The 57,671-nt window shown below is 30.6% G+C and carries 47 protein-coding genes, 1 tRNA gene, 1 rRNA gene, 2 riboswitches and 2 other annotated features (2 of these 53 cut by a window edge); of the genes, 37 read left to right on the forward strand and 12 right to left on the reverse strand.

Features of this window, described 5'->3' with window-relative positions; translation table 11 throughout:
* Positions 1-1,369, forward strand: a sequence feature (mutual gap in cmsearch alignment for this rRNA model is longer than 100) (it extends 1,543 nt beyond the left edge of the window).
* Between the two features lie 202 nt (positions 1,370-1,571).
* The 5 genes from rrf to L1S49_RS08955 all read left to right on the forward strand — a co-directional run bounded on the left by rrf (position 1,572) and on the right by L1S49_RS08955 (position 6,379).
* Positions 1,572-1,688 (forward strand): 5S ribosomal RNA (gene rrf / locus L1S49_RS08935).
* 5 nt (positions 1,689-1,693) lie between these two features.
* Positions 1,694-1,768, forward strand: a tRNA-Glu gene (locus L1S49_RS08940).
* A gap of 240 nt (positions 1,769-2,008) precedes the next feature.
* Positions 2,009-4,957, forward strand: coding sequence for an ABC transporter substrate binding protein (locus L1S49_RS08945; protein ID WP_238903707.1), 2,949 nt, complete (start codon positions 2,009-2,011; stop codon positions 4,955-4,957).
* Positions 4,958-5,088: 131 nt separating this feature from the next.
* Positions 5,089-5,781 (forward strand): DNA/RNA nuclease SfsA, encoded by a 693-nt coding sequence (gene sfsA / locus L1S49_RS08950; RefSeq protein ID WP_238903709.1) that lies wholly within the window; start codon positions 5,089-5,091, stop codon positions 5,779-5,781.
* Positions 5,782-5,848: 67 nt separating this feature from the next.
* Entirely contained in the window at positions 5,849-6,379 is a 531-nt protein-coding gene (locus tag L1S49_RS08955) for an NUDIX domain-containing protein (protein ID WP_021803187.1), read from the forward strand.
* A 22-nt stretch (positions 6,380-6,401) separates the two neighbouring features.
* Here the strand turns inward: L1S49_RS08955 and L1S49_RS08960 are convergent, their stop codons facing one another.
* Together L1S49_RS08960 and L1S49_RS08965 are read right to left on the reverse strand one after the other, a co-directional pair.
* A complete protein-coding gene (locus L1S49_RS08960; RefSeq protein WP_238903711.1) occupies positions 6,402-6,740 on the reverse strand; it encodes a hypothetical protein in 339 nt (112 codons plus the stop codon).
* Positions 6,724-7,989, reverse strand: a complete 1,266-nt coding sequence (locus tag L1S49_RS08965; protein ID WP_238903713.1) for a DUF1576 domain-containing protein — start codon at positions 7,987-7,989, stop codon at positions 6,724-6,726. Before L1S49_RS08965 ends, L1S49_RS08960 begins: the two co-directional genes overlap by 17 nt.
* A 105-nt stretch (positions 7,990-8,094) precedes the next feature.
* Between L1S49_RS08965 and L1S49_RS08970 the strand changes: the two genes are divergently transcribed.
* From L1S49_RS08970 to L1S49_RS09010, 9 genes are all read left to right on the forward strand, one after another.
* Positions 8,095-8,769 (forward strand): hydrolase, encoded by a 675-nt coding sequence (locus tag L1S49_RS08970; RefSeq protein WP_073020582.1) that lies wholly within the window; start codon positions 8,095-8,097, stop codon positions 8,767-8,769.
* A gap of 73 nt (positions 8,770-8,842) precedes the next feature.
* Positions 8,843-9,009: riboswitch (Lysine riboswitch) on the forward strand.
* Between the two features lie 131 nt (positions 9,010-9,140).
* Positions 9,141-10,433: a diaminopimelate decarboxylase gene (lysA, locus tag L1S49_RS08975; RefSeq protein ID WP_238903715.1), complete on the forward strand. Its 1,293-nt coding sequence runs from the start codon at positions 9,141-9,143 to the stop codon at positions 10,431-10,433.
* Between the two features lie 152 nt (positions 10,434-10,585).
* Positions 10,586-10,807 (forward strand): DUF3006 domain-containing protein, encoded by a 222-nt coding sequence (locus L1S49_RS08980; RefSeq protein WP_073020587.1) that lies wholly within the window; start codon positions 10,586-10,588, stop codon positions 10,805-10,807.
* Positions 10,808-11,401, forward strand: a complete 594-nt coding sequence (gene lepB / locus L1S49_RS08985; RefSeq protein WP_238903717.1) for a signal peptidase I — start codon at positions 10,808-10,810, stop codon at positions 11,399-11,401.
* Between the two features lie 27 nt (positions 11,402-11,428).
* Entirely contained in the window at positions 11,429-13,429 is a 2,001-nt protein-coding gene (gene ftsH, locus L1S49_RS08990; RefSeq protein ID WP_238903719.1) for an ATP-dependent zinc metalloprotease FtsH, read from the forward strand.
* A 33-nt stretch (positions 13,430-13,462) separates the two neighbouring features.
* On the forward strand, positions 13,463-15,613 hold the full coding sequence (locus L1S49_RS08995; protein WP_238903721.1) for a UvrD-helicase domain-containing protein: 2,151 nt from the start codon (positions 13,463-13,465) through the stop codon (positions 15,611-15,613).
* 152 nt (positions 15,614-15,765) lie between these two features.
* Positions 15,766-16,572 carry a transporter substrate-binding domain-containing protein gene (locus L1S49_RS09000; RefSeq protein WP_238903723.1) on the forward strand — a complete coding sequence of 269 codons (807 nt, stop codon included), beginning with the start codon at positions 15,766-15,768 and terminating at the stop codon, positions 16,570-16,572.
* Between the two features lie 24 nt (positions 16,573-16,596).
* Positions 16,597-17,262 carry an amino acid ABC transporter permease gene (locus tag L1S49_RS09005; protein ID WP_073020592.1) on the forward strand — a complete coding sequence of 222 codons (666 nt, stop codon included), beginning with the start codon at positions 16,597-16,599 and terminating at the stop codon, positions 17,260-17,262.
* Positions 17,249-17,971: an amino acid ABC transporter ATP-binding protein gene (locus tag L1S49_RS09010; protein WP_021803176.1), complete on the forward strand. Its 723-nt coding sequence runs from the start codon at positions 17,249-17,251 to the stop codon at positions 17,969-17,971. Before L1S49_RS09005 ends, L1S49_RS09010 begins: the two co-directional genes overlap by 14 nt.
* Positions 17,972-18,037: 66 nt before the next feature.
* On the opposite strand, the gene L1S49_RS09015 is transcribed toward L1S49_RS09010, so the two are convergent.
* Positions 18,038-18,634 (reverse strand): DUF2628 domain-containing protein, encoded by a 597-nt coding sequence (locus L1S49_RS09015; protein ID WP_238903726.1) that lies wholly within the window; start codon positions 18,632-18,634, stop codon positions 18,038-18,040.
* 154 nt (positions 18,635-18,788) lie between these two features.
* Between L1S49_RS09015 and L1S49_RS09020 the strand changes: the two genes are divergently transcribed.
* The gene (locus tag L1S49_RS09020) at positions 18,789-20,597 is read left to right on the forward strand and encodes an LTA synthase family protein (RefSeq protein WP_238903729.1); all 1,809 of its coding nucleotides are present in this window, start codon (positions 18,789-18,791) and stop codon (positions 20,595-20,597) included.
* A gap of 43 nt (positions 20,598-20,640) precedes the next feature.
* On the opposite strand, the gene L1S49_RS09025 is transcribed toward L1S49_RS09020, so the two are convergent.
* A complete protein-coding gene (locus tag L1S49_RS09025) occupies positions 20,641-21,822 on the reverse strand; it encodes a cation diffusion facilitator family transporter (RefSeq protein ID WP_238903731.1) in 1,182 nt (393 codons plus the stop codon).
* Between the two features lie 164 nt (positions 21,823-21,986).
* Between L1S49_RS09025 and L1S49_RS09030 the strand changes: the two genes are divergently transcribed.
* Together L1S49_RS09030 and L1S49_RS09035 are read left to right on the forward strand one after the other, a co-directional pair.
* On the forward strand, positions 21,987-24,770 hold the full coding sequence (locus L1S49_RS09030; RefSeq protein ID WP_238903733.1) for an SH3 domain-containing protein: 2,784 nt from the start codon (positions 21,987-21,989) through the stop codon (positions 24,768-24,770).
* A 79-nt stretch (positions 24,771-24,849) separates the two neighbouring features.
* Entirely contained in the window at positions 24,850-26,145 is a 1,296-nt protein-coding gene (locus tag L1S49_RS09035) for a M18 family aminopeptidase (protein WP_238903735.1), read from the forward strand.
* A gap of 36 nt (positions 26,146-26,181) precedes the next feature.
* Here the strand turns inward: L1S49_RS09035 and L1S49_RS09040 are convergent, their stop codons facing one another.
* The gene (locus tag L1S49_RS09040) at positions 26,182-26,397 is read right to left on the reverse strand and encodes a hypothetical protein (RefSeq protein ID WP_073020607.1); all 216 of its coding nucleotides are present in this window, start codon (positions 26,395-26,397) and stop codon (positions 26,182-26,184) included.
* Positions 26,398-26,536: 139 nt separating this feature from the next.
* Between L1S49_RS09040 and L1S49_RS09045 the strand changes: the two genes are divergently transcribed.
* The 3 genes from L1S49_RS09045 to L1S49_RS09055 all read left to right on the forward strand — a co-directional run bounded on the left by L1S49_RS09045 (position 26,537) and on the right by L1S49_RS09055 (position 28,767).
* Complete coding sequence (locus L1S49_RS09045; protein WP_021803169.1) at positions 26,537-26,911, forward strand: desulfoferrodoxin; 375 nt, start codon at positions 26,537-26,539, stop codon at positions 26,909-26,911.
* Between the two features lie 120 nt (positions 26,912-27,031).
* Positions 27,032-27,853 carry a Cof-type HAD-IIB family hydrolase gene (locus L1S49_RS09050; RefSeq protein WP_238903737.1) on the forward strand — a complete coding sequence of 274 codons (822 nt, stop codon included), beginning with the start codon at positions 27,032-27,034 and terminating at the stop codon, positions 27,851-27,853.
* A gap of 146 nt (positions 27,854-27,999) precedes the next feature.
* Entirely contained in the window at positions 28,000-28,767 is a 768-nt protein-coding gene (locus L1S49_RS09055; RefSeq protein WP_238903739.1) for a M50 family metallopeptidase, read from the forward strand.
* A gap of 66 nt (positions 28,768-28,833) precedes the next feature.
* Here the strand turns inward: L1S49_RS09055 and L1S49_RS09060 are convergent, their stop codons facing one another.
* The 3 genes from L1S49_RS09060 to L1S49_RS09070 all read right to left on the reverse strand — a co-directional run bounded on the left by L1S49_RS09060 (position 28,834) and on the right by L1S49_RS09070 (position 35,313).
* Positions 28,834-30,621: an ABC transporter ATP-binding protein gene (locus tag L1S49_RS09060; protein WP_238903741.1), complete on the reverse strand. Its 1,788-nt coding sequence runs from the start codon at positions 30,619-30,621 to the stop codon at positions 28,834-28,836.
* Positions 30,618-32,357: an ABC transporter ATP-binding protein gene (locus L1S49_RS09065; RefSeq protein WP_238903743.1), complete on the reverse strand. Its 1,740-nt coding sequence runs from the start codon at positions 32,355-32,357 to the stop codon at positions 30,618-30,620. The genes L1S49_RS09060 and L1S49_RS09065 overlap by 4 nt, the downstream gene beginning before the upstream one ends.
* A gap of 1,360 nt (positions 32,358-33,717) precedes the next feature.
* Positions 33,718-35,313 carry a peptide chain release factor 3 gene (locus L1S49_RS09070; protein ID WP_238903745.1) on the reverse strand — a complete coding sequence of 532 codons (1,596 nt, stop codon included), beginning with the start codon at positions 35,311-35,313 and terminating at the stop codon, positions 33,718-33,720.
* Between the two features lie 354 nt (positions 35,314-35,667).
* Between L1S49_RS09070 and L1S49_RS09075 the strand changes: the two genes are divergently transcribed.
* The 15 genes from L1S49_RS09075 (at position 35,668) to yidA (ending at position 51,662) form a co-directional block, all read left to right on the forward strand.
* On the forward strand, positions 35,668-37,566 hold the full coding sequence (locus L1S49_RS09075; protein ID WP_238903747.1) for an LPXTG cell wall anchor domain-containing protein: 1,899 nt from the start codon (positions 35,668-35,670) through the stop codon (positions 37,564-37,566).
* A gap of 87 nt (positions 37,567-37,653) precedes the next feature.
* Entirely contained in the window at positions 37,654-39,453 is a 1,800-nt protein-coding gene (locus L1S49_RS09080) for a hypothetical protein (protein ID WP_238903749.1), read from the forward strand.
* Positions 39,454-40,269, forward strand: a complete 816-nt coding sequence (locus tag L1S49_RS09085; protein WP_238903751.1) for a Cof-type HAD-IIB family hydrolase — start codon at positions 39,454-39,456, stop codon at positions 40,267-40,269.
* Entirely contained in the window at positions 40,270-41,103 is an 834-nt protein-coding gene (locus L1S49_RS09090; protein ID WP_238903753.1) for a Cof-type HAD-IIB family hydrolase, read from the forward strand.
* On the forward strand, positions 41,087-42,160 hold the full coding sequence (locus L1S49_RS09095; protein ID WP_238903755.1) for a histidinol-phosphate transaminase: 1,074 nt from the start codon (positions 41,087-41,089) through the stop codon (positions 42,158-42,160). The genes L1S49_RS09090 and L1S49_RS09095 overlap by 17 nt, the downstream gene beginning before the upstream one ends.
* Before the next feature lie 23 nt (positions 42,161-42,183).
* A riboswitch (cobalamin riboswitch) is annotated at positions 42,184-42,367 on the forward strand.
* Positions 42,368-42,675: 308 nt separating this feature from the next.
* A complete protein-coding gene (gene cobT, locus L1S49_RS09100; RefSeq protein WP_238903757.1) occupies positions 42,676-43,722 on the forward strand; it encodes a nicotinate-nucleotide--dimethylbenzimidazole phosphoribosyltransferase in 1,047 nt (348 codons plus the stop codon).
* Positions 43,719-44,279 carry a bifunctional adenosylcobinamide kinase/adenosylcobinamide-phosphate guanylyltransferase gene (gene cobU / locus L1S49_RS09105; protein WP_238903759.1) on the forward strand — a complete coding sequence of 187 codons (561 nt, stop codon included), beginning with the start codon at positions 43,719-43,721 and terminating at the stop codon, positions 44,277-44,279. Before cobT ends, cobU begins: the two co-directional genes overlap by 4 nt.
* A 1-nt stretch (position 44,280) precedes the next feature.
* Positions 44,281-45,021 (forward strand): adenosylcobinamide-GDP ribazoletransferase, encoded by a 741-nt coding sequence (gene cobS, locus L1S49_RS09110; protein ID WP_238903761.1) that lies wholly within the window; start codon positions 44,281-44,283, stop codon positions 45,019-45,021.
* An 8-nt stretch (positions 45,022-45,029) separates the two neighbouring features.
* Positions 45,030-45,617: a histidine phosphatase family protein gene (locus L1S49_RS09115; RefSeq protein WP_238903763.1), complete on the forward strand. Its 588-nt coding sequence runs from the start codon at positions 45,030-45,032 to the stop codon at positions 45,615-45,617.
* Between the two features lie 34 nt (positions 45,618-45,651).
* Positions 45,652-47,109: a cobyric acid synthase gene (locus L1S49_RS09120; protein ID WP_238903886.1), complete on the forward strand. Its 1,458-nt coding sequence runs from the start codon at positions 45,652-45,654 to the stop codon at positions 47,107-47,109.
* Positions 47,100-48,041, forward strand: coding sequence for an adenosylcobinamide-phosphate synthase CbiB (cbiB, locus tag L1S49_RS09125; protein ID WP_238903766.1), 942 nt, complete (start codon positions 47,100-47,102; stop codon positions 48,039-48,041). Before L1S49_RS09120 ends, cbiB begins: the two co-directional genes overlap by 10 nt.
* A gap of 53 nt (positions 48,042-48,094) precedes the next feature.
* On the forward strand, positions 48,095-49,003 hold the full coding sequence (locus L1S49_RS09130) for an ABC transporter substrate-binding protein (protein ID WP_238903768.1): 909 nt from the start codon (positions 48,095-48,097) through the stop codon (positions 49,001-49,003).
* A 13-nt stretch (positions 49,004-49,016) separates the two neighbouring features.
* On the forward strand, positions 49,017-50,018 hold the full coding sequence (locus L1S49_RS09135; RefSeq protein ID WP_238903770.1) for an iron ABC transporter permease: 1,002 nt from the start codon (positions 49,017-49,019) through the stop codon (positions 50,016-50,018).
* Positions 50,018-50,785, forward strand: coding sequence for an ABC transporter ATP-binding protein (locus L1S49_RS09140; protein ID WP_238903772.1), 768 nt, complete (start codon positions 50,018-50,020; stop codon positions 50,783-50,785). The genes L1S49_RS09135 and L1S49_RS09140 overlap by 1 nt, the downstream gene beginning before the upstream one ends.
* A 67-nt stretch (positions 50,786-50,852) precedes the next feature.
* A complete protein-coding gene (gene yidA, locus L1S49_RS09145) occupies positions 50,853-51,662 on the forward strand; it encodes a sugar-phosphatase (protein ID WP_238903774.1) in 810 nt (269 codons plus the stop codon).
* Between the two features lie 39 nt (positions 51,663-51,701).
* Here yidA and L1S49_RS09150 read toward each other — a convergent pair whose 3' ends face one another.
* Positions 51,702-52,688, reverse strand: coding sequence for an LCP family protein (locus L1S49_RS09150; protein WP_238903776.1), 987 nt, complete (start codon positions 52,686-52,688; stop codon positions 51,702-51,704).
* Between the two features lie 175 nt (positions 52,689-52,863).
* Between L1S49_RS09150 and galU the strand changes: the two genes are divergently transcribed.
* The gene (galU, locus tag L1S49_RS09155) at positions 52,864-53,739 is read left to right on the forward strand and encodes a UTP--glucose-1-phosphate uridylyltransferase GalU (protein WP_238903778.1); all 876 of its coding nucleotides are present in this window, start codon (positions 52,864-52,866) and stop codon (positions 53,737-53,739) included.
* Between the two features lie 105 nt (positions 53,740-53,844).
* Here the strand turns inward: galU and trpS are convergent, their stop codons facing one another.
* The 3 genes from trpS to L1S49_RS09170 all read right to left on the reverse strand — a co-directional run bounded on the left by trpS (position 53,845) and on the right by L1S49_RS09170 (position 56,497).
* Positions 53,845-54,843, reverse strand: a complete 999-nt coding sequence (trpS, locus tag L1S49_RS09160) for a tryptophan--tRNA ligase (RefSeq protein WP_238903780.1) — start codon at positions 54,841-54,843, stop codon at positions 53,845-53,847.
* Between the two features lie 76 nt (positions 54,844-54,919).
* Positions 54,920-55,150: a binding site (T-box leader), on the reverse strand.
* 52 nt (positions 55,151-55,202) lie between these two features.
* Positions 55,203-55,358, reverse strand: coding sequence for a lmo0937 family membrane protein (locus L1S49_RS09165; RefSeq protein WP_021803142.1), 156 nt, complete (start codon positions 55,356-55,358; stop codon positions 55,203-55,205).
* Between the two features lie 68 nt (positions 55,359-55,426).
* Entirely contained in the window at positions 55,427-56,497 is a 1,071-nt protein-coding gene (locus tag L1S49_RS09170; RefSeq protein WP_238903781.1) for a GerAB/ArcD/ProY family transporter, read from the reverse strand.
* Between the two features lie 97 nt (positions 56,498-56,594).
* Between L1S49_RS09170 and L1S49_RS09175 the strand changes: the two genes are divergently transcribed.
* A protein-coding gene (locus tag L1S49_RS09175; RefSeq protein WP_021803140.1) for a spore germination protein crosses the window boundary here: on the forward strand, positions 56,595-57,671 show its 5' portion. The gene runs 321 nt beyond the window's last position; 1,077 of the gene's 1,398 nt are visible here — the first part of the coding sequence; it begins with the start codon at positions 56,595-56,597; its stop codon lies beyond the right edge, outside the window.

Raw genomic sequence — 57,671 nt, forward strand, 5'->3', positions numbered from 1 at the left:
TCTTAACAATTCTGAGGTGTGATGGGGAAGTCCATTTATGGATGAAGTACATGATTCCACGCTGCCAAGAAAAGCGTCTAGGGAGAAAAGTAGTGCCCGTACCGCAAACCGACACAGGTAGGTGAGGAGAGAATCCTAAGGCCGGCGGAAGAATTGCAGTTAAGGAACTCGGCAAATTGACCCCGTAACTTCGGGAGAAGGGGTGCCTACGAGAGTAGGTCGCAGAGAATAGGCCCAAGCAACTGTTTAGCAAAAACACAGGTCTCTGCTAAAGCGAAAGCTGATGTATAGGGGCTGACGCCTGCCCGGTGCTGGAAGGTTAAGGGGAACACTTAGCGCAAGCGAAGGTGTGAACTTAAGCCCCAGTAAACGGCGGCCGTAACTATAACGGTCCTAAGGTAGCGAAATTCCTTGTCGGGTAAGTTCCGACCCGCACGAATGGCGTAATGATTTGGGCACTGTCTCAACTGCAAATCCGGCGAAGTTGTAGTGCAAGTGAAGATGCTTGCTACCCGCGATTGGACGGAAAGACCCCGTAGAGCTTTACTGTAGTTTAGCATTGAGTTTCGGTATTGTCTGTACAGGATAGGTGGGAGACTGGGAAACTAGGGCGTCAGCTTTAGTGGAGTCAACCTTGGGATACCACCCTGATAGTACTGGAATTCTAACTGGACACCATGAATCTGGTGACAGGACATTGTTAGATGGGCAGTTTGACTGGGGCGGTCGCCTCCGAAAAAGTAACGGAGGCGCTCAAAGGTTCCCTCAGAAGGGTCGGAAATCCTTCGAAGAGTGCAAAGGCAGAAGGGAGCCTGACTGCGACACCTACAAGTGGAGCAGGGACGAAAGTCGGACTTAGTGATCCGGTGGTACCTCGTGGGAGGGCCATCGCTCAACGGATAAAAGCTACCTCGGGGATAACAGGCTGATCTCCCCCAAGAGTCCACATCGACGGGGAGGTTTGGCACCTCGATGTCGGCTCGTCGCATCCTGGGGCTGAAGTAGGTCCCAAGGGTTGGGCTGTTCGCCCATTAAAGCGGCACGCGAGCTGGGTTCAGAACGTCGTGAGACAGTTCGGTCCCTATCCGTCGCGGGCGTAGGAAATTTGAGAGGAGCTGTCCTTAGTACGAGAGGACCGGGATGGACTGACCTCTGGTGTACCAGTTGTTCCGCCAGGAGCATAGCTGGGTAGCTAAGTCGGGAAGGGATAAACGCTGAAGGCATCTAAGCGTGAAGCCCACCTCAAGATAAGATTTCCCATAGAGTAATCTAGTAAGATCCCTTGAAGAACACAAGGTTGATAGGTGAGGGGTGTAAGTGTGGTAACATATTTAGCTGACTCATACTAATAGATCGAGGGCTTGACCAAAAGTTAACTGGAATATATAATATTATTATTAAAGAAAACTCCTTAGCTAAAGCTAATGAGTAAGTTCGGGGAACTAAGTCATAGATTTAGACCCTCACTTATGTGCAATTTTGAAAGAACAAAATTCTTTCCTAAGTCCTTTCAGCGTAGCTGTTAGGATAAGCGACCATACAAAATGTGAAATTTTGAATGTCTGCTTATATTTGGTGATAATGGCATAAAGGTAACACACCTTCCCATTCCGAACAGGATTGTTAAGCTTTATTACGCCGATGGTACTGCACGGGAGACTGTGTGGGAGAGTAGGAAGTCGCCAAATTTTATGGCCCCTTGGTCAAGCGGTCAAGACACCACCCTCTCACGGTGGTAACAGGGGTTCGATTCCCCTAGGGGTCACCATAATCTATATAACTCCCTATAGCTGCAGATATAAGGAGTTTATATATATGTAATAATTTTATTAATAAGAATTTATACCACTCATTAAAGAGTGGTTTTTTGTGTTGAAAATTTATATACTAAATATTTAAATGACTTAAATAACTATCCTTAATAGACAATGGTTTTCCAATATATTATAATGTTAATAAAGAAATTTGTAGAAAAAGAATAAAAAGACATTTTTGGTGGGGTGATAGGGTGTTTAGGGACAGATATTTATGTAAAAATAAAAGGTACATTAAAACATTTATTAAAGAGATAATGGTTATTACATTCTTATTAAATTTATTAATATATCCTGAAACTGTACACTCACAAGAAATTAAAGATAAAAGAGTATTAATTCTAAACTCATATGATTCAGCCTATTCATGGACTAATAATGAAGTAGACGGGATAGTAGAGCAAATAAAAGATTATGTACCGGAGGTTAATATTCATATAGAATATATGGATTGGAAGAACTATCCCGAGGAACGTAATGTAGAATTATTTAAAGAACTTATAAAATATAAGTATGGCAAAATGGATATAGATGAAATAATAACTACGGATGATTCTGCACTTGAATTTGTAATTAATAACAGAAATGAACTGTTTAAAGATGTGCCAGTTATTTTTTCAGGAGTGTATGAAGATGTTGCTAGACATATGATAAAGGGGCAGGATAACATTACAGGGATATTTGAAAGTATAGATCCTAAAGGAACTATAGAAGCAGCACTTAATATAGTTCCAAAGGCAAAAAATATCTATTTAATACATGATAATACAGAAACTGGAATAGGGTCTTTTAATGAAGTAAAAAATGCATTAAATGAAATAGGCAGAAATATAAATTTAGTGCAATTAAACAATATAGCCATAGATGATTTAGATAATACCTTGCCAGAAATAGATAAAGATAGTATAGTGCTGCTCTCGTCGTATACAAGAGATATAAATGAAAAAACTTTAGATGTTGAAAATATGACGAAGCTTTTAAGTTCAAAAATTCATAGACCTATATTTCAACTTTATGAGATGAATTTAGGATATGGAACTTTGGGAGGAAGTCTCCTAACAGCAGAAGGACATGGTAAGGATGCTGGGAAGATGGCAGCTAGAATATTAAGTGGAGAAAAAGCAGATGATATTCCATTAAATTCGGAATATTCTACTGAAAGTATATATGATTATAATGTAATGCAGATGTATGACATATCTGAAAAGGATTTGCCAGCTGGAAGTATTATAATAAATGAAAAGCCTAGTATGTATAAAACATATAAGAAGTTAATATGGATAGTTATTTCTATAATATTGCTTTTATTATCACTGGTTTTTATTATGCTTATAAATATTATAAGTCGTAAAAAAGCTGAGAAAAAATTAATGAAGAATAACTATGAATTATCGGCATTATATGAAGAACTGGCAGCATCAGATGAAGAACTTAGAACTCAATATGAGCAGCTTGAGGAAAATAAAGAAGTTATTCAGAAAAATGAAGAAATGTACAGGCTTATTTTTGAGACCACTAATGATGGTATATGGGAAATAAATCTAGAGACAGGTGAGAGATATTTTTCTGAAAGATGGCATAAGATCTTTGAATTACCTATTGAAAAAACTGTAGATATGGATAAGTGGTTTGAGCTTGTACACCCTGAGGATTATTATATAGCTAAAAATTCAATTGAAGAAATAGCAAGTGGTTGTACTGATAGTTTTTCATGTAGTTATAGGATACTTACTAGTAGCGGAGAATATAAATGGATTCATGCTAGAGGAAAATCTATGAGGGATAATAATGGAAAACCTTTTAGAATCGTTGGTTCTCACTCTGACATACATGATAAAAAGATACATGAAGAAAAAATAAAACAAATGGCTTTTTTTGATAATCTTACTGGATTAGCTAATAGAACTCAGTTCGTAAATAATTTTAATGAAGTTATAACCAGATCAGATAGCAATGCACTAATATTTATGGATTTAGATAATTTTAAAAATATTAATGATTCTTTTGGACATACTATAGGGGATAAGCTATTAATAGAAATAGCTAATAGAATTAAAAAATGTACCAAAGAATCAGATATTGTTGCTAGACTAGGGGGAGATGAATTTTTAATTTTAATTACTAACGTTTATGAAAAGCAGAGTGTTGAGTCATATCTTAATAATATGTTAGAGGAGCTAAGAAATAGTATAGTTATAAATGGTATAAATATTATTACTTCTGCAAGCTTTGGGGCTGCATTATATTCTAAGGATGGCGATAGCTTTGAAGAATTATTTAAGAATGCTGATACTGCAATGTACAAGGCTAAAGAGTCGGGGAAAAGAAATTATGTATTTTTTGAACAATGGATGAATGATGATATAGTGGAAATGGTTATTATGGAAGATAATCTAAGAACAGCTCTTGAGAACAATGAGTTTATATTACATTATCAGCCTAAATATAATCCATATGACTCTAGGATAGATGGATTTGAAGCACTTATTAGATGGAATAATCCAAACTTAGGACTTGTATCACCATTTAAATTTATAGGTATAGCTGAAAAAACTGGATTGATAATACCTATAGGAAAATGGGTGTTAGAGAATGCATGCTATTTTATTAAAAGCTTGCATAATAAAGGCGAAAAAAATATAAGTGTAGCAGTAAATGTATCTGTAATACAATTGGTTCAAAAAGATTTTATTGATATGGTTAATGATATCATAAAAAGAAGTGGAGTTGACCCTAGATATATTAACATAGAGATAACAGAGTCAATTTTAATGGAATCCATAGAAACAAATATATCTAAAATTAATGAATTAAAGAAGATCGGTGTAAAAATATCTTTAGATGATTTTGGAAAAGGATATTCATCCCTTACTTATCTAAAAGATATCCCATTTGATACCTTAAAAATTGATAAACTTTTTGTAGATGAACTATGTAATGAAAAAGATGATAATGCTATAGTAGGTACAATAATAAAGCTAGCGCATCAAATGAATTTAGAAGTTGTAGCTGAAGGGGTAGAATCTGAGGAGCAGTATAGATATTTGATTAATAATAACTGTGATTTAATTCAAGGTTATTATATTTCTAAACCTATTCCTATAGAGGAAATTGAGGATGTTTTGAAAAAGTATAATAAATAAAATGTCATAATAGCCATCTATTTATCTAAGATAAGTAGATGCTATTTTTAAGTAATAGAAGAAAAAACTATCCACAGAGCTGTGGAAAAGTATTGTGGATTATGTTGATAATAATAAAAGGCGGTAAATAAATGATATTTAAAAATAATATTAAAAGGGCAAAGTTTATAAAAAGGCCAAATAGATTTAATGCACATGTATTAGTTGATGGTAAAGAGGAGGTTGTACATGTTCCTAATACAGGAAGATGTAGAGAAATTCTTAAAGAAGGAGCTACGGTTATACTTAGAGAAGAGTTAAATCCTAGTAGAAAAACAAGGTATGACTTAATGGCTGTTTATAAAGAAGATAAATTAATCAGCATAGATTCACAGGTACCAAATAAAGTAGTACGAGAGGCGTTAGAAAATGGTGTCATACCTTCACTAAAAGTGTATAATTTAATTGAGAGAGAAAAAACATTTGGGAAAAGTAGATTTGATTTTAAGTTAAGTAATGATTTTGGAGAAGAGTACTACTTAGAAGTTAAAGGAGTTACTTTAGAATTTAGTGGTGAAGCAAGGTTTCCAGATGCTCCAACTGAAAGAGGAACAAAACATGTATTAGAATTAGTGGAAGCTAAAAAACAAGGAAAGGGTGCTGGAATACTTTTCTTAATTCAATTAGAAGAAGTAAATAATTTTAGACCTAATTATGAAATGGATGAGAACTTTGGCAAAGCGGTTAAATTTGCAAAAGAAAATGGTGTAGATATATTTGCATATAACTGTAGGGTTACCGAAGACTCTATAAGTATTTTTAATGAAGTGAAAGTGAGAATCTAAATCTTTGATTTAGTTTTTCGAACTTACTCCAGTGAGGAAGTTCTAGTTTGATGGGGAGGAACAAAAAATGAAGTTTAAATTTTGTCCATTGTGTGGGAAAAAGTTAGAGATAAGAGATAGCTGGGATGAAGGTGGGGTTCCTTATTGTAGTAGTGATGATATGATGTTTTTTGATACTCCTAAACCATGCGCAGTAATAGCTGTGGTTAAGGACGATGAAATACTATTATTAAAGCAAAGTTACATTTTTAAAAATTCAAAGGTACTAGTTTCTGGTTATGTTGGAACTAATGAAACTGTTGAAGACACTGTATATAGGGAAGTTAAAGAGGAAACTGGTATAGAAATTGAAGAGATAAAGTATTTAGGCAGTGATTTTGTTAAAGATAAGGATTTATTGATGTTAACTTATATGGCTAAATATAAAAGTGGAGAAATTAATAAATCATCAGAAGTTGAATGGATTGATTGGAGCAAAATAGAGGATGCTTTATGTGAAATGAGCGAAGATGAAGTAGGTAAAAAAGTAGTTAAAAAGGTTCTTAAAGAGATAGGATATAAGGGAACTAAAGCTTTTACTTGTGAAATAAGCAGATAAAACCATGTTTATCTGCTTATTTCTAATTATATCTTTCTACAGATATAGTTAAAAGGTTGTTTTTATAATTTATTTCAAAATGATCTATCATCATTCCTAATAACGAAAGTTCTGAGGAAGAGTGAAAATCACCATTTAATTCCCAATAATATTCTTCAATTTCATGTAATCTAGGAACACTTAAAACTCTATTTATATCTTCTAAATCAGAAGAGGTAAAGGTATCTGTTTTGCCGCTGATTTTTATTTTTATGCTGTTTTCATTGCAGGTCTCAATATCTAAAGAAGTGGCTCCTAATTTATAAAAATAAGCAGTTAGCTCACTTAACATTTTTATACTTTTATCAATAGTGTTTTTCATTTACATTCTCCTTTTTAAATGCATGTATAAGAGGAAGCATAATTACACAAACAAAACCTCCTGACAGGCCATTGTTATATAAATTTAATCCTCCGTGGACATAGCCTATATTAGTAACTAAAAATACGTGTAAAAATCCAGCTATTACTCCATATATGAAACCAAAGTTACCGGCTATTGGAGCTAAACAAGTAGAAAATAGTATAGAAATCAACATTTGAGGTGAGTTCACATCAAGTATATTAATAGAAGCTGATAGGGTTGCACCTAAAATAACGGGTAATGTGTTTTTGGGATGTTTACCAAAAGCTGAAAATCCTATTATTGTAAAAATTGCACCCATCAAAGGGCCATTTAACTCTCCTCCTAGTATAAATACTATAATTAAAGATATCAACCCCATGATACCCATATTTGCATATACACGATTTCCATACATCAAAAAATAATCACTTACAAGTCTTCCAGAAGATTTATTTATTAACCTTAGGGAGTTTACTATATTATATTTATTATTACCTGTTAATGATATTAGTAGTAATGATATGCATATAATTATCACAATTATAGATAAAAATTTGTGGCTATCATGAAATAAAATCAGGTTGCTTTCAAAGTCTATTCCCAAAGATCTATAAATTGACATTATAAACATTGCCAAAAGGCCTCCAGAGAACCCTAAATTATATAAATTAAATCCTTGGTGAAGTCTTAAACAATAGGATGAAATAGGAGGTAAAATAAATCCAATACATATTCCTAATAAAAATCCAAGTACATAACCTTCAATAAAAGAAAATTGACTAGTGAAACTCAGTTGAGTTACAGTAGGTGATAATGTTGTACCAAGTAAAGCTATTAATATATAATTAAGAAAAGGTTCTTTTTTGTATTTAGAGAATAGCCAAACCCCTATAATAATTGGCCATATATTTATTATGTTTTTTCCAAAAAACGAAAATCCAGTAGTTAGCCATAAAGACATTATAGTAGAACCATTTGGCTTTACTCCAATGCGTATTAAAAGAGCTATCATTGATAAACCAGTCAACCCAACATTTATGAAGGTAGCTCCAATTCCACCTATAGCGAAATAGTCGGTCAGAAGGATATCTGGAGTAGTTAGAATATTTTTTAATCCTAAATAAAGTATATTAAGTTCTGTAGAAATCAGTGGGATTATGATCATCAATCCATAAAGAAGAAAATAATAAAGATAGTTTTTTATTAATTTTTTTGTTGCGGTCATATATACCCCCTTAAAATAAAATTTATAAAATTGAAGTTGAAACCATTTATTAGTATATTTATAAGTATTATAATATATTTATAATACTTTGTGGAGGGAAAACATATGTCGATAAAAGAATCTAAATTTGTACCAGAAATAAAAGGCATACTAAGAAACCATGTAATTGAAGTACCTACTATTATAAGAAATTGTAGTGGAATAAAGATATTTGGGAAAAGAATTAAGTCGTTACTATTTACAACTGATGTTGCTATAATAAGAAACACCAATGCAGATGCAATTATAGCTGTATATCCCTTCACTCCTCAACCATTAATAACTCAAGCATTAGTTATGGCAGCAGATGTGCCTGTTTTTTGTGGTGTAGGTGGGGGAATAACTCAAGGGAAAAGAGTAGTAAACTTAGCTCTTGATGCAGAGTTTAAAGGTGCTATGGGAGTAGTAGTAAACGCTCCAACATCAAATGAAATAATTAAAAAAATTAGAAACACTATTGATATACCTGTTATAGTTACTATGGTTTCTGAAAATGAAAACATAGAGGAAAGAATAGAGTCAGGAGCCACTATACTAAACGTATCAGGTGGTAAAGATACTGCAGCTATAGTAAAGAGAATAAAGGACCAATATCCTGAATTTCCAGTTATAGCAACAGGAGGACCTACAGAAGAAAGTATCAGAGAAACAATACTAGCTGGTGCCAATGCTATAACTTATACACCTCCATTAGGTGGCGATATTATGAGTGACTTAATGGATAAGTACAGAAATTCATAAAAAAGTGTTGACAAATATATTTAATATGATATCATTGTATCAATAAGTTGAATAGTATATATAGAATATATATACCTAGGGTAGAGGTGCTGTTAGTTAATAGTATTTAGATTGAGCCGGCAAGCTAAGATGTCTAGAGAAAGGAACAACAGCCGAAGAGGTAATACCGGCAGGATTTATCTCTGGTCATGTACATAATATGTGCCTGACTGTCACGTTATGTGGAGAGCTACAAGGTAGGCTGATTGTAATATTATCAATGGTGATTCATTTATAGTTGCCTTTTACAAGAACCTATATTGAGACTCTATCCGTCACAGATTTTTCTGTGACTTTTGTTTTTGGGGTAAATAAATAAGGGGGAATTAAAAATGAAATTATTTGGTAGCATGAAAGTAGAAAACAATCATTTGACAATCGGAGGAATAAATACAAGCGCATTAGCAGCAAAATATGGAACTCCTTTATATATAATGGATGAGGAGCTTATACGCTCAAATTGTAGAGATTATTATAATGAGTTTCAATGCGAAGCTAGGGGCAATAGAGTAGCTTATGCAGGAAAAGCATTTTTAACTTTAGATATGTGTAGATTAGTTATGGAGGAAAACTTATATCTTGATGTTGTATCTGGTGGAGAACTGTTTACTGCAAAGAGAGCAGGGTTTCCTTTAGAAAAAATATATTTTCATGGAAATAATAAAACTATAGATGAAATTAATTTAGGTGTAAGTTATGGGGTTGGAAGATTTGTTGTAGACAATCTTTATGAAATGGAACAAGTAGATAGAATAGCTAAAGAAAATAATAAGGTGCAAAAAATATATCTAAGAATAACTCCTGGAATAGAAGCACATACTCATGAATATATAAAAACAGGTCAAATCGATTCTAAATTTGGTTTTGCACCAGTTGGAAATATAATCATGGATGCAGTAAGAAAAGCTATAGATCTACAAAATGTTGAACTTTGTGGAGTACATTGCCATATTGGATCACAAATTTTCGATATTGAACCTTATGAGGATGCAGCTGAAATAATGTTAAATCTAATATATAAAATCAAACAAGAAACAGGATATGTTGTGCCAGAGTTAGATTTAGGCGGCGGTTTTGGTATATTCTATACTGATGGAGATAGTCCTAAAGAAACTGGTGATTATTGCAAAGCCATATTAGATAAAGTAGATAAGGTATGTGAAGACTTAAATATAGATAGACCTATAATTACTATAGAACCAGGAAGATCCATAGTAGGTAATGCTGGAACTACTATTTATACTGTTGGTTCCATAAAAGAGATTCCTGGAATTAGAAAGTATGTATCTGTTGATGGTGGTATGACAGATAATATAAGACCATCATTATATAGAGCTGAGTATGAATGTTTAGTGGCTAACAATGTAATAAGTGATTATAGAGAAAGAGTAGCTATTGCAGGGAAATGCTGTGAATCAGGAGATATACTTTTAAATTCTATTGAAATGCAGAAGGTTAATAGTGGAGATATACTAGCAATATTGTCAACTGGAGCATACGGATATTCAATGTCAAATAATTACAATAAGACTCCAAGAGCTGCAGTAGTTATGGTTCAAAATAACACTGAAAAATTGATTTGTAAAAGAGAAACCTATGAAGATTTAATTAGAAATGAAATATAATTAATAAAAGACGACTTAGTCGTCTTTTAATTTTCAAAAAATTTATAAAACTATATAGCTTTTTCTGTTTATAAGAGGTAAAATAAAACTCATACATTAAAACTTTTTAAAATATGATATAATTAAAGAGAACCTTTTAAGGAGGAGGAAAAATGTCATCAATCTATATAGTTGATAGGATTGAAGGTAGATATGCTGTATGCGAAACTGAAAAAAAAGAGATGGTTGATATAGAATTGACAAATATTTTTGGTATTGTTAAAGAAGGTAAGGTTATATTAAAAAGAGAAGATGGATATTATGTAGATGAAGAGGCTACAATTAAGAGAAAAGATGAGATTAAAAAACTAATGGAAGGTATGTGGGAGGAGTAAATGCAAGAGAATATTAACGAAGACAATGTTAGTGAAGTCAAAGATGTTGAAGAAAATATTAAAGAAGAAGAGACAAAAAAGGTATCTGGGATGAAAGGATTTTTATTTGATTGGATATTACCTGTAGTACTAGCTTTAATTGCTACATTAATAATAAATAAATTTCTTTTATTTAAAGTATATATACCAAGTGAATCAATGAAACCAACATTAGAAAAAGGGGATCAGCTATTTGTAACAAAAGTATATAATTTAGAAAAGTTACAAAGAGGAGATATAATAGTTTTTTATTCTAATGAACTTGGGGATACTTTAATTAAGAGATTAATAGCTTTACCTAATGATAAAGTAGAAATAAAAGAAGGAAAAGTATATATAAATGGTGATGAAACTAGTGAGGAATATGTAAAGAATCCATCAATATATAATGGTAGTTTTACTGTTCCAGAAGGAAAGTATTTCTTCTTAGGAGATAATAGGGCAAATTCTGCTGATGCTAGATATTGGGCAAATCCATATATCGATGGACATGAAATTAAAGGAAAAGCGCAAGTAAGGGTATTTCCATTTAATAGAGTAGGAATGTTAAAGTAGACGAATGAAAAAGAGGTGAAATGTTTTATGTTTAAAAATAATAAGATGTTAAAATACGTTATCTATGGGGTTATAGCTTTAGTTTTTGTTGTAGCTATAAATTACTCTAAAAGTGCGTTAATGACAAAAAAACTTAAGTATAATGAATTTAAAGAAATGATTAGTGAGAAGCAAATAGAAAAAATAGTGATTGCAGATAACATAATTACGATTACGCCTACTAAAGATAGTGAATACTACGGAAAGAGTGTTTATGTTATACCACTTAATGATGATAAATTAATAGAAGAATTGGATTCGGCTGGAGTAGATTATGAAGGAAAGCAACCTGAGGCATTTCCTATATTAGACTTACTATTATATTGGGTTGGACCATTTATATTATTATTCTTTTTATCTAGACTTATGTTTGGCAAAATGGATAAAAAGATGGGTGGAGGAGTTATGTCCTTTGGGAAAAATACAGCTAAACTGTATGCCGAGGATGAAACTGGAATAACCTTTGAAAATGTAGCTGGACAGGAAGAAGCTAAAGAATCTTTAAAAGAAATAGTTGATTTTTTACATAAGCCAGAAAGATATACACAAATAGGTGCTAGATTACCTAAAGGAGCATTACTAGTTGGACCTCCAGGAACAGGTAAAACTTTATTAGCTAAAGCTGTAGCAGGTGAAGCAAAAGTACCATTCTTTTCTTTATCAGGTTCAGATTTTGTTGAAATGTTTGTAGGAATGGGAGCTTCTAGAGTAAGAGATTTGTTTAGGCAAGCAGAAGAAAAAGCACCTTGTATAATATTTATAGATGAAATTGATGCTATTGGTAAAAGTAGAGAAGGAAATATAAGTGGAAATGATGAAAGAGAGCAGACATTAAATCAGCTTCTTGCTGAAATGGATGGTTTTGATTCCTCAAAAGGTGTAGTTATACTTGCTGCAACTAATAGACCTGAGATTTTAGATAAGGCTTTATTAAGACCAGGAAGATTTGATAGAAGAGTAATAGTTGATAGACCAGACTTAATAGGCAGGGAATCAATCCTTAGGGTACATTCAAAAGATGTAAAACTATCTAGCGATGTTAATATAGAAGCTATTGCAAAATCCACTCCAGGAGCAGTAGGAGCAGACCTTGCAAATATTGTTAATGAAGCTGCTTTAAGAGCAGTAAAACACAAGAGAACAGTTGTTAGTCAAGAAGACTTAGAAGAAGCTGTTGAAGTTATTATAGCTGGTAAGGAAAAGAAAGACAGAATTCTTTCTCCTATGGAGAAAAAGATTGTTGCCTTCCATGAAGTTGGGCATGCTCTAGTTGCAGCCTTACTAAAAAATACCGATCCAGTTCATAAAATAACTATAGTACCAAGAACTATGGGTGCATTAGGATACACCATGCAGCTTCCAGAAGAGGAAAAATATCTTGTATCTAAAGATGAGATGTTAGATCAAATAGCAGTTATGCTTGGTGGTAGAGCTGCTGAAGAAGTAGAATTTAATATAATATCTACTGGAGCTTCAAATGATATAGAGAGGGCAACTCAATCTGCAAGAAGTATGGTATCAATGTATGGAATGACTGAAACTTTTGATATGATGGCTTTAGAAAATGTTAGAAACAGATATCTAGATGGAAGAAGTGTAGCTAACTGTTCTGAACAAACCTTAACTAGAGTTGATGAAGAAACTTTAAAAATCATAAAAGCTTGCCATAAAAAAGCTATAGAACTTCTTGAAAATAATAAAGAATTACTTTCTGATATATCAAATGCTCTTTTAGAAAAAGAAACTTTAATGGGTGACGAGTTTATGGAGTTTATATTTGAAAAATATCCAGAACTAAGAGCCATAAAGGAAGAAAAAGATAAAGAGAGACAAGATAGAGAAAAGGCTAAAAAAGCTGTATATGCAAAATCTATAAATAGTATAGATAATTCAGTTAAAACAGAAGAGGATAAAGAAGAGAAGATAGAATTTATTGAAATCAAAACTGATGTTGAAAGTGATGAGATAAAGTCTAGTGATGATAATTAAGATAATAAAAGAGTTTCCTTAGGAAACTCTTTTATGTCGCTATTAGGAAAGGATGTTATTATGGAAGATAAACTATTAAACCTTGATAAAGAAAAACAAGTAGAATTTTTAGTTGAAAAAAGAAAGTTAGATGAAACATTAGAAATTATAAAAAAAGAAATTCTGTTAGGAATTGCAAAGAGAAAAGCAATTACAGACTATATATTAGAATATAGAAAAAAGTTTGTAGAAGAATATAGAGATGATGAAGATGCTGTTATAGAATTTTTTGATCATGAAAGATATGCAAAAGAAGAGGCTTATAAAAGTATAGATAGAAAGTTAAGAGAACTTACTATTTTGCAAGAATCCCCATACTTTGGGAGGATTACATTTATAGAAGAGGATGAACAATATCCAGAGACAATGTATATAGGTAGATTTGGAGTTACTAGTGAAGTTGAACTTGAGGCAGTAGTTATAGACTGGAGAGCACCAATAGCATCTTTATTTTATAATGGAACACTAGGGAAAGCGGTATATAAGGCTCCAATGGGAGAAATAGATACTGATATATTAGGTAGAAGACAGATAATAGTAAAAAAAGGTGAATTAAAAGGGATATTTGATTCAGCTGTAGATGTTAAAGATGATATATTACAAATGGTTTTAAGCTCTAATTCTGACAGTAAACTTCAGGATATAATAATGACAATCCAACAAGAACAAGATGAAATTATAAGAATGGATAGAAGTAATAACATCCTTGTAGATGGGGTAGCTGGAAGTGGAAAGACAACTATCGCACTGCATAGAGTTGCGTACTTATTATATAATTTTAGAAAACAATTAGAGGGAAAAGTTTTAATATTAGGCCCTAATTTTATATTTATGGAGTATATTTCTCAAGTATTACCTAGCTTAGGTGAGGTTGGTGTTATACAAGATACCTTCTTAAATTTTGCACTTAATGAACTGGGTGATATTAAAGTGATGGAATTCCAAGACTTTATTGAAAAAGTACTAAATGAAGATAAGTATTTTTTAGAAGAGATAAAATATAAGTCTTCAGAGAAATTTATGCACTTTGTAGACGACATAATAGAGAAGTCAGAAAAGGAATACTTTAAATATCAAGATGTTTATTATTTTAATGAAGTAGTATATAAAAAAGAAGACATACACAAGTTAATTTCTGAAGATTTTAAATATATGCCTTTATTTAAAAGAAGCGAAAAAGTTAAAAGAGTAATAATGTCTAAGGTTAAAAATAAAAGAGATGAAAAAGTATGGCAGTTAAATAAGGAAATAGAAGAATATAAAAATAATTTATCTAAAGATGAGTTGTTTTTGGAAGAAGTAAATATAGAGTTTAGAAGAAAAAATGGAATAAGAGAAATTGTTAGAGAACTTATGAATACAAGAAAAAATTTAGAGGAATGGATAAATCCTGAAGATCCTGTAGAGTTTTATAATAAAATAAATGGGAATAAGGATTTAACTCATTTAGATATAGCTCCAATTTTATACTTAATGGTGAAACTGTGGGGAATTAAATATAAAGGAGATATTAAACATATAGTAATCGACGAATCTCAAGACTACTCTTTATTACAATTCAAAGCGATAAAAGAATATATTGGGTGTAATAACTTTACTATATTAGGAGATTCAAATCAAAGATTAATAAAAGTTGAAGAAACTCCAGCTATGCTAAATTTAAATACTGTATTTGGTGATGTAAAAGAATTTAAGTTAAATAAAAGTTATAGATCTACTCAAGATATTATGGAATACGCTAATAGGTATTTAAAAGAAGATAAGATAGTTCCATTAGTAAGAAAAGGTGATGAGGTTAAAGAGTATAGTGTTAGAAAAGAAGAGATAGTAGAAATAATTAATGACTCAATAGAAGATATGAAAAATAGTGGAATAGATAGTATTGCTATTATTAAGAGAACATCACAAGGTATAAAAGAGCTTGGAAATCAGCTTAAAGAGAAAAATAATTTAGTTGTTTTCAATAGAGAGGACATCATATATAAAGGTGGAATTGTTGTAATACCATCATATTATGCTAAAGGTTTAGAGTTTGATGGAGTTATTATTGTTGATGAAAGCACAGAAGAAAAAGAAGATTTAATTAAATATATTATGAGCACGAGGGCACTTCATAGATTAGTAGCTATAAATCAGATAAAATAGTAGTAAAAGTCTATGCTAGAAATTAAGAAAAATGTTAAATATTTTTATAAAAAAATTATAAAAAAGTTATTGCATATTTATAAAGTTAGGTTGTATAATTATCCTTATAAAAAATAAAGAAGATTGCTTTTAATTAAGGGGGAAATTTATAAATGAAAAAAGGAATAGTTAGTAAGATTGTAGCAGCTAGTTTAGTAGGCGTTATGGCTATGGGGTTAATGGCTTGTGGTAAGAAAGAAGAACAAAGTAAAAGTGCACTAGATCAAATAAAAGCTAATAAAAAGCTAGTAATGGGAACTTCACCAGACTTTCCACCATTTGAATCAAAAGATACAAAAGGAAATGTAGTTGGAATGGATGTAGAGATAGCTAAAGAAATAGCTAAAGATTTAGGCGTTGAGTTAGAGATAAAAGAAATGGGATTTGACGGATTATTAGGAGCTCTTCAAGGTAAAAAGTTAGATGTAATTTTATCTGGAATGACTCCAACTGAAGAAAGAAAAGGTGCAGTAGATTTTTCTAGTATGTACTATAAAACAGATAACGTATTTGTAGTTCAAGAAGCAAACAAAGATAAATATGCTAAAATTGAAGATTTAAGTGGAAAGAAAATAGGAGTACAAAAAGGAACTGTACAAGAAGAATTAGTTAATGCAAAAGTAACTAGTCCTAATGTTAATGCTTTAGAAAAAACAGGCGATGTTGTAATGAATTTAAAGAATGGAAAAATTGATGCTGTTTTATTAGAGCAACCAGTTGCAGAAGCTTATGTTAAAAACAATCCAGGTTTAGCTTTATCTAAAGTAACAGTTGCAGATGAAGTTGGTGGATATGCAATAGCTATGACTAAAGGTGAATCAGATTTACAAGCAGCTATAAATAAAACCTTAGATAGATTAGAGAAAGATGGAAGCTTAACTAAGTTCTTTGAAGATGCAAATTCAGCAATGGGAGAATAGTATTAGCTAGACGGGGGTAGAGTCTTGAAATTTAATTTTGATTTTTTATCAAAATATAGCAATTATTTTGTAGTTGGAACTAAAACTACATTAATATTAGCATTATCTGCTGTAATAATCGGAACAATACTTGGATTGGTTTTAAGCCTTATGAAGTTATCTAAGTTTAAGGTTTTAAAAGCAATAGCAGTAACATACATTGAGTTTGTTAGAGGAACACCTCTATTAATTCAAATTTGGATCATTTATATAGGATTACCTTTAGTAACAGGTGTAGATTTACCAGATATAATGACTGGTATAATTGCTCTTTCATTGAATTCTGGAGCTTATGTTGCTGAAATAATTAGAGCGGGAATTCAAGCTATAGATAGAGGGCAGATGGAAGCTGCAAGAAGTCTTGGCATGAAAGAAGGATTAGCTATGAGAGAAATAATTATTCCTCAGGCTTTTAAAAATATTCTGCCAGCATTAGGAAATGAATTTATTTCTATTATAAAGGAATCATCAATGGTTTCTGTAATTGGAGTAGCGGAACTTATGTATAATACAGGGACTGTAAGAGCAGCATCCTTTATACCTTTTGAACCATTAATAGTAGCAGCGCTTATATATTTTGTTATAACATTTATTTTAACAAGAATTATGGGTGTTGTAGAGAGGAGGTTAAAGGCAAGTGATTCACGTTAATAATTTACACAAATATTTTGGACAAAATGAAGTTTTAAAGGGAGTAAATGAACATATAAAGAAGGGTGAAGTTGTAGTAGTTATAGGTCCTTCTGGTTCAGGGAAATCTACCTTTTTAAGATGTCTTAACCTTCTTGAAGAGCCTACAGATGGTGAAATAATTTTTGAAGGTAATAATTTAACTGATAAAAAAACAGATATTAATAAGATAAGACAGAAGATGGGTATGGTTTTTCAAAGTTTTAACCTTTTCCCACATAAAACTGTTTTAGATAATATAACTTTGTCCCCGATTAAAGTAAAAGGCTTAACTAAAGATGAGGCTGTTAAAATAGCAATGAACCTTTTGAAAAGAGTAGGTCTTGAAGATAAAGCAAATGCTTATCCGGCATCACTTTCAGGTGGACAGAAACAAAGAATAGCTATAGCAAGAGCTTTAGCTATGGGACCTGATGTAATGTTATTTGATGAACCTACATCTGCATTAGATCCAGAGATGGTTGGAGAAGTTTTGGCAGTTATGAAATCTCTAGCAAGTGAAGGTATGACAATGGTTGTAGTAACACATGAAATGGGCTTTGCAAGAGAAGTTGGAGATAGAATTTTATTTATGGATGGAGGAAATGTGGTGGAACAAGGTACACCAGAAGAAATTTTCTCTAATCCCCAAAATGATAGAACAAAGGACTTTTTATCAAAGGTCCTATAAAAGGAATGGTTTGTTATAAAAAAAGAGTTGTGCACGAATTACCTAGTGCAACAACTCTTTTTTTATTTAATAAGAAAATCCATTAAGGCTAGAAGCAGCTAGTATAACTCCAAGTATAATAAGTAATACAAGAAATGCAGCTAGTATTCCGAATATAATTGGTATTGCAATATTAACTCCACCTGAATAAGCTATTCTTCTAGATGCCATTTCTGAATCTGATGATACCGCCTTGATTTCAGTAATTTTCTTGGTAACATGAATATTATATATTTTATTTCCTAAAACCCCGGAAGCTATAGAAATAGCAATGCCAAAGATACTGTCAAAAGGTGTATCTTTAAGTATAACATTTAGAAGTAGGTTACCTGCAAGTAAGGCGAAACCATAAGCATACATTTTTCTATAAAGCATCCATATTGAACTAAAGAAAAAGGCCGGCCAGTTCCAAGAAACTGAAGAAGCAGCCATCTTCATATTATACCATTTAGTTAAATAATAAGCTGATTTCTTATATCCAACAAATAATTCTAAATCCTTATCGGTTATTTCAGACGAATTATAATTATAACTTTCATTATAGGCTTCTGTACTATTAAATGATGAACAGTACGGACAATCTAAAGTATTATCATATTCTTTTCCACATCTTGGACAAATCATAAAAATCCCCCTTAAGTAATACGAGATATATTCATTAATAATAAATATATCAAAAATTATAAAATATTACAAATAAGATTAATAATAATTTCACTATTTTTTTATAAAGACTATTGTATAATAGATGTTGAGTATTTTTATGGAGGGAAATTAGATGAAACAAAGAAAAATTGGTACATATGTAGATTTTATTGCTTTAATTACGTATATTATTATTATTTTAAAAAGTGCTATATATCTTTCTATGCTTAGGACAGTAGGATCTGCTTCTATAAATTTTAAGACTATGTATTTTGGAACTCCTGATATATTAGCACATTTAGTTATACCTATTGTGATAATAAGTTTTTCATATTTATTTAAAGGAAAAGCAAAAGTTGGCTTCAATTTAATTATAGATTTATTTATTTCATTATTTTTTATGTTTGATATTTGGTATTATAGGGCTAATGGAACTTTTTTATCTATAAGACACCTATTATATCCAGAAACATTTAATCCACTAGGAAAAAGTTTATTAAATTTTAGAGCTGTGGACATGTTATTTTTAGTAGATATAATAATTCTTGTAGTAATTTTCTTGAAAAGTTCAATAGAGTATAAAGAACTTAAAAGAAATGTAGTTGCGTTTGTATTGTTATTAACCCTAAGTAGTAGTTATATAGTTTATGCTCACTATTCAATTGATTTTTATGATAAAACAAATGGGGATAAGATGCTTTTTAGAACTTGTTGGGCACCATTTCAAAGCATGTCTAATATGAGTCCACTAGGATATCATGGGTATGATGTTTATAAATATTTAAAAGAAGTTAAAGATATTAATTTAACTAGCGAAGATAAATCAAAAATAGAAGATTGGCTTAATTTTAATAATGAAAATATAGCAGATAATGAATATAAGGGAATGCTTGAAGGAAAAAATCTTATAGCTATACAAGTAGAGTCGTTGGAGAACTTTGTTATAGGACAAAAGATTTATGATCAGGATTTGACTCCTAATTTAAATAAGATGTTAGGGAATTCACTTTATTTCTCAAATATTCATGAACAAAACAACTCAGGAACTAGTTCAGATGCTGATTTGATGGTTAATACATCAGTTTTTCCTATAAGAAATGGAAGTACATTTTTTGATTATACAGCTAGAAGCTACACAACTTTACCTAATATATTAAAGGATAAAGGATATACAACAATGTCTACTCATCCTGAAGTTCCTGGAAATTGGAACTGGGCAGAAGCTCATAAAGGCAGTTTAGGATTTGAAAATATTTTGGATATTTCTTATTTTAATGTTGATGAGGTAATAGGATTAGGTCTTTCTGATGAATCTTATTTAAGACAAGTAGGCGAGAAGCTAAAGGGCTTGAAAAGCCCATTCTATGGATATATGGTTACATTGACAAGCCATGGACCTTTTGAGATACCTGAAGATAAAAAATATCTAAAGCTTCCTAAAGAATTAGATGAAACTCTTTTAGGTGGATACTTTCAAAGTGTAAGATATGTAGATGAGGTTGTAGGAAAATTCTTAAAACAGTTAGAAGCACAAGGGATGCTTAATAACTCAGTTATAATGCTTTATGGAGATCACACTGGTATACACAAATTCTATAATGATAAAATACAAGATATTAAACTAGAAGGTGACTGGTGGAAAAAGGTTGACATGAAAATTCCATATATAATTTATAATCCTTCTCTTAAAGGAGAAGAAATTAAAGCTAATGGAGGGCAAGTTGATATGCTACCAACAATCTCTTATTTACTAGGAGTAGATAGAGAAAAGTTTGGAAAGACGACTATGGGGAGAGTTTTAGTTAACACTAATAGAGATACTACTGTGCTTAATTCAGGAGAAATAATTGGTACTCCAAAGAATGAAGAAGAAGAAAAGCATCTAAAAGAAACTTTAGATGTCGCTAATAAAATAATACTTGGAGATTACTTCAAAAAATAATTTAAACCCTCTTTAGATTTTTATTTCTAAAGAGGGTTTTTCTTTATTCATTATAATCATGATCTATTGTAATTATACAGTTATAATGAGGATGTTTTTCTTTGATAGCATTAATAATATTATTTTTCAAATCATCTTCAGTAGTCTGTTTTTTTAACAGATGATAGTTGACTACTACGTCAAAAATTAAATTTTTCTTATCTCCTTCACCAACTATCCTAAAATCATGAATAGATTTTATCATTGGGTAGGAACTGATTATAATGTCTACATCAACTTTTGTAGCAGCTATTTCTTCTGTCTCTATACAAATAGGATCCATGTGAATAACTAAATAAATTTTAAGTTTCTCAGATATTTCTCTCTCAGCAGTATCTATTATATCATGAATTTTCATGATATTTATATCGCTAGGTATTTCAGCATGTATAGAAGCCATGGTTTTACCAGGTCCATAGTTGTGAATGACTAAATCGTGTACTCCAGTTATGTACTGATAAGATAAAACCCTATCTTCTATATCTTTTACTAGGGCAGGATCAGCAGGTGCTCCTAAAAGTGGAGTTATAGTTTCTTTAACTAAGGAAAAACCAGAGTAAAGTATAGCTAATGCAACTACTACTCCTATATAACCATCTATAGGGAAGGTTATAAATTTTGACACTAAAAAAGAGAACACAACAACTGTTGTAGTAACCACATCACCAAGTGCATCTACAGCAGTAGCTTTTAGAGCAGTAGAATTTATTTTATTTCCAATAAGCTTATTAAAGCTAGATAACCATAACTTAAAAGCTATAGAAGCTAATAGAAGTAGAAATGGAATTAGTTCAAAAACAACTGGTTCAGGATTTAATATTCTCTCAACAGAGGATTTTATAAATTGTACACCTACTAGCATTACCATAAAAGCTACAATAAGAGCAGATATGTACTCCATTCTTCCATGACCAAATGGATGTTCAGCATCAGCAGGTTTTGAACTCATAATAAATCCAACTATAGTTATTACAGAAGATGCTGCGTCAGACAGATTGTTGAAGGCATCAGCCATTATCGCAATACTACTTGATAGAAGTCCAACTGATAACTTTATTACAAATAAAATAATATTAATAATTATTCCAATAATACCTGCTAGTAGTCCATAGGAGTTTCTAACTTTGTCATTACTAATGTCATCACTATTTTTTATAAATAGAGATACTAGCTTGCTTGAAATCATTTAATACACCCCATTCTAAATTAATACTTTATAATTATTCTATCTTAAATAAGTATTAATTATCAAATTAAATTTATTTATATAAAAATTACATAATTTTATGGTATAATTTTCATAAGAGTTTTTAGGAATATTATAGAGAATAGGGAGAATAGTGAAGAACAATGAATAAGAAGAAAATATCAGCACTTATATTGTCATCTACTATTATAGCTAATGTGGCGCATTCAGTAGAAATTGCTCAAGCTGCAACCAATACAGATAATAGTACTCAAGGGCAGGGTACAAGTTCCACACCTACATTAAACGGAATTAAAGTAAGTAAACAACTTATAGATATAAACTACTCAAAAGGTGTAACAACTGTTCCAAGGTATATTGTAATACACGATACAGATAACAGAAAATTTGGTGCAAATGCACAAGCTAATAGAGATTATTTTGCAAATCATCCAGATGCTCAGGCTTCTGCACACTACACTGTGGATCAAAATAATATAATTCAGGTATTAGAAAATAATTGGAGAGGATGGCATGTAGGAGATAAAAGTAATCCTATAATAAATAACTCCAACACTATTGGAATAGAATTATGTGTAAATGTAGATAATGACTTTAATAAAACGTTAGAGAATGGAATTGCATTAACTAAATATCTAATGGAGAAGTATGCTATACCAGCTCAAAATGTTGTTAGACATTATGATGTAACGGGAAAGATATGTCCTAAATATATGATATGGGACAAACCACAATTGTGGGATTACCTAAAGTCAGCTATTGGAAATGGAAACACATCAACACCTACAGATGAAAAAGTTACTTCTACAGGAGAGGTTTATAATGTATCTAGTTCAGTAAATTTAAGAAAATCACCATCAACTTCATCGGAAGTATTAACTTCTTTAAAACTAGGACAAAAGGTTGATATATTCAAAGAAGAAAATGGTTGGTATAAGGTTAGAGCTAAAGTAACTAGTAACAGTTACAACTATGATGTTATAGGTTATGTATATAAAGATTATATAAAAAGCAGTTCTTTTGAAGAAGAGAATCCCGATAATAATACTCCTTCAACAGGAAATAAAAAAGGTAAGGTTATTAATATATCATCAACTCTTAATGTAAGAGGAAGCGCATCTACTTCAGCTAGCGTAATAGGAAGTCTTAGAAACGGCGATGAGGTAGAGATTAAAAACTCCTTAACTGGATGGTATGAAATAAACTATAATGGAAAAAGCGGTTACGTAAGTAATAGCTATATACAAATAATTGATAATTCAACGACTCCAACAGAGCCAGAAAAAGAGCCAGAAGTTGAAAAAACTATAGTTGATCTTATTAAAGACAGACATAATATTATTGGAACTTCTGAAGTTACAAAGGAACAATTTAAGCAGTTCTTGAAGAATAAGAATATTAGTTATAAATTAAATTCTACTATTGAAGAATTCGTAGATATAGCTTATGAAGAAAGTGCCATAGAAGGAGTTAGGGCAGATATAGTAATAGCACAATCATTACATGAAACAGGATATTTTCAATATGGTGGAATAGTAAAACCAGAGGACAATAATTTTTCAGGGTTAGGCGCAACAGGAAATGGTGATGAAAGAAATACATTTAGCAGCGTAAGAATTGGGATAAGAGCTCAAATTCAACATCTAAAAGCTTATGCTACAAGCGATGCACTTAAGCAAGAAGTTGTTGATACTAGATACAAGTATGTAACTAAAGGTAGTGCGCCAACTTTAGAAGAGCTTTCAGGTAAATGGGCTGTGCCAGGTTATGATAAAACAAAATATTCATCTTTAGAAGCAGCTGTTAATGCAAATGCTACATATGGACAAGTTATATATAAATTAATACAAGATGCTAAAAAAGAGGTTGTAACAACTAAGCCAGATACACCTACAAACCCAACAACTCCAGACACACCTACTAATCCAACTAATCCAGAAACACCAGCTGTGAAGCAAACTGGAAAAGTAGTTAATGTATCTACTAACCTAAGAGTTAGAAGTGGAGCAGGAACAAATTATGGAGTTGTAGGATATATATTAAATGGAGAGAAAGTTACTATTGAAGAGAAAAATGGAACTTGGTATAAGATTACTTCTTCAAAAGGAATACAAGGATACGTAAGCGGAGAATATATTTCAATAGATGGAAATAGCGGCAATTCCAATAATGGCAACAATAGCGGAAATAGCGGACAGACACCAACACCAACTGCTTATAAAGCTAAAGTAAAGAATATAACTTCATACTTGAACGTAAGAAGTGGAGCAGGAACTAATAATGGTGTTATAGGTTCATTGAAAAATGGACAAGAGGTAGAGGTAACTGGAGAAGCAGGAGATTGGTTTAAAATAAAATTCTCACAAAATGGAGCTACAAAAGAAGGTTTTGTAAGTAAGCAATACATTGAGAAGGTTACTGAAAACAATACAGGAAATAATCCACCTCCAACTACTCAACAACCAGCACCTCCAAATAATAATGCTAATACAGGTAGTTCAAAAGGGAAGATAAAAGATGTAACATCATACTTGAATGTTAGAAGTGGAGCTGGGACCAATTATGGAGTTACAGGATCGTTGAAAAATGGACAAGAAGTAGAGATAATAGGCGAGTCTTCAGGTTGGTACAAAGTTAAATATGATGGAAGCAAAGAAGGTTTTGTTAGTTCACAATATGTAGAAAAGATTACTTCAAATACATCAAATAATTCACAAACTGAAAAAAGTGGGCAAGTAATAAATGTAACATCAAATTTAAATGTACGACAAGGTGCAGGAAATAACACTTATGTTGTAGGATACTTACTAAATAATCAAAAGGTTCAAGTAATTTCAACTGAAGGAAACTGGTACAAAATTAAATATAGTACTTCAACTGGAACAAAAGAAGGTTATGTTAGCAAAGATTATATAAAAATATTATAAAAAATCTTTAAAGTATAGGTATTAATTATTAAGGGAAATTATAATTATAACAAAAGATATAAAAGAGAAGGTGACTAACATGGAAAAAGTTATTGCAAAAGAATTATTAGACTTCTTATATGATTCTCCTACAGCTTTTCATGCAGTAGAAAATATTTCAGAAATTTTAATAAAGCAAGGATTTAAAGAATTAAAAGAAGAAGATAAGTGGAAGTTAAAAAAAGATGGGAAATATTTTGTAAAAAAAAATGACTCTGCATTAATAGCTTTTGTAGTGGGTGAAGATACACCACAAGAAAGAGGTTTTAAGATTATAGGAGCACATACGGATTCACCTGGGTTTAGAATAAAACCAAGACCAGAAATGATAGCTGAAAATGCATATTTAAAGCTAAATACCGAAGTTTATGGTGGACCTATACTAGCTACTTGGTTTGATAGACCGCTAGCTCTTGCAGGAAGAGTAACATTAAAAAGTGATAATCCACTTTATCCTAAAATAGAATTTATAAATATAAATAGACCAATTTTAATAATACCAAGCCTTGCAATTCACATGAATAGAAATGTAAATCAAGGCGTAGAAATAAATAGACAAAAAGATGTACTACCACTTATGACTATGATAAATGATAGTCTAGAAAAAGATAATATATTACTTCAAGTTATTAGTGAAGAACTTAATGTATATAAAGAAGAAATAATTGATTTTGATTTATTTCCATATGAATTTGAAAAAGGCAGTTTAATAGGACTAAAAGAAGAATTTATTAGTTCAGCTAGGTTAGATGACCTATCTATGGTTCATGCTGGATTAAAAGCATTAACAGAGGTTAAATCGTCTAAAGGAACGAATATACTTGCATGTTTTGATAACGAAGAGGTAGGAAGCTCAACAAAACAGGGAGCTGACTCAGAATTATTGGCAAGCGTATTAGAGAGAATAGTAATAGCTCTTAAAGGAGATAGAGAAGATTACTTAAGAAGCTTAGCAAAGAGCTTTATAATATCTGCTGACTTAGCTCATGCAGTGCATCCTAACTATGGAGAAAAACATGATCCACAGTTAAGACCAGTTATAAATGGAGGACCAGTTATAAAAATAGCTGCGTCTCAAAGCTATACTACTGATGCTGAATCTTCAGCAGTATATGAAATGATATGCAAAAAAGCAGGAGTTCCATATCAAAAATTTGCAAATCGCTCTGATTCCAGAGGTGGCTCTACTATAGGACCTATAAATTCTACACATCTAAATATAAGATCAGTAGATATGGGAAATCCTGTATTAGGTATGCACTCCATAAGAGAACTTGGTGGTGTTAAAGATCACTACTATTGCATAAAATCATTTGAGGAATTTTATAAACTTTAATAAAAGGGAGGAATATTTTTTTATTCCTCCATTTTTTTAATCTTCTTTATATAAACTTTGGTCTGTATAATCGAATTCCATCCAAGATATGTTGTTTGAAACAATTGGATCCTTAGTAGGATCAGGTAAAATTGTATAATCTCCATTAGGAGAATAGCTTCTTAAATCATGTTCATCAGGCTCATAAAAATCTCTGTCATTTGGTAGATAGATTTTATTTTCATTAGTTATTATAGATTTATCTTTTTTCATTTTAGAACCTCCCTTCTAAATATATTTTTAGCTAAAAATATAAAATTACTATTGTAAATCATAGGTAATTGAACTATAATACATATAGGTAATAATTACTATTAAATAATAATTTTCATATGCATAAGGAGGAGTTTTTATGATAACAAAAAATGAAGTGTACAAGTGTCCAATATGTGGTAATGTTGTGGAAGTTTTAAATGCAGGCGGTGGAACACTAGTATGTTGTGGATCACCTATGAAGCTTTTAGTTGAAAATACTCAAGAAGCAGCTGTAGAAAAACATATTCCAGTAGTAACTAAAATAGATGGAGGAGTACATGTAGTAGTAGGTTCAGTAGAACATCCAATGACAGATGCCCATCTGATTCAATGGATTGAAGTAGTAACTCCAACTAAGGTACTTAGAAAGAATTTAACACCACAGGACAAGCCGGAAGCAACATTTGAAGTAGATGAAGAAATATTAGCAGTTAGAGAATATTGCAATCTTCACGGATTATGGAAAGCTTAATATAGTATTAGTATAGAGATAAGGATGCATCCTTATCTCTTTTTAAATTAGTAAATAATATACTTTTAGTGTATAATAAAAAAAGCGATAAAAGTAATCAAAAGTTCAGGGAGTGAGGTAATGAAATATAAACTTATATGCATAGACATGGATGGGACATTATTAAATGACGACCATGAGGTTAGCGAAGAGAATAAGATAGCATTAAAAGATGCTATAGATAAGGGAATCAAGATAGCTATAACTACTGGAAGATCTTTTATAGCAGCAAGCCAATACGCAGAGGTACTAGGAATAAAGGCTTCTATAATAGCATCTAATGGAACATATATAAGGGAAAAGGATGAAGAAAAAGTAATATATAAGCATCCATTTAATAGAGAACAATTTAATAAGGTTTGTGATGTAATAAAAAAATATGATATAAAGAAATACTTTAATACTTATAACACCATGATTACAAATGCAGAACCTCCAGAAAATCATGGATATGTGATATCAAATAAGATAGCTCCAGATAACTTACAAGTAAAGTTTGGGATACATAAGGACTTTAGAGAAGCCTATGATATATATATAGATGAAATCTTAAAAGCTATCATAATCACCGAAGATACAGAGCTTCTAGCTAAAATAAAGCAAGAGCTACAAGAAGCTGGTGGATTAGAAGTAGTTAGCTCAGGATGGCAGAATGTAGAGGTAATGGCTGAAGGAACTTCAAAAGGAAAAGGAGTAAAGGCTTTTGGAGAAATCCTTGGAATAGATAAAGAAGAGATAATGTGCATAGGAGATAATGAAAATGACATTTCTATGCTAACATATGCAGGGTTAGGTGTAGCAATGGGAAATGCTACAGAAGAGGTAAAGGAACTAGCTGACTATATAACTGATACAAATAATAATTCAGGAGTAGCTAAGGCTATAAACAAATTTGCACTTTAATATTAAAGACTACAAAGGCTATATTATAAAAGCTTTTGTAGTCTTTTCACATTATAATCATAAAATCTCAAAATAAAGTATAAATATATTTATGAAGTATAGTAGAAACAAAAATATTAATGAGTAATAGATTATAAGGAGATAAAGTGAATGAATTAATTTTACTAATTATACTATATATGTCCATAGTAATGCATGAATTAGGGCATCTACTAGCATTTATTATATTTAAAGTGAAAGTGAGAAGTTATGATATAGGAGTTGGAAAAACAATATTGCATTTCTTTATAAGAGAAGCAGAGTTTAATTTTAAACTGATTCCAGTTGGAGGTTCAGTAATACCTTTTGAGGAAGAATATGAGGATTTAGAATTATATAAGAAGATAATAATTTCCTTAAGTGGTGTATTTGTAAACTTAATAATAAGCATTTTAGGTTTAGTTGTTTTTGCTAAGGGTGACTTAAATATAGTAAGGTCAATAATAGGGGACTCTATTTTACTTGTTAGAAATTATCTAAGTTATGATAATCTATCATTTTATAATACAAGCTTTACTCTACTATTAACTGAAGAAATGGATAGCATAAAATCTGTAATATTAAATGAAGTGATAATAATTAATTTTGTACTATTTATTATAAACCTTATACCTATACCACCTTTAGATGGAAGCAAAGTAATAACAGAACCTTTAACAATATTTTTTTCAACAATTGGAATTAAGAAAAAAGCAATATACATGATTATAAATGTATTATCTTTTTTTGGAGTAATTGTTATGTTTATTCCTAAGATTTCTAATATAATAATTATATTTATTAGGGATCACTTAAAAACCACAGTATTTTTGCAGGTATTAATAGTTACCTTAATATTTGTTTTGATATATGAAATTAAAACCTACAAAGAGTAATTAAGAGCTGTAAGTTAACAGATAAATTCGTTAACTTACAGCTCTTTTATTTATGAACAATTGCCTTTAAGCACCTTCATTCATTAACTTATATTGTGAAGTATATAGATTATAGTAAGAGCCCTTTAATGATATTAATTCATCATGGGTTCCGCTTTCAACTATTCTTCCATCATCAATTACCATAATTTTGTCACAATCTCTTATAGTAGATAATCTATGAGCAATTACGAAAGAAGTTCTTCCTGCTAATAATTTTTCAATACCTTGTTGTACAAGTTTTTCTGTATAGGTATCAATATTTGAAGTAGCTTCATCTAAGATTAATATCCTAGGGTTAGCAAGTAGTGCTCTAGCAAAAGAAATCAATTGCCTTTGCCCTACAGAAAGCTTTGAACCTCTTTCACTGACTTCTGTATCATATCCATTCTCAAGCTTAATAATAAAGTCATGAGCATTAACTGCTTTAGCAGCAGCTATTACTTCTTCATCTGTAGCATCTAATTTACCATAACGGATATTTTCCTTAATAGTAGAAGAGAAGAGGAAGGTATCTTGTAGCATTATCCCCATCTGAGAACGTAAGGATTCTAAGTCCATTTTCTTAATATCTTTCCCATCTACTAGTACACTTCCTTCTGTAGCGTCATAAAATCTACTTATTAAATTAACAATAGTAGTTTTACCAGCTCCAGTAGGTCCAACTAAGGCTATATTTTGTCCTTTCTTAGCTTTGAAGCTAACATTATTTAAAACTTTAGTTTTGTTATCATAGCTAAAAGAAACATTTTTAAATTCTACATTTCCTTTAATCTCTGGGAATTTTTCAGCTCTTTCAATAGAATATATATCCGGATTTATGCTCATTATTTCAAATATTCTTTGAGCTGCTGAGAAATTAGTAATAAGTGTGTTATAGAAGTTACTTATATTAATTATAGGTCTCCAAAACATTCCTATATACATAGTGAAAGCTATTAAGGTTCCCATTGTTATCTCGTTAGAGTCTAATAGTTTTATTCCATTTAAGAATACTATTATAGTTCCAATTCCCCAAGATAGTTCAACTAAAGGCCAAAAGAAATCATTATATCTAACAGCCTCCATAAACTTATTAAGCATATCATCTAAAAGGCTAGAGAAATTCTTTTTAGTTAAAGGTTCATTACCAAAACCTTGGACTATTTTTACCCCTGAAAAGTTCTCATGAGTATATGCATTTAAATTAGAACGCTTACTTCTATAAGCAACCCATCTTTTCCTTGAAGCTATTTCTATAGAAAACATAAGAACAGCTAGTATAGGAAGTAGAGTGATAGAAGCTAGGGCCAATTTAACATTCATAAAAAACATTATAATAGTTACACAAATTAAACTTAATAATTCAGGAATTAAACTAGTTACACTGTTTGTAAATAAGTCTCCAAGAGCATTAACATCACCTATAACTCTAGCCAATATTTTACCTACTGGTCTTGAGTCAAAAAACTGAAAACCTAATTTCTGAATATGCGAGTATAAGTCATTTCTTATGCTTACCAAAGCATTATTAGTAACAGAAGACATCATTAATATTCTTATTCTTGAGGCTATCATAGAGCCAATATTTAAGGCTATAAATAATATAGCCATTATGATTAATCCATTAAAATCACTGTTTGCAACATATTTATCTATAGATATCTTAAGAAAATAAGGATTTAATAAACCTATAATCATTACAAATACCAATAAACTAATTACAATAAAAATCTTTAAGGCATAGGGTTTTAGGTAAGAAAATAAATTCTTAAGTACCGTAGATCTAGAAAGGGTTAAGACCATTTCATCTTCTTTTATACTATTTATACTCATGCAATCACCTCCTGAGTAATAGTCTCAAAATCTTTAAATTGTTCTTTATATACTTCGTAATACTTTCCTTTTAATTTTAGAAGCTCTTCATGAGTTCCTTTTTCTATAACTCGACCGTTGTCTAAGAACAAGATAATATCAGCATTTTTAACAGCGGAAATTCTGTGTGCAATAATAAAAACAGTAGAACTATTATTTAGAGTATTAAGATTTTTTAATAGTTGAAATTCTGTTTCCATATCTAAGGCAGAAGTTGCATCATCTAGAATTAATATTGGTGCTTTTCTAACTAAAGCTCTTGCTATAGAGATTCTTTGTTTTTGTCCACCAGACAAACCAAGACCTCTTTCACCTATAATAGTTGCGTAACCATCTGAAAGTTCAGAAATAAATTCACTAGCACAGGCAAGGGTAGAAGCCTGTAGTAGCTCTTCATCAGTAGCATTTCTATTACCAAAACGTATATTTTCTTCAATAGTATCAGAGAATAAAAATACATCTTGAGGCACTATAGATATAGCATTTCTTAAAATATCAAGTTTAATATTCCTAACATCAATACCATCAATAAGAACCTTACCTTCTGATACATCGTAATATCTTCCCAAAAGATTTATTATAGATGTCTTTCCAGAACCTGTTGTACCCATAAGGGCAACTGTACTACCAGCAGGAATATCTAAATCTACATTTTTTAATATCTCTTCTTCTCTATACTTAAAAGAAACATTTTTAAATTTAATATTTCCCTTTAGTGAAGCAGGGGATAGTGGGTTGTCTGAGTCTTTAATAGCTGGTTCTATATCCATTATCTTAAAGATTTTATTAGCAGATGCATTGTTTTGGGCAATCATATTTGTAAGCCATCCAAGCATTCTCATAGGCCAAATTAAGTTCCAAATGTATCCACTAAAAGCAACCAAGGTTCCTAGAGATATTTCCTTTGTTATAACCAATGCTCCACCTAAAGCAACCATGATTACTAAAGAAATATTAGTCAGCAGCTCTATTGGAGGGAAGAAATCTGCAATTATCTTTGCCTGTTCCATGTTAAGTTTATAATTCTGCTTGTTCATCTTAAGGAATTTTAATATTTCATGTTTTTCTCTTCCAAAAGCTTTAACTAATCTAACACCAGCTATATTTTCTTGAGCTGTGGTATTAATAACAGCTCCCTGATCACTGATTTGTTCAAAAGAATCAAGCATCTTCTTCTCAAGCTTCATAGCTATAAGTGCTATTGGTAACATTATAACTAAACAAGCAAGTGCAAGTTTCCAATTCAAGTAGAAAAGAATTACTGTACTGAAAATAAAATATAAGGCATTTTCAAAAAATAATCTAAGTCCAAAGCTTATTGTTCTCCAGATATTTTCTACGTCTTCTCCAATTCTAGACATAAGCTCACCAGTATTCATAGTGTCAAAATATTTAAATGGAAGTTTTTGAATGTGATTAAACAAATCTTCCTTCAAATCCTTTGTAACTTTCACTGATAAATAATCAAATAAATACTCTTTTATATAACCAAAAAGCGCCTTTATAATATTGATTATTAATATTCCACCTATTAAATAGGGAATTAAATTTCTTTCTCCGTTAGCTATAACCTTGTCTATAAAAAGCTTTTGAAAGTAGGGTTCAAACATACAAGCAATTATAACTAAAAGCATTGATATACTAGGTACAAGTAAAACTAATTTATACCTAAACACATAATTCATAACTCGTTTCATTAACTAAAACCTCCTCTTAAAATAAAAAAATTGTCAAGGCGACTTTGGAGCCGTCAATTTTTTTTGCGCATCTGCCTTTCTGAACGCATGTGAAGAAAAATAGCCACCTACAAGTATTCAATTAATCTAGTTCTTGTAGGCGCTCAATTCTCTTTATTATTTTTTAGGGTACATAGATTGCAATAGAGTTTTTAATGAATCTAAGAAAAATATTTATCACAATAATGTACATAATTACCTAAAAAATAATAAAAGCCGTGGAAACTCCACGGCTAAAATAGAAGGCAAAAAGCCCATAAAAAAACCATGGAGCGATAGTCCACGGTTAAAAATACCCTTTTACTTGATGGTTACACTAAAAGAGACAGGACTATCGATAAAATTATTTAATTCTATTAAGTTACTAAAGTTTCTAAAGCTAATAATTGTTAACATCTTTCCTACCTCCTTATAATAATTAAAATTAATTCTTTCTTAGGATAACATTCCTGTAAAACATTGTCAACCTTTAAAAATTAAAAAAATAATTTTTTACAAATATTATTAAAAGTTGATTAGTCTTATTAGATAGAAGCTCTTTTCAGCGCCAATATAATTCTTTAAGCCCTACAGAACCAGCAGTTAAAAGGAATTAATGAGGCTTGCACGTCTATCCAGTAGACGCGATTTTCAGCGTCAGTCTAATCATTTAAGTCTCTACAGAATAGATGTATGAAAGGATTTAATGAGACTTGCACCTCTATCCAGTAGACGCGATTTTCAGTGTCAGTCTGATCATTTAAGTCTCCACAGAATAGATGCATGAAGGAATTTAATGAGACTTGGGAAGAAGTCTCTACAGGGCAGTAGTGCATAGAAACAGCAAAACAGTGGAAAATCGGAGCATAGGTATTCTGAAACATATGAGCAGTGGAAAAGTGGAACATTGGAACAGCGGTATGATGGAAATTAGAAATTTAAGAATATAATCCTTTTAAGAATTAAAAATATTTTAGAAAAAAGTGAATAATGAGCTAGCTGAAAAGGTAGACTACCCTATGTCGTAATGTCGTAATGTCGTAATGTCGTAATGTCGTAATGTCGTAATGTCGTAATGTCGTAATGTCGTAATGTCGCAATATAAGAATGTCGTCTGCACTACTATTTGATAGGTGTGTTTTTCAGGGCTTGTCTAGTCTTTTTAAGATAAGAGGTTAGAGAAGGACTTTAAAGGGGCTTAAGAAGAAGCCTCAACAGGGTAAAAGTTAAAATTAGGCTCTTGAGAAGATATGAAAAAAGTTTGATGATAAGCCATGGAAAAGGTAGAGTAACCCATTTAATAATTGAAAAAAAGATGGACTAAGCCATCTTTTTAATTAAATTAATCGTCATTTTTACCTACATCAGATAATACTATACCTTTGTTATGATCTAAAGCCCAAGATATACCCCAATCATTTTGGAATATAAGTAGGTTTCTATCTTTAAAGTCTTTAACTTTTTTAGTATCTGAGGTTAGGTTAAGGCTATCCATATCTATGTTTGTATTTTCAATCCATCTAACATAGCGATAAGCCAATCTATCCATTTTTATATCAACATTGTATTCGCTTTTTAATCTATACTCTAAAACTTCAAACTGAAGCACACCTACAACTCCAACTATGATTTCTTCCATACCAACATGGATTTCTTTAAATACCTGAATAGCTCCTTCTTGAGCTATTTGAGAAACACCTTTTATAAATTGTTTTCTCTTCATAGTGTCTATAGGTCTTACTCTAGCAAAATGTTCTGGAGCAAAGGTTGGTATTCCTTCAAATTTAAACTTATTTTTACCTGAACATAAAGTATCCCCAATAGAGAATATACCAGGATCAAATACACCTATAATATCTCCAGCATATGCTTCCTCAATTATTTCTCTATCTTGTGCTAAGAATTGTTGAGGTTGAGATAGTTTCATTTTTTTGCCGCCTTGAATATGATTAACATCAAGACCTTTATCAAATTTTCCAGAACAAATTCTCATAAAGGCAATTCTATCTCTATGAGCCTTATTCATATTAGCCTGTATCTTAAATACGAAAGCAGAAAAATCTTCGCTGAAAGGATCTATTTCTCCATTGCTTGAGTTTCTTGGAAGTGGAGAAGATGTTAATTTTAAAAAGTGTTGTAAAAATAATTCTACCCCAAAGTTTGTAAGAGCTGATCCGAAGAATACAGGAGTAAGATCACCATCTTTTACTTTCTCTAAATCAAAATCATCGCCAGCTATATCTAATAATTCTATATCTTCTTTAAGTTTGTCATGAAGTCCATCACCTAAGAAGTTTCTAAAGTTTGGATCATCAATTGATCCTTCCATCATTTCAACTTCTGTTTGACCATGATTTCCAGAATTAAAGATAGCGATAGCTTCTTTATCTCTTTCATAAACTCCTTTAAAATCTTTACCTGAACCTATAGGCCAGTTCATTGGATAAGATTTTATTCCAAGTTCTCTTTCGATGTCTTCTAATAGTTGGAAAGGATCTTGAGCTTCTCTATCCATTTTGTTTATAAAAGTAAATATAGGGATACCTCTTAATGCACAAACATGGAATAGTTTTTTTGTCTGATCCTCAACACCTTTAGCTGCATCTATAACCATAACAGCAGAATCTGCAGCCATTAGGGTTCTATATGTATCTTCAGAGAAGTCCTGATGCCCAGGAGTATCTAATATGTTTATACAGTATCCATCATAATTAAATTGCATAACAGAGGAGGTAACAGATATTCCTCTTTGCTTTTCTATTTCCATCCAGTCTGATACTGCGTGTTTTGATGCTTTTCTCGCCTTAACGGAACCAGCAAGTCTGATTGCTCCACCATATAAAAGTAATTTCTCAGTTAATGTGGTTTTACCAGCATCAGGGTGGGAAATGATAGCGAAGGTTCTTCTTTTTTGAATTTCTCTAATTAATTCTGTCACTTTGCTTCCTCCTTATTTTAATTTAAAAGATTTTTTGTATCTATAATAAAATCATTATATTTCTGTAACAAAACAAACTACATTATATCAATAGAGAGAGGAAATTTCAACTTAATTCAACGATTATAGATGTAACAATATAAATTATATACACATTTAACAATCATTAGTCATTAGTTGAAAATGATAATTTGAGAAAATTATGGAGATATATGAGATAATAAGTAATAAAGAGTAATTATTAGAAAGATTAATATAAATATGGTTTATGAAGATAAGCTGATTTTATTAAATTGTGAATAATGTGTAAAATGTTTAAGTGGAAACTTTAATTTAATTATAAGGGGGATTAACATGAAAAATATTAAAAAAACTGCTAGTTTGTTTCTAGCATATCTATTTGTTTTATCAATACTTCCATTAGGAATATTGGCTAAGACTGCAAGTGCAGTGGGATTACCTGAGTATTTGAAGTATAGTGAGAACTACATAACAACGAAGCTGCAATATAAAGATGTGAGTTTAATAAAATATTATGAAGAAAACAAAGTTAGCATAGTTAGAATTACTAAAGACGAAAAAAAACTTATAAGTAATGGTTATATGAGGGAAATTGATAACAGATTTATAGAGGATAGTAAAGGCGTATATGATATTTATGAAGAAAAATATATAAAAACTAATGATGAGATATATACTTATGTCAAACAAACACTTGAAGATAAATTTGGAGAAAACGTAGGGTTATATGACTACTTTATTAGAAAAGTTAATGATGATAGGAGCTTATGGATTTCTTATAATGCAGGAGTTGTAGTGGAGAATCCGTTTATGAGAATATATGGAGTTATAACGCCAGAATCAAAAATCGTAGAAACAGCTTCTAATCAAGTAAATGATAAAGGCATGTGGGCATATGGCACTGTATATGATGGACCTAACTATGGAGCTGCATTTATATACAACTATGATAAAGATGGAAAAGAAAAAGTATATGAACTTAATAATATACATTTAGATGGATATACTGACTTTAAAGTTGTAGGAAATGATGTGTATGTTAGTACATATACTGAAAATGGAATCGTAACTTTAAAATATGATGTAAGAAAAACTGGAAAACAAGAGGGCATTAAGATTAATTCAATTAATTTTAATGATGTATCAGTAGACAAAGATAATAATATCTGGCGTGCTAAAGAGGGCTATGTTCAAAAATTTGATGGAACAAATTGGACAAACATCTATAAAGTTGATTCAAGAATGAATGCTGTAGAAGTGTATGATAAAAATCATATGATAGTTACAGGATGGTGGCCAGAGTATAAGGATGAGGGTGGATATGATTCTAAAGGCATCTACACTATAATAAATAATGAAAATAATAATGCCCCAGGAAATGGACAAGGTGAAGAAACTCCACAAAAACCAACGCCAGGTAATAATGGAGGTGGTTCTGATTCAGAGACTGACAAGGGAGAAGATAGTAAAGATCCTGTCGTAGTAGATAAAGGTACTGATGATACAGGAAATAAATTTGTGGAAGTATCTAAGTTACCTAACAAGGATAGTGTAAATAGTATACAAGTTGATACTAAGGATTCAAAAGCCTTTACTACAGAGATAACAGATATAAGAACTGTTAAAGAAGGAAAAGGATCACTTAACATTAAAGGTGGAAATACTGTTATTAATTTACCATTCTCAACTATTAATAAAGATTTACTAAAGGATGGTTCCAAAATAGTACTAACTTCTAAAGTTGAAGATAATTCTGATATTACTAAAAATATTAAGGGATTAAATAAGGTATTCAATTTTGAATTATCTGTAGTTGATAAGGATAATAATGTTACTGCTATACATCAATTTAAAGATGGTCAAGCAGAGATTACAATAACTTTATCTGATGATGATTTAAAAGGACTAAATAAAGAAAAATTATCAATTTTCTACTATAATGAAGAGACAAAGCAATTTGAAGTTATGGATACTAAAGTTGATGGAAATAATGTAACTTTTAAAACACCACATTTTTCAAAGTATATAATTGCTGAAAAAGCTGATGAAAATACTTCTGGAGGAGAAACACAAAATCCACCACAAGAAAACAATTCATCAGAACAAACTTCAAATGAAAAAGAGTTACCACAAACAGGTTCACTTGCAACTCAAAATCAAGTATTGGCTATTGGAATGCTTATATTAATAGCTGGTGCAGCAACATTATATTCTAAGAGAAAAAGAGCATAATAAAAATTTCAACTAAAGTCACAATATGTTAAAATAATAGAGCAGAGATATCTCTGCTCTATTTTTAATTAGAGGGGGAAGGAAGATTTGCTAGATCTATTAGTAATGCTTATTCCTATAATTTTGCCAATTACATTTTTAGGCGAAAGATTAGGGAACTTATTAATTGTATTAATTGGAATAATATATTTATTTATAAATAAGCCAAAAGCGTATAATAAGAAATTTATTTATTTGAATTTAATTTTTATAGGGATGATACTAATTTCAGTAATATATAATGGACTTGATATATATTCATTGTCAGGAGCGGCTAAATATATAATTTTACCTTTGTATTATTTAGTATTTAAAAATATTCAGATTAACACAGATGGAGAAACAAAAAAAAGAAATATAAAAATACTATTAATAGTAAGTGCAATAATGGCGTTAGTGTATATTTTACATCAAGGTGTTTATTATGATGCAAGAGTTTATGGAAGTCTGGGGTACGCTAATAGTTATGCATTATTATTGCTGTTGCTTGTTATAGCTAATAATGTAGTATTAAAGGATAAAGAGAAGTGGGCAAAAATTTTAGATGTTATATTTATATTAGCAATAATGTATTCAGGCTCCAGGACAACAATTTTGTTACTAATATTAAGTGTAATATTTTTAAAAATAGATAAAGGACATAAAAGCAATTTCATTTTTGAGTCTTTTGTAGTAGCAATAGTTTCATATATAATGTGTGAGAAGTTAGGATTATTAGGAATTATAATTTTGCCTGTATTACTTTATTTGTATGGTGGGTATAAAGGTTTTAAAGACAAAAAGATACTCTATTCAATTTTAAGTATAATGGTAATTATTACAGCGGTTTTAGTACCTGAAAATAGTTTCGAGAGATTGAGAAATATAAGCTTAACCAATGCATCATTTTTAGAGAGAATTATTACTTTTCAAGATTCAATAAATTCAGTAAATTTATTAGGACATGGAGTAGACAGCTTTCAATATAATCAATTCAAGTATCAAACTGCTTTTTATGATATTAAGTACATACATAACTCTGTATTACAATCAGTTTTTGATTTAGGATTAATAGGAGGAACTTTATTTGTTTTAGTTATTTTATATGGAATATATTTAGTAATCAAAATAGAGAAGAAAGTTAATTATTATGCATTTGTTCCTAGTATAGTTTTCTTACACTCATTATTGGATTTTGATTTAGTATATGGATCAATAATGGTGTTAACAGTATTTATAAGTACATATAAATATGATTACATTAAAGATATAAAAAACGAGAAAGATTTATTAACATATAAGTTGGGATTAGGAATTTTTATTTTAGTCTTAATGATACCTATCTATAATGAAAGTATAATTATGATATCTACAAAACTTAATAATAGTAGTAGATTTGAGGAAGCTGAAAAAATATCAAGATTATCTCCTTTTAATGATTGGAGAAATTTTAAAACAAAAGGGGATTCTTATAAGGGGCTGTATGATATAACCAAGGATAATAAATATCTAGCAATGATGAAAAATAGTTTAGAACAAGGAAACAATGCTTGTCAAAATAACTTGATTTTAAAATGGAATCTAGCTTATGCTTATGAAAAATCAGGAGAAGAAAAAGAAGCCTTAACTATAAGAACGCAACTACTGCAAGATGAAGAATATTATTTTGAAACCTATAAAGAGGTATATAAATATGCTGAAGATAATAGAATTCTATCTGACGAAGAGAGAAAAAATCTCCTCAGTGAAATAGAAAATGTACATGAGTTAGCAATTAAGACTCTAAATCCAAAAGCAAGATATTTAAAAAATCAATTAAAATCTGAATTAAAAGATACTTTGAATTTTAAAAGGGAAGGAGAGTTATAAATGTACAAGTTGGTTGCAATTGATATAGACGGAACTTTATTAAAAAATGATAAAACAATATCTGAGAGAAATAAAGAATGTATAAATAAGGCTATGAAAATGGGGATAAAGGTAGTTATAACTACAGGAAGGCCTATACTTGGGATAATGACTTATCTTAAAGAATTGGATTTAATAGGAGAAGATGAGTATGCTATAGCAGATAATGGAGCAACTGTATATAATACTAAGGATTTTTCCTTAATTCATGAAAGAGCTCTAACTGGTAAGGATATAAAATATATTTATCCATTTATGAAAAAGTACAATACAGAAATAGAACTTCATGTCCCAGAAGGTGGATTGGTTGAAAAGGATGCTGGAACTGTGTTCCCTAAAAAAAGAATGCCCTATATGGAATTAAAAACAATAGATATCCTGAAGGATGTTAAGGACGAAGATAAGATATTAAAGCTTTTAGTATTTGGTGAGTCTCATGTAATAGAAGGTATGTACTCTAGCATACCAGAGGAACTTATAGAGAAGTATACAGTTGTTAGGGCTTTAAATCATATGTTTGAGTTTATGTACAAGGGTTCCACAAAGGCATCTGGAATAGCTGTTTTGGGGAAGCACTTGGGAATAAAGAGAGAAGAAATTATCTCAATTGGGGATGAACTTAATGATTTAGATATGATAGAGTATGCAGGACTTGGAGTTGCTATGGGAAATGCTCGAGAAGAGGTCAAAAATAAGGCTGATTTCATAACTAAAAGTAATGAAGAAGATGGAGTAGCTTATGTTTTTGAAAAATTTTGTTTTGGAAGTGAGATTTAAATGTATAAGTTAGTAGCTGTAGATATTGATGGTACCTTACTAAATGACAATAAGGAATTAACTAAAGAAACAAAAAGAGCTATAAATGTAGCTACAAAACTGGGAGTAAAAGTAGTAATAACCACGGGGCGAATAATACAATCAGTAAAAGAACTGATTGAGAAGTTAGGCTTAGAGGGCGAAGAAGAGTATGTAATTGCTAATAACGGCTGTACAATATACAATACAAAAGACTATTCTTTAGTTTATGAGAAGAGTCTTAAAGATGAAAATCTTAAAGAAGTTTATAAAAAGTATAAAAGAAAAGAGACTGTCATAGAGGTGCATACTTTAAATGGAATATTAACAGAAGATATAAGTGAACATGAGCATCAAATTAATAGATATCCCGATATGGAAATACTTCAAAAAGATTTTCAAAAGGATAAAATAGAGGATCAAAAATTAGTAAAGATTTTAGTTAAAGGTGATGAAAGATATATAGAAGAACTAACCAAAGTAGTTCCAAGGGAATTACATGAAAAGTATGCAGTTGTAAGAAGCTTGGATCATTTATTAGAATTTATGTACAAGGGCTCTAGTAAAGCTAAAGGGTTAGAGGTTTTAGGAGAGATTTTAGGAATAAAAAGAGAAGAAATAATAGCAATAGGCGATGGCATTAATGATTTAGAGATGATTGAATATGCAGGACTTGGAGTTGCTATGGGAAATGCGAAAGAAGAGGTTAAAAAAGTAGCTAATTTTATAACAAAGAGTAATGATGAAGATGGAGTTGCTTATACTATAGAGAAATTTATACTTAAAAATAGGGAAAGGAATGGCAGGGTTGGCTAATAAACATGGTGGTGACATATACACAGATGGTGTTTTAAAAGGAAGACAAATATTAGATTTTAGCTCTAATATAAATCCATTAGGAGTACCAGGAAAATTTAGAGACGCTTTAGATGAAATTTATGGAGAAGTAGTTAGGTATCCAGATTACAAATATAGAAAGCTTAAGGAAAGTATTATTACTTATGTAAAAACATATTATGAGACTAATTTGGATATGGATGAAATAATTTTAGGTAATGGTGCTTCGGAAGTTTTGGATTTATTTATATCTTCAGTTAAAAGTTTAGGGATTATAGTTCCATCTTTTGTGGAGTATGAGGAATTTGCTTTGAAATATAATAATAAAATTACTTTTGTGCCTTTAAGTGAGGATTTTAAATATAACTATTCTTCAATAAGAAAAAGTCTAGAGGACTTAGAAGGAATAATAATAGGAAATCCTAATAATCCCACTGGAAATTTAATAGATAGAAAAGAATTTATGGGATTACTGGAATATTGCGAAGAGAATAATAAAAAAGTAATTGTTGATGAAGCTTTTATAGAGTTTTGTGATGAAGAGAATTCCTTAGTTAACTTAGTGGAAAAATACTCTTGCTTATTTATTGTAAGAGCATTTACTAAGTTTTTTGGGATGCCAGGTGCTAGGCTTGGATATGGAATTTCCAGCAATAAGGAACTATTAAAGAAGTTTTCAAATTCTCAACTTCCATGGAATATAAATACCTTAGCTGAATTAGCATTGGAAAAGTCCTATGAGGATAGGGAATACATAAATAAAAGTAAAGAGTGGATAAAAGAGGAGCTTCCTTACATGCTAACTAAGCTTAAAGATATTAGTGTAATTAGCAGAGTAATACCAACAAGCTGTAATTTTGTTTTATGTGAGTTAAAGGGTATTGATGAAAATAAATTATATGAGATTATGCTAGAAAAGGGAGTACTGATTAGAAAATGCTCTAATTTCAAAGGACTTAATGATAGTTTTGTAAGATTTGCAATAAAGTCAAGAGAACTAAATAATATACTTTTGGATTTGTTGCGAGAATTATAGTTAATATGATATTATAAAAGAAAATTTAATAGTTATTCTATGGTGCCTTTTCAAAAGGTTAAAAGGGAAATGGGTTAAAAGCCCATGCAGCCCCCGTTACTGTATTGAGGATGAAACCTATATGAACCACTGAAGTGAGAGCTTCGGGAAGGATAGGGAGTAGGAAGAATCAAAGCCAGAAGACCTGCCATAGAAAGTAAGGTTTATTTTTCGGGAGGGAAAAGATGCCACGGGATATTGATTTTTAGTAGTTAAGTATTTAACTATTTATTTTCATACATTAAACCAGTGGGATTCTCACTGGTATTTTTTATTCTTTAGTAAGATTACACATTATTGCCGTAGAAGCATTTTTCGTTTAATCAGATTCATTTACTGAGAACTATGCTATTCTAAAGAATAAAAAGGAATTGAGCGCCTGCCAGTTTTTCCTCACATGCGTTTGGAAAGGCAGATGCGCAAAAAAAATCGACGGCTCATAATCGCCTTGGCGATTTTTTATAGGGGGAATAATCATGGGATTAAATTTAGAGGCAATGAAAGAGGCAAAATTAAGATTAGATAGGCTTATAAAACCTGTAGGAAGTCTTGGAACTTTAGAGGAAATAGCTATAAAGTTTGCGGGTATAACAGGACGGGTTAATAATAAGATAGACAAAAAGGGAATTGTTATATTTTCAAGTGATAATGGGGTATGTGAAGAAGGTGTGGCATCTGCTCCTCAGACTGTAACAGCTATGCAGACTATAAATTTCTTAAGAGGAATAACGGGTATAGGTGTTTTAGCAAGGGTGAACAATTGTGATTTAAAGGTTATAGATATAGGAATAAAAGAGGACATAAACTATCCTGGGCTTATAATCAAAAAAATAAGAAAAGGGACTTCTAACATGACCAAGGGAGAAGCTATGACTAGAGAAGAGGCTGAAAGAGCTATAAATGTAGGAATAGATATGGTGAGAAAATGTAAGGAAGAAGGTTATGATATTATAGGCACTGGAGAGATGGGGATAGGGAACACAACATCTTCATCCTCTGTATTAATAGCTCTTACTGGATGTTCAATAGATGAAGCAGTAGGACGGGGAGCAGGTCTTCATGATGATGAATTTTCACATAAAAAGAAAGTTATAAATAGAATACTGGAGGTTAATAATCCTAAAGGTGAAGATCCACTAGAGATACTTCATAAGGTTGGAGGGTTTGATATAGCAGGAATGGTAGGCCTCTATTTAGGGGCTAAAAAATATAAGATGCCTATTGTAATAGATGGGTTTATATCAGCTGTAGCAGCTCTTTTAGCTTATAGAATTGATAATGAGGTTAGGGATTACATGTTTCCTTCACATATATCTAGTGAACTAGGATATAACCTAACTATGAAGGAGTTAGGATTAAATCCAATATTGAATCTTTCAATGAGATTAGGGGAAGGGTCAGGATGCCCATTTGCTATGCATATTATAGAAAATTCTCTTGCTATAATAAATGAAATGGGAACCTTTGAGGAAGGTAATGTGGATATAAAAAACTATGAACATTATTGGAGGGAAGAAGCATGATATTAGTTACTGGAGGAGCTAGAAGTGGTAAATCCTCATTTGGTGAATCCATATTAAAAGATGCGGATAGGGTTTTATATATAGCTACATCTATTCCAAAAGATGAAGAAATGGTTGAAAGAGTTAAAAATCATAGAGAAAGTAGAAATCAGAACTGGGATACCCTAGAAAGTTATAAAAATTTAGGGGAACAGCTTAAAGCTGGATATACAGGAATAATAGTTGACTGTATAACTATAATGGTTACTAATTTGCTTTTTCATGGAATGGAGTCTTTTGAAGAAGAGGATTTTAAGAATATGAACTTTAGAAAAAAGGAAGAGGAAATCATAAAAGAAATAAGCTTAATGGCAAAAAGCTTTAAAGAGTATGCACTTAAAAACTCTACTAAAATAGTTTTAATTACTAATGAAGTTGGAGCAGGGTTAGTTCCAGAGTATAAGCTTGGAAGGGAATTTAGAGATATTGCTGGAAGAGTGAATCAATATTTAGCTAAAGAAGCTAAAGAAGTTTATTTTGTTGTAAGTGGTATTCCTATGAAGATAAAAGGTGAGTAGTATGAAAAACTTTATTTTGATACTTCAATTCATGACTAGAATTCCTATAAATATAAACCTTAAGGTTGAGAGAGAAAACTTTCAAAAAGGGGTAGCTTATTTCCCTTTAGTAGGCTTAATAGTAGGAGGATTAGAAGCTTTAGTTTATTATATGTCAGCTAAGATATTTTCACTAAACATAGCTAGTTTTTTTACTCTAGTTACTCATATAGTTGTTACTGGAGCTATACATATAGATGGATTTGGAGATACAATAGATGGAATATTTTCAGGACGAAGTAAGGAAAAAATTCTTGAGATTATGAAAGATTCTAGAGTAGGAACTTTTGGTGCAGTAGGAATTATACTACTAATACTGGGGAGATTTATAGCTATTAAAGATATGCATTTTGATACCGCAATAGTGGCTATAATTTTAGCACCTATTGTTGGTAGAACCTTTGTAACTTTTCTTATGTATAAAAGAAGATACGCTAGAGAAAAGGAAGGTTTAGGAGATTTATTTATAGGAGTTTTAGAGAAAAAAAGCTTTTTAATTGCTCTTGTTATAGGATGTTTATTAACTTTAGTAATAGCTAGGGAACATGGGATTATTTTATTGATAGTAGGGTTTGTTTCAGCTATATTGTTTAGAAATTATGTAGAGAAAAAAATAGATGGAGTTACTGGGGATATTTTAGGTACATCTATTGAGTTAAATGAACTTTTAATTTTACTATTATTCACAAGTAGTTTATTTTAGGAGAGAATATGAAAATAGTTTTGGTTAGGCATGGGGAAACAGAGGGGAATTCTAAAGGACTTTATGAAGGAAAAAAGGAAGTAAGTATAAATGAAAATGGAAGAAACCAAAGTAAGAAGTTAGGAAATCTACTTAAGGAGTATAAGTTTTCTAAAGTTTATTGTTCTCCTCAAAAAAGATGTAAGGAAACCTTAGATATTATAATAGAAACCTTAGATTTTAAACCTGAATTTATTGAATATAAAGAGGAACTAAAAGAGATAGATTTTGGACTATGGGAGGGCTTAAGCTATAAGGAGATAGAGAAAGTATTTCCTAGGCAATGGGAAGAGTTTATTAAAGATTACAAAGAATTTTATTTTCCAGATGGGGAAAGGTTTATAGATTTTTATAAAAGAGCCACTAAAATTTTAGATTTTTTAGATGATGGCAGTTATTTAATTTTAACTCATGGTGGTGTAATAAGAGCTGTTTTAAGTAAGTTATTAGGATCTGGAATAGAGGGATTTTATTCTATAAAACCTAAACAAGGAGCTTATAGCGAAATAAATTATTATAAAGACTTTGTGGAGATAGAATATATAAATAAAGATTAAAAGGAAGCAGGGATTAAGTTTGAATAAGAGTATAATGCTACAAGGGACAGCTTCTACTGTTGGAAAAAGTATATTGTGTACTGCTTTATGTAGAATTTTTGCGGAAGATGGATATGATGTTTATCCTTTTAAAGCTCAAAATATGTCTCTAAATTCTGGTGTAACACCTGAAGGAGATGAAATAGGAAGAGCTCAGATAATGCAGGCTGAGGGAGCTTATAAAATCCCTAATGCTAAGATGAACCCCATTTTATTAAAGCCAACATCAGATAGAAAATCCCAAGTTGTTTTACTTGGAAAACCTTGGGATAATTTAGATGCAGTAGATTATTTTGAAAGGAAAAAAATTCTAAAAAAAGAGATAATAAAGGTATATGAGGAAATATCAAAGGAGCATGAGCTTGTTGTAATTGAAGGTGCTGGAAGTCCAGCTGAGATAAATCTATCTGATGAGTTTGTAAATATGGGAATGGCTAAAATAGCGGACAGTCCTGTATTACTAGTTGGAGATATAGATAAAGGCGGAGTATTTGCTTCAATTTATGGAACAGTAATGCTTTTGCCTGAGGATGAAAGAAAACTTATAAAAGGAATAATAATTAATAAGTTTAGAGGAAGTATAGAACTTTTAGAACCAGGATTAAAACAAATTGAAGAATTAACGGGTATCCCTGTAGTAGGAGTTATACCTCATTTCAAATTAGACTTAGAGGATGAAGATAGTGTAACAGATTTTAATAAGTTTAAGAAATCAGGGGACTTGAAAGTAGGAGTAATTAAGTTACCGTACATGTCTAATTTTACTGATTTTAATTCTCTTGCATTAAGCACTAATGTAGAATTATCTTTTGTAAGTTTACAAGAAGATTTAGAAAAATATCATCTTATAGTAATTCCAGGAAGTAAAAGTACTATAGCTGATTTAAAGGCGTTAAAAGATAGTGGTATGGACAAAAAAATAATTGAACAAAGAGAAAAAGGAAAGTTTATATTTGGCATATGTGGAGGGTATCAAATTCTTGGTAGCGAGATTTATGATCCTATGAGATATGAAACTTCATTAGAAAAAGAAGAGGGATTAGCTCTTCTAAATATAGAAACAGAATTTTATAAGGATAAAAATACAGTCATATCTAAAGGCGTTGAAAATATGTTTGACTCAGAAGTGGAAGGTTATGAGATACATATGGGAAAAAGCCAAACCACAGAACAAGCTTTTATTAAATTAAGCAATGGTGAAGTAGATGGAGCACTATCAAAAGATTTAAAAGTTATAGGTACTTATTTTCATGGTATATTTGATAACGAAGAATTTACCTTAAGATATTTAAATAAAGTAAGAAAATACTTTAATATAGCTGAGGAAAAAGAGAGTTTCAATTATAGAAAATATAAAAATGAACAGTATGCTAATTTAGCTTGCATTGTTAGAGAAAATCTTGATATGAAAAAGATACATAGTATTTTAGATGAGGGAACAAAATGCCAGTAGTATTAGCTTTTTTATTAGATTGTTTATTAGGAGATCCTTATAAATTTCCTCATCCTGTAAAATTTATTGGAAAGTATATTAGGCGATTTGAAAAATTAGTAAGAAAGAAAACTCCTGCTGAAAATAAACTGAGATATTTTTATGGACCACTCCTTAACCTCAGTACGATAGCTATATTTTTTATGTTGACTTTCATAGTTTTAAAGCTATTAAAAGAATTAAATTATGTGGCTTACTTAATAGTAAATGTGATTATACTTTGGACTACTATTGCACCAAGATGTTTAAGTGAAGAAGGATATAAGGTTTATTTGCCTTTAAGCAGAGGAGATATAGAAGGAGCAAGAGAGAGAGTAAGTTATTTGGTTTCAAGAGATACTAAAGAACTTAGTGAAAAACAAATCTGTAAGGCCGCTATTGAAACTGTACTAGAGAATATTTCAGATGGAGTAATTGCTCCTTTATTTTATGCGTTTATAGGAGGAGCACCTTTAGCTATGGCATATAAGGCTGTAAATACTCTAGACTCTATGGTAGGTTATAGAAATGAGAAATATGAGGATTTTGGTTTTTTCTCTGCAAAAGTAGATGATGTATTTAATTTTATTCCAGCTAGAATAACTGGAATATTAATAATAATGGCTTCATTTATTCTTAGATATGACTATAAATCTTCATTTAAGATTTTCTTTAGAGACAGAAAAAATCATAAAAGCCCTAATTCAGCTCATCCAGAGTCAGCAGGGGCAGGGGCATTGAATATAAGACTAGGAGGACCTACAAGTTATTTTGGCAAAATTGTAGAGAAACCTTATATAGGAGAAGACGTTGAAGAACTTAAAGGTGTGCATATAATAAAATCTATTAAGCTACTTTACGTATCAACTGTTATTTTCATTGGAATTTATGTTTTAGTTCTTATAAATATTTAAAAGTTGGTAGTTGAGAAAAAGATTATAAACTAAAATGATTGGAGGAAGAACAAATGAAGATTAATAAAAAAATACTAGCAGTACTAATAAGTATTATGACTATAATTTTATTAATAGGATGTACTAAAACTCAAGAAATAAAAAAATATGAGGCTATTAAAATAGTGGATTCTTATAATAGAGAAATTTCCTTAGAGAAGGCACCAGAAAGGCTGGTTTCATTATCACCTGGAGCTACAGAAACTATTTATGCATTAAATTCACAGAATTTTTTAGTTGGTAGATCAGATTATTGTGATTATCCAGAGGAAGCGACAAAAATAGAATCTGTTGGACCGATAACTGAACCTAATATAGAGAAAATAGCAGAACTTAATCCAGATTTAGTTATAGCGAGCGCGCATTTTAGTAAAGAGTTAGTTGATAAGATAGAAGCTTTAGGAATAAAGGTAGCAGTACTTTATGGAGAAGATTCTTTTGATGGTGCTTATAAAAACATTCAAGATATAGCATTAGTGCTTGGAAAACAAGAAGAAGGCACTAAAATTATAGATGAAATGAAAAAGAAGGTTGAAGAAGTTGAGAACAAAGTTAAGGATTTAAAGAAACCATCTGTTTATTATGTAGTAGGTTTTGGAAAGACAGATTTTACAGCTGGAGGAAATACTTTTATAGGTCAAATAATTGATAGAGCTGGTGGAGAGAATATAGCTAAAGAGATAGATGGATGGAATTATTCTAAAGAGGTTTTAATGGAGAAAAATCCTGATATTGTAGTTTTATCAGATAAATATGATTCTAAGTCAGGTTTTACAACTGGAGAAGGGTATAAGGATTTAAAGGCAGTAAAAGAAGGCAAGGTATATGAGATAGATGACAATATGTTATCAAGACAAGGGCCAAGACAGGCAGAGGGCTTAGAAGCTTTAGCAAAGATAATTCATCCAGAAGCTTTTAAGTAGAAAGGTATTAGTTTTGAAAAAGAAAAGATTATTTATAGGTTTAGTAATTTTCACATTTATCATAGCACTGGGATCTTTGACTGTAGGTTCTGCGAGTATTTCTTCTCTTGAAGCTATTAAGATTATAATTAGTTATTTTACTAAGGTTTCTCAAGGAAATATGAGTGAAAAAATCATTATGAATATAAGAACTCCTAGAGTTCTTATGGCACTATTTACTGGAGCTGGGCTCGCTATTAGTGGTGTAACATTTCAAGGATTATTTAAAAATCCTATGGGAGATCCATTTGTTTTAGGGGTTTCATCTGGAGCAGCACTAGGAGCAACTATAGGTTTAATATTTAATTTAGAAAAAAATAATTATATATTAATAACTTTACTAGCTTTTGGAGGAGCTATAGTGACTTTAATGTTAGTTTACAATGTAGCTAGGGTAGGAAATAAGATACCCATAGAAATACTATTGTTATCTGGTATAGCCATAAGTTTTTTATGTAATTCATTAATATCATTAATTATGATTCTTAACAAAGAGGCTATGGATAAAATAATATATTGGACATTAGGAAGTTTAAATACTTCAAGCTATAAACAAGTCTTATTAATAGTACCAATAGTAGTGTTAGGAAGCCTTTTTATATATAGAAGACATAAGGATTTAAATATACTGTCAATGGGAGAAGAAGATGCCTACAGTTTAGGTGTAGAAGTTGAGAAAGTGAAAAAAGAATTAATTATAATATCTTCGCTTATTGTAGCGGCTTTAGTTTCTGTAACGGGGATAATAGGGTTTGTAGGACTTATAATTCCACATATAGCTAGAATGATTGTTGGAAGTAATCATAGGGAGCTAATACCATTTTCATTTATATTAGGAGCCTTATTTTTAGTTGTTTGTGATACAATTTCTAGAGTTATAGTAGCTCCTGGTGAACTTCCAGTAGGAGCAGTTACTGCTTTGCTTGGAGCACCATATTTTATCTATCTGCTCTGGAAAAAGAAAAGAGGATCATGATGAGTTTCTTAGAGATAAAGAATTTGAACTATGAAGTTAGGGAAAAAAAGATATTGAAAAACATAAATGTAGACTTTCAATCTGGCAAATTTTATTCTATTATTGGGCCAAATGGGAGCGGAAAAACTACATTTATTAAACATTTAGTTAAAGGAATCGGTTCTAAAAATAGTATATATTTAGATGGAAAAAGTTTAAGTGAATATAGGGCAAAGGATTTTGCGGGAAAAATAAGTTATGTTCCTCAGATAATTTCTTATGAAATTGACTTTAGTTGCTTTGATGTTGTTATGATGGGAAGAAATTATGCACAAAATAGTTTGTTTAAATTGAACAATAGAGATATTGAAAAAATTGAAGAAACTATGAAAGTTACCGATACATATTTTTTAAAGGATATAAGCATTAAAGATATAAGTGGGGGAGAAAGAGGTAGAGTGATTCTAGCAAGGGCCTTATGTCAAGATGCAGAATGCATAATATTAGATGAACCTCTAGCCCACTTGGATATAAATCATCAGATTAATATGATGAGAATGCTTAAAGAAATAAATAAGAGACTTAATAAAACTATAATAATGGTTAATCATGATATAAATTTAGCTATAAAGTATTCAGACAAAATTATAGTATTTAATAAAGGGGAAATTGAAAAAGAATGTAATCCAAATGAGATACTTGATAAGGAGCTTCTTAATAATGTTTATAAATTAAACCTTAAGGATGAAAACATTAACTTGGAACAATTTTTTATTAATTTTTATTAAAAGGTTGGTAAAGATACAGTTATAGTTTAAAATAACTTTAGATGAAAAATTAGGGGGAGTAAGTTATATGTATAAATTGGTAGCCATAGATATGGATGGTACTCTTTTAAGAGAAGATAAATCTGTATCTGATAGAACAAGAGAAGCTATAAAAGCTGCAAAAGCTAAAGGTGTAAAAATAGTTTTAGCATCAGGTAGACCTATAGAAGGAATAAACAGATACCTTGAAGAGTTAGATTTAATATCAAAGGGAGATTATGTTCTAAGTTATAATGGATCACTAGTATTAAATACTGAAACTAAAGAAGTAATAAGCAGTGATATATTATCAGGAAAAGATATACATGATTTATATAAAATTAGTAAAAAACTAGGAGTAAATATTCATGCTTTTTCTAGAACTCATGGTTTAATTACACCTAAGACTAGTACATATACTGAGGTGGAGGCTGAGATTAACGGTATTAGGATTAATGAGATGGATTTTAACTTAGTAGACAAAAATGATGAAATAGTTAAAATAATGTTTATTGATGAACCAGAAATATTATCAAAGGCAGCAGATAATCTTCCTAAGGATTTATATGATAAATATACAATAGTAAGAAGCACTCCATATTTCTTAGAATTTTTAAATATTAATAGTAATAAGGGAACTGGTATGGAGGCCTTAGCTAATTACTTGAATATTAAAAAAGAAGAGATTATTTGCATAGGAGATGCAGATAATGATAGGCATATGGTAGAATATGCAGGGCTAGGAGTAGCTATGGAAAACGCTATTGAGGATATTAAAAATATTTCTCAATATATAACTTCATCAAATAACGATGATGGAGTAGCAGAAGTTATAGAAAAATTTATACTGAATGTTTAAAAAAAAGACCTTTTGCACTATTGCAAAAGGTCTTTAAAATTAACTTTCAAATATAAATTGATGCATTTGTTCAACAGTTTTTGCCTTATCAAAGGTTTGATAATACACTCCATTAATCATTTGACCAGCACCATTATCATCTCTAGGGAATCTATCTTGAACAAGTCCACCAGATAAAGATACTGATGAAGTAGCTAATTTAAGAATATCACCACTATTTAAACTGGTTTTTACTAATGGTAATAATTCATTTAATATTGCTGGATACTGAGTTTTACTAGTTGATTTTATAGTGTTAAATAAAGCTTCAAAAATTATTCTGTGTCTATGAGTTCTTTCTTGATCTCCGCCATCATATCTTATTCTAGCATATGCTAAAGCTTGAATACCATTAACATGTTGGGGACCAGTGCTAGTTATATTAGCAGCATTTGTTTTCTTTTCTGCATTAAGACTGCCTATATAACTATTTATGTATTTTAAATCACCAGAAGTTATATCTAGATCTATACCACCTAATTGATCAACTACTTTTGGTAAACTATCAAAATTAACAGTGGCAAAATCTTTAATATTTAAATCAAAATTTGTATTAACAGTACTTATAGATAATTCAGGTCCACCAAAAGCATATGCATGATTTATTTTATCTTTACCATGACCTTTAATATCAACATATGAGTCTCTCATTATAGATGAAAGTTTTAACTTGTTATGAACATTATCTACAGAAAGAATCATTATAGAATCTGAACGACCTGTTTCACCATCTTCTGAATCTATACCTAATAAAAGTATGTTTGTAATATTTGTATCTTTATATTTCTCTTCAACTTCTTTAGAAATATCTAACTGTTCTTCATCAATTTCTACATTATCTACTTTACCTAATAAAGATGCCGTATAGCCTATTCCTATACCTGCAATTATTAAAACCACTAACAGAAGAGATAATATAATCCATTTCTTTTTATTTTTCTTCTTCTTTTTATTAGGGCCTTTACTTCTTCTTTTTCTATCCTCCACAATAATACACTCCTTCCCATGATTTGTATTTTAACACAATCGTATCTTAGTGTAAATTACAAAATTATTTCAATAAATAGATACATTGTAAAATATAGACTTTCAATAAAATTATATGGTAATATTTTATTGAGATATTTTATTGAGATATTTAATTTATGAGAGGAGAATTAGTATGAAAGTTAAAAAGGCTATAATTCCAGCTGCAGGACTTGGAACAAGATTTTTACCTGCAACAAAGGCTTTACCTAAAGAGATGTTACCGATAGTTGATAAACCAACCATGCAGTATATAATAGAAGAGGCAATAGCATCAGGAATAGAAGAAATATTAATAATAACAGGTAGAAACAAAAAATCTATCGAGGACCATTTTGATAAATCTATAGAACTTGAAATGGAGCTAGAAAAGTCAGGAAAACAAGATTTACTGGATCTAGTAAGAGATATATCGGGAATGGTAGATATTCATTATATAAGACAAAAAGAACCAAAAGGATTAGGGCACGCAATTCTTTGCGCTAAAACTTTTGTTGGAAATGAACCATTCGCAGTACTTCTAGGAGATGATGTAGTACATAGCGGCAATCCATGTTTAGGTCAGTTAATAGAGTGCTTTAATGAATACAAAACAACAATACTTGGGGTGCAAACGGTTCCTGAAGAGGATGTAAATAAGTATGGGATAGTAGATGGTATCCATATTGAAGATAGGGTTTATAAAGTAAAAGATTTAGTAGAAAAACCTTCTAGAGATGAAGCTCCTAGCAATGTGGCTATTCTTGGAAGATATATAATAACACCACAGATATTTAATATACTAGAGAAAACTAAACCTGGAAAAGGTGGAGAAATTCAGCTTACGGATGCATTAAAAGAACTTGTATCTCAAGAGGCTATGTATGCATATGATTTTGAAGGAAGACGATATGATGTTGGAGATAAACTTGGATTTTTACAAGCTACGGTAGAGTATGCCCTTAGAAAAGATGATTTGAGGGATGCATTTTCAGAGTATTTAAAAACTAAACCATGGGAAACTGTAAAATAGTTAAGAGTTAATAGAGAGTAGTTAAAAGTTGTGGTTGAAATTCAGCAAAGCTGAATTTCTTCCTTAACTATGCACTATTAATTATTAACTTCCAACTATATATTTTTATCTAGGAATAAGGCCTATTTTCTTTTGAACTTTTCTTAGGACTTTATTAGCGGTATAATTTGCTTTTTCTGCTCCTGTTTTATATATGCTTTCCAAATAATTTTTGTCTGCTAAAAGATTTTTGATTTTTTCTTGTAGTGGAGATAATTCATCAATTATAGTTTCTGCAACATCACTTTTTAATTGAGCATATCCTTTATCAGAATAATCAGCAGCTATTTCTTCTGGAGCAATTCCTTTAATTGAACTTAAAATATTTATAAGATTCTTTATTCCAGGTTGTTCATCAGAATAATTTATTTTACCAACTGTATCTGTAACCGCCCTACTAACTTTCTTTCTTATTACATCAGGAGGATCCATTATTAATATATATGAGTTAGGATTCTCATCAGATTTAGACATTTTCTTTTCAGGTTCTTGTAAACTCATAATTTTAGCACCTGCTTTAGGTATATAAGGCTCAGGTATTTTAAAGGTTTCACTGTAGGTATTATTAAATCTATTTGCTATGTCCCTAGTTAGTTCTAAATGCTGTTTTTGATCTTTTCCAACTGGTACCAAATCAGTGTTATAAAGTAATATATCAGAAGCCATTAATACAGGATAATTAAATAGTGCAGAACCTATTGAATCGCCAAATTTTTGTGATTTATCTTTATATTGAGTCATTCTGCCAAGCTCCCCCATATAGGTATTGCAGCCAAGTAACCAAGAACATTCACTGTGAGCTGGAACATGGGATTGAATAAACAGAGTATTTTTTTCTGGATCAATTCCTGCACCTATATATATAGCTAATACTTCTAAAGTTCTTTTTCTTAAATCAGCAGGTGTTTGGCGAACTGTAATAGCGTGTAAATCAACTACGCAAAAATAACAGTCATATTCATCCTGTAACTTGACCCAATTTTTTAAAGCTCCTAAATAGTTTCCTATAGTTAAATTTCCAGAGGGTTGAATTCCACTAAAAATAACTTTTTTTCTTTCATCCATAAGTTGGTTCTCCTTCCATGTGTGTTTAATAAAAAATATACAATTTTAAAATATAAAAAAAGCCCTATGGAAAAGTCCATAGGGCGTTATTTACGCGGTGCCACCTAAATTCAAGAGTAGTAATCTCTTCTTTGAAGATACATTCATATCCTGCCTATATAACGTTAGACAAACGTTTTAACCTACTAAAAGTTTCAGTTAAAAACCTCAAAGATCCATTCAACTTAAGTATACATACTGCATCCCACCATAAACAGCTCTCTTAAATGTAACTGTTAAGTTTACTACTTCTTTTCACAGGTTATAATATGATTTTATATTATAATTATATGTTATTAATAGGAATAATGTCAACCAACTCAATAGTTCTTTCTTCTTCCAACAAGAGCATCTATTATAAAGACTATAGCAGCAATAACTAGTAAAACATTTATTGCATAGCCACCTACTTTAAATAGAAGACCTAATAGCCAAAAGAAAACAACTATACCTCCAAGCCATTTTAAGAATCCCATTATATCACCTCCATTTAAATAGGATATATTAATAGTATGTCTAATAAATCCTAAATTAATGTACAGGATTATTTAAGTTTTTTTCTAATACTATACAAAAATGAAGCTATAACTGGAATTATTAACATAAATAATATATTTATTAATGTATAAAACTCTAAGAATAAACTTAACGTAAAGATATTTTTACATAGGTAATAACTAATAATATAGTTAATTATAGATATTGTTATAAAAAATTTATTAGAATTTTTAATTTTGTCCTTATAGATAATGTAAATAGCAAATATACTAAGTAAATATTTTATTATAAAGCCCAATACATTTTGTAAAAGAACAAAAAATTCACCACTCTCAAAGAACTTTCCATACTCGACTCTTTGAGCTTGAGTAAACTCAGGGAAAAATATATTAGCCCCTCTAAAATGATTGAAAAAGCCTAAAATACTAAGAACTGAATAAGTTGAAATTACTGATACTACAATCATAGTAGGAATATAATACTTTTTTAATTCATCTTTTTCTTCAATTTTTTTTATATAAGGCAAGGTTACGCCAAAAGAAGAGAAATAACCTAATATGTATATTACCGAAAGTAATGAATTAAAATTCAATGGATTACCGAATACAGGAGTAACATAGTTAATTTTAATATAGGGTATAAATAAAAATGCTAATATTAACATACACAAAAACATAGTAGCAATAGATATTAATGAAAGCCTAAGGATGGATGAGAATCCCATACAAAGCATATAAGCAGACGCTGATATAAAAAATAGTAAGGCAAACCAAGTAGGCGTTTCAATGAATACAGTGTTATGTATTGAAGTTGATAATATAGACACACTTTCAATAGCATTAAACATTAATAAAACCGAAAAGCAAAACAAAAGTATTTTTCCTAAATATTTTCCGTAGGAAGATTCAAAGAAATCATTCATACTTGAAATATTGAATTTTATAAATACATTAATTATATAGTAACCTAAAACACCAATAATTAGGGATGAAAAAAGAACTAATAACCAACTATCTCTTCCCCCTAATGATAAAAATAGTATTGGATATGTCTTTATAGATATTAATGTAACGCACAAAATTAAAAATATATGGTGCTTACTTGTGTATTTTTTCAAAATATTCACCTCTTAATTAATAACTTTTAAAAATAGTATTTGCAAATTTGGGAATATTAAACCTAGAAAGGAAAAATAATAAGGAATGGTGATGTTTATGAATAATTACTTAGATCAGTTAAAGAAGATGTTTGAAAATGCCTTTGATGTTAAGTATAGGGAAATAGATACCCCGTTAGGAAAGGCTACATTAGTATTTATTGATGTTTTATGTTCTAGTGCATTCATAAGTGAGTATATAGTTACTCCGCTAACTTATAAAAATTATCAAGTTAAAAATACTGATGATATTTTAAAACAAGTTATTAGAATGAATTTAGCTGGAACAGTAAAAGATATTGAAGATGCACAAATGCATATATTAATGGGAGATGTGGTTATTGTTTTTGATAATAATCAGTCTATGATTTATTGTGAAACGAAGGGGTATGTTAGAAGAGGAATAGGAGTACCTCTTACAGAAGCAGTTGTTAAAGGGCCTAGGGAAGGCTTTAGTGAGGCTTTTGTAGATAATGTTGCATTAATAAGAAGAAGAGTTAAAAATGCAAATTTAAAACTTGAACCTCTTATATTAGGAAAAGAATCTAATACATCAGTATGTATAGCATATTTGAAGGGGGTCGCTCCAGATAATTTGGTACAGAAAGTTAAAGATAAAATAAAAGAATCCAACTATAACTTCTTGCTAGATACAAATTATATAGAAAACACATTAACTGAAAACAGAAGTTTGTTTGATACCATAGGATACACAGAAAAGCCAGATGAGATTTCCGCAAAGATAATGGAAGGTAGAGTAGCAATAATAGTAGATGGGACTCCTTTTGTAGTAACTGTGCCGTATTTTTTTGTAGAAAATTTTCAAACGCCAGATGATTATTATTTAAATAGATACTTTGCTAATTTTACACGAATATTAAGGTGGTCAGCATTTTTTATAGCTATGTTTTTACCTGCCTTATATGTAGCGTTTATAACTTATCACTTTGGAATGATACCGACTATGTTTATATTTAGAATGGCTGTTGCAAGAGCCGGAGTACCATTTCCAACTTTTATTGAAGTTATTTTAATGATGTTATTCTTTCAACTTATAAAGGAGGCAGGACTTAGATTGCCTCAACCAATAGGAAGTGCTATGAGTATTGTATCAGCCCTGATATTAGGAGAAGCT

This window comes from Clostridium sp. YIM B02506 (assembly GCF_022324845.1).
GTDB classification, from domain to species: domain Bacteria; phylum Bacillota; class Clostridia; order Clostridiales; family Clostridiaceae; genus Clostridium_T; species Clostridium_T intestinale.

Excerpts from the sequence above, each read along its gene's own strand:
- L1S49_RS09025 (WP_238903731.1), bottom strand. The coding sequence starts at position 21,822 with ATGATTTCAAGCAAGCTAGTATCTCTATTTATAAAAAATAGTGATGAC.
- L1S49_RS08965 (WP_238903713.1), bottom strand. The coding sequence starts at position 7,989 with ATGACCGCAACAAAAAAATTAATAAAAAACTATCTTTATTATTTTCTT.
- galU (WP_238903778.1), top strand. The coding sequence starts at position 52,864 with ATGAAAGTTAAAAAGGCTATAATTCCAGCTGCAGGACTTGGAACAAGA.
- L1S49_RS09060 (WP_238903741.1), bottom strand. The coding sequence starts at position 30,621 with ATGAGTATAAATAGTATAAAAGAAGATGAAATGGTCTTAACCCTTTCT.
- L1S49_RS09045 (WP_021803169.1), top strand. The coding sequence starts at position 26,537 with ATGATAACAAAAAATGAAGTGTACAAGTGTCCAATATGTGGTAATGTT.
- L1S49_RS09020 (WP_238903729.1), top strand. The coding sequence starts at position 18,789 with ATGAAACAAAGAAAAATTGGTACATATGTAGATTTTATTGCTTTAATT.
- L1S49_RS09095 (WP_238903755.1), top strand. The coding sequence starts at position 41,087 with ATGGCAGGGTTGGCTAATAAACATGGTGGTGACATATACACAGATGGT.
- L1S49_RS09115 (WP_238903763.1), top strand. The coding sequence starts at position 45,030 with ATGAAAATAGTTTTGGTTAGGCATGGGGAAACAGAGGGGAATTCTAAA.
- L1S49_RS09130 (WP_238903768.1), top strand. The coding sequence starts at position 48,095 with ATGAAGATTAATAAAAAAATACTAGCAGTACTAATAAGTATTATGACT.
- L1S49_RS09075 (WP_238903747.1), top strand. The coding sequence starts at position 35,668 with ATGAAAAATATTAAAAAAACTGCTAGTTTGTTTCTAGCATATCTATTT.
- L1S49_RS09085 (WP_238903751.1), top strand. The coding sequence starts at position 39,454 with ATGTACAAGTTGGTTGCAATTGATATAGACGGAACTTTATTAAAAAAT.
- L1S49_RS08995 (WP_238903721.1), top strand. The coding sequence starts at position 13,463 with ATGTCGCTATTAGGAAAGGATGTTATTATGGAAGATAAACTATTAAAC.
- cbiB (WP_238903766.1), top strand. The coding sequence starts at position 47,100 with ATGCCAGTAGTATTAGCTTTTTTATTAGATTGTTTATTAGGAGATCCT.
- L1S49_RS09050 (WP_238903737.1), top strand. The coding sequence starts at position 27,032 with ATGAAATATAAACTTATATGCATAGACATGGATGGGACATTATTAAAT.
- L1S49_RS08960 (WP_238903711.1), bottom strand. The coding sequence starts at position 6,740 with ATGAAAAACACTATTGATAAAAGTATAAAAATGTTAAGTGAGCTAACT.
- cobS (WP_238903761.1), top strand. The coding sequence starts at position 44,281 with ATGAAAAACTTTATTTTGATACTTCAATTCATGACTAGAATTCCTATA.
- lysA (WP_238903715.1), top strand. The coding sequence starts at position 9,141 with ATGAAATTATTTGGTAGCATGAAAGTAGAAAACAATCATTTGACAATC.
- L1S49_RS08970 (WP_073020582.1), top strand. The coding sequence starts at position 8,095 with ATGTCGATAAAAGAATCTAAATTTGTACCAGAAATAAAAGGCATACTA.
- L1S49_RS09165 (WP_021803142.1), bottom strand. The coding sequence starts at position 55,358 with ATGGGATTCTTAAAATGGCTTGGAGGTATAGTTGTTTTCTTTTGGCTA.
- cobU (WP_238903759.1), top strand. The coding sequence starts at position 43,719 with ATGATATTAGTTACTGGAGGAGCTAGAAGTGGTAAATCCTCATTTGGT.
- sfsA (WP_238903709.1), top strand. The coding sequence starts at position 5,089 with ATGATATTTAAAAATAATATTAAAAGGGCAAAGTTTATAAAAAGGCCA.
- L1S49_RS09030 (WP_238903733.1), top strand. The coding sequence starts at position 21,987 with ATGAATAAGAAGAAAATATCAGCACTTATATTGTCATCTACTATTATA.
- L1S49_RS08955 (WP_021803187.1), top strand. The coding sequence starts at position 5,849 with ATGAAGTTTAAATTTTGTCCATTGTGTGGGAAAAAGTTAGAGATAAGA.
- L1S49_RS09065 (WP_238903743.1), bottom strand. The coding sequence starts at position 32,357 with ATGAAACGAGTTATGAATTATGTGTTTAGGTATAAATTAGTTTTACTT.
- L1S49_RS08980 (WP_073020587.1), top strand. The coding sequence starts at position 10,586 with ATGTCATCAATCTATATAGTTGATAGGATTGAAGGTAGATATGCTGTA.
- L1S49_RS09120 (WP_238903886.1), top strand. The coding sequence starts at position 45,652 with ATGCTACAAGGGACAGCTTCTACTGTTGGAAAAAGTATATTGTGTACT.
- cobT (WP_238903757.1), top strand. The coding sequence starts at position 42,676 with ATGGGATTAAATTTAGAGGCAATGAAAGAGGCAAAATTAAGATTAGAT.
- ftsH (WP_238903719.1), top strand. The coding sequence starts at position 11,429 with ATGTTTAAAAATAATAAGATGTTAAAATACGTTATCTATGGGGTTATA.
- L1S49_RS09140 (WP_238903772.1), top strand. The coding sequence starts at position 50,018 with ATGAGTTTCTTAGAGATAAAGAATTTGAACTATGAAGTTAGGGAAAAA.
- L1S49_RS09015 (WP_238903726.1), bottom strand. The coding sequence starts at position 18,634 with ATGATTTGTCCAAGATGTGGAAAAGAATATGATAATACTTTAGATTGT.
- yidA (WP_238903774.1), top strand. The coding sequence starts at position 50,853 with ATGTATAAATTGGTAGCCATAGATATGGATGGTACTCTTTTAAGAGAA.
- L1S49_RS09090 (WP_238903753.1), top strand. The coding sequence starts at position 40,270 with ATGTATAAGTTAGTAGCTGTAGATATTGATGGTACCTTACTAAATGAC.
- L1S49_RS09035 (WP_238903735.1), top strand. The coding sequence starts at position 24,850 with ATGGAAAAAGTTATTGCAAAAGAATTATTAGACTTCTTATATGATTCT.
- trpS (WP_238903780.1), bottom strand. The coding sequence starts at position 54,843 with ATGGATGAAAGAAAAAAAGTTATTTTTAGTGGAATTCAACCCTCTGGA.
- L1S49_RS09040 (WP_073020607.1), bottom strand. The coding sequence starts at position 26,397 with ATGAAAAAAGATAAATCTATAATAACTAATGAAAATAAAATCTATCTA.
- L1S49_RS09000 (WP_238903723.1), top strand. The coding sequence starts at position 15,766 with ATGAAAAAAGGAATAGTTAGTAAGATTGTAGCAGCTAGTTTAGTAGGC.
- lepB (WP_238903717.1), top strand. The coding sequence starts at position 10,808 with ATGCAAGAGAATATTAACGAAGACAATGTTAGTGAAGTCAAAGATGTT.